General features: G+C 61.2%; 55 protein-coding genes, 3 pseudogenes and 1 riboswitch (2 of these 59 running past the window's edge). Of the genes and pseudogenes, 24 read left to right on the forward strand and 34 right to left on the reverse strand.

Annotation, left to right across the window (positions count from 1 at the left end; all coding sequences use genetic code 11):
* The 3 genes from N1937_RS11675 to ribB form a co-directional block, all read left to right on the forward strand.
* On the forward strand, positions 1 to 778 hold the 3' portion of the coding sequence (locus tag N1937_RS11675) for an SDR family oxidoreductase (RefSeq protein ID WP_162117737.1). The gene continues 11 nt to the left of window position 1, outside the view; only the last 778 of its 789 coding nucleotides appear in the window; the start codon falls outside the window, past its left edge; it ends in the stop codon at positions 776 to 778.
* Positions 779 to 1032: 254 nt separating this feature from the next.
* Positions 1033 to 1815: a glucose 1-dehydrogenase gene (locus N1937_RS11680; RefSeq protein WP_017964585.1), complete on the forward strand. Its 783-nt coding sequence runs from the start codon at positions 1033 to 1035 to the stop codon at positions 1813 to 1815.
* A 192-nt stretch (positions 1816 to 2007) separates the two neighbouring features.
* A riboswitch (FMN riboswitch) is annotated at positions 2008 to 2158 on the forward strand.
* A 126-nt stretch (positions 2159 to 2284) separates the two neighbouring features.
* Positions 2285 to 2920 carry a 3,4-dihydroxy-2-butanone-4-phosphate synthase gene (gene ribB / locus N1937_RS11685; RefSeq protein ID WP_222279332.1) on the forward strand — a complete coding sequence of 212 codons (636 nt, stop codon included), beginning with the start codon at positions 2285 to 2287 and terminating at the stop codon, positions 2918 to 2920.
* Between the two features lie 323 nt (positions 2921 to 3243).
* Here ribB and N1937_RS11690 read toward each other — a convergent pair whose 3' ends face one another.
* Positions 3244 to 4230 carry an IS110 family transposase gene (locus N1937_RS11690; protein WP_222281449.1) on the reverse strand — a complete coding sequence of 329 codons (987 nt, stop codon included), beginning with the start codon at positions 4228 to 4230 and terminating at the stop codon, positions 3244 to 3246.
* Between the two features lie 240 nt (positions 4231 to 4470).
* Positions 4471 to 5238: an SDR family oxidoreductase gene (locus N1937_RS11695; protein WP_222279331.1), complete on the reverse strand. Its 768-nt coding sequence runs from the start codon at positions 5236 to 5238 to the stop codon at positions 4471 to 4473.
* Positions 5239 to 5576: 338 nt separating this feature from the next.
* On the opposite strand from N1937_RS11695, the gene N1937_RS11700 reads away from it, so the two are divergent.
* Genes N1937_RS11700 through mobB form a run of 3 tightly spaced genes read left to right on the forward strand, consistent with a single transcriptional unit; the run spans position 5577 to position 7658 of the window.
* Positions 5577 to 6485, forward strand: a complete 909-nt coding sequence (locus tag N1937_RS11700) for a DMT family transporter (RefSeq protein WP_222294610.1) — start codon at positions 5577 to 5579, stop codon at positions 6483 to 6485.
* Positions 6486 to 6510: 25 nt separating this feature from the next.
* Entirely contained in the window at positions 6511 to 7140 is a 630-nt protein-coding gene (gene mobA / locus N1937_RS11705; protein ID WP_260058872.1) for a molybdenum cofactor guanylyltransferase MobA, read from the forward strand.
* Positions 7137 to 7658 (forward strand): molybdopterin-guanine dinucleotide biosynthesis protein B, encoded by a 522-nt coding sequence (mobB, locus tag N1937_RS11710; RefSeq protein WP_017964590.1) that lies wholly within the window; start codon positions 7137 to 7139, stop codon positions 7656 to 7658. The genes mobA and mobB overlap by 4 nt, the downstream gene beginning before the upstream one ends.
* On the opposite strand, the gene N1937_RS11715 is transcribed toward mobB, so the two are convergent.
* The 3 genes from N1937_RS11715 to N1937_RS11725 all read right to left on the reverse strand — a co-directional run bounded on the left by N1937_RS11715 (position 7590) and on the right by N1937_RS11725 (position 12245).
* The gene (locus tag N1937_RS11715) at positions 7590 to 9758 is read right to left on the reverse strand and encodes a hybrid sensor histidine kinase/response regulator (protein WP_260058941.1); all 2169 of its coding nucleotides are present in this window, start codon (positions 9756 to 9758) and stop codon (positions 7590 to 7592) included. The genes mobB and N1937_RS11715 overlap by 69 nt on opposite strands.
* Complete coding sequence (locus N1937_RS11720; protein WP_017964592.1) at positions 9733 to 11244, reverse strand: ATPase domain-containing protein; 1512 nt, start codon at positions 11242 to 11244, stop codon at positions 9733 to 9735. Before N1937_RS11720 ends, N1937_RS11715 begins: the two co-directional genes overlap by 26 nt.
* 107 nt (positions 11245 to 11351) lie before the next feature.
* A complete protein-coding gene (locus tag N1937_RS11725; RefSeq protein ID WP_162117731.1) occupies positions 11352 to 12245 on the reverse strand; it encodes a LysR family transcriptional regulator in 894 nt (297 codons plus the stop codon).
* Between the two features lie 120 nt (positions 12246 to 12365).
* Here N1937_RS11725 and N1937_RS11730 point away from each other — a divergent pair, with 120 nt between their 5' ends.
* Positions 12366 to 12761, forward strand: coding sequence for a (R)-mandelonitrile lyase (locus N1937_RS11730; protein ID WP_162117730.1), 396 nt, complete (start codon positions 12366 to 12368; stop codon positions 12759 to 12761).
* Positions 12762 to 12775: 14 nt separating this feature from the next.
* Complete coding sequence (locus tag N1937_RS11735; protein ID WP_260058873.1) at positions 12776 to 13765, forward strand: aldo/keto reductase; 990 nt, start codon at positions 12776 to 12778, stop codon at positions 13763 to 13765.
* Positions 13766 to 13855: 90 nt separating this feature from the next.
* On the opposite strand, the gene maiA is transcribed toward N1937_RS11735, so the two are convergent.
* From maiA to N1937_RS11765, 6 genes are all read right to left on the reverse strand, one after another.
* Entirely contained in the window at positions 13856 to 14491 is a 636-nt protein-coding gene (gene maiA, locus N1937_RS11740; RefSeq protein ID WP_260058874.1) for a maleylacetoacetate isomerase, read from the reverse strand.
* A 19-nt stretch (positions 14492 to 14510) separates the two neighbouring features.
* A complete protein-coding gene (locus tag N1937_RS11745) occupies positions 14511 to 14672 on the reverse strand; it encodes a hypothetical protein (protein ID WP_260058875.1) in 162 nt (53 codons plus the stop codon).
* Between the two features lie 66 nt (positions 14673 to 14738).
* Positions 14739 to 15155 (reverse strand): organic hydroperoxide resistance protein, encoded by a 417-nt coding sequence (locus tag N1937_RS11750; RefSeq protein ID WP_260058876.1) that lies wholly within the window; start codon positions 15153 to 15155, stop codon positions 14739 to 14741.
* Positions 15156 to 15345: 190 nt separating this feature from the next.
* The gene (locus N1937_RS11755) at positions 15346 to 16668 is read right to left on the reverse strand and encodes a sensor histidine kinase (RefSeq protein ID WP_260058877.1); all 1323 of its coding nucleotides are present in this window, start codon (positions 16666 to 16668) and stop codon (positions 15346 to 15348) included.
* Positions 16665 to 17405, reverse strand: coding sequence for a response regulator (locus tag N1937_RS11760; RefSeq protein WP_260058878.1), 741 nt, complete (start codon positions 17403 to 17405; stop codon positions 16665 to 16667). The genes N1937_RS11755 and N1937_RS11760 overlap by 4 nt, the downstream gene beginning before the upstream one ends.
* Before the next feature lie 126 nt (positions 17406 to 17531).
* The gene (locus tag N1937_RS11765) at positions 17532 to 18578 is read right to left on the reverse strand and encodes an alpha/beta fold hydrolase (RefSeq protein WP_260058879.1); all 1047 of its coding nucleotides are present in this window, start codon (positions 18576 to 18578) and stop codon (positions 17532 to 17534) included.
* 360 nt (positions 18579 to 18938) lie between these two features.
* Here N1937_RS11765 and N1937_RS11770 point away from each other — a divergent pair, with 360 nt between their 5' ends.
* Together N1937_RS11770 and N1937_RS11775 are read left to right on the forward strand one after the other, a co-directional pair.
* Entirely contained in the window at positions 18939 to 20714 is a 1776-nt protein-coding gene (locus N1937_RS11770) for a cytochrome c biogenesis protein DipZ (protein ID WP_260058881.1), read from the forward strand.
* A 55-nt stretch (positions 20715 to 20769) separates the two neighbouring features.
* A complete protein-coding gene (locus tag N1937_RS11775; protein WP_260058884.1) occupies positions 20770 to 21528 on the forward strand; it encodes an alpha/beta fold hydrolase in 759 nt (252 codons plus the stop codon).
* A gap of 88 nt (positions 21529 to 21616) precedes the next feature.
* Here N1937_RS11775 and N1937_RS11780 read toward each other — a convergent pair whose 3' ends face one another.
* Positions 21617 to 23845, reverse strand: a complete 2229-nt coding sequence (locus tag N1937_RS11780) for an OmpA family protein (RefSeq protein ID WP_260058885.1) — start codon at positions 23843 to 23845, stop codon at positions 21617 to 21619.
* 331 nt (positions 23846 to 24176) lie between these two features.
* On the opposite strand from N1937_RS11780, the gene N1937_RS11785 reads away from it, so the two are divergent.
* The 4 genes from N1937_RS11785 (at position 24177) to N1937_RS11800 (ending at position 27184) form a co-directional block, all read left to right on the forward strand.
* On the forward strand, positions 24177 to 24950 hold the full coding sequence (locus tag N1937_RS11785) for a transporter substrate-binding domain-containing protein (protein ID WP_162117720.1): 774 nt from the start codon (positions 24177 to 24179) through the stop codon (positions 24948 to 24950).
* A gap of 113 nt (positions 24951 to 25063) precedes the next feature.
* Complete coding sequence (locus N1937_RS11790; protein ID WP_162117719.1) at positions 25064 to 25870, forward strand: ABC transporter permease; 807 nt, start codon at positions 25064 to 25066, stop codon at positions 25868 to 25870.
* Positions 25867 to 26697 carry an ABC transporter permease gene (locus N1937_RS11795; protein WP_260058886.1) on the forward strand — a complete coding sequence of 277 codons (831 nt, stop codon included), beginning with the start codon at positions 25867 to 25869 and terminating at the stop codon, positions 26695 to 26697. Before N1937_RS11790 ends, N1937_RS11795 begins: the two co-directional genes overlap by 4 nt.
* A gap of 220 nt (positions 26698 to 26917) precedes the next feature.
* Positions 26918 to 27184, forward strand: a complete 267-nt coding sequence (locus tag N1937_RS11800) for an usg protein (RefSeq protein WP_017964607.1) — start codon at positions 26918 to 26920, stop codon at positions 27182 to 27184.
* A gap of 59 nt (positions 27185 to 27243) precedes the next feature.
* Here N1937_RS11800 and N1937_RS11805 read toward each other — a convergent pair whose 3' ends face one another.
* Complete coding sequence (locus N1937_RS11805; protein WP_162117717.1) at positions 27244 to 27969, reverse strand: DUF2270 domain-containing protein; 726 nt, start codon at positions 27967 to 27969, stop codon at positions 27244 to 27246.
* 132 nt (positions 27970 to 28101) lie between these two features.
* On the opposite strand from N1937_RS11805, the gene N1937_RS11810 reads away from it, so the two are divergent.
* From N1937_RS11810 to N1937_RS11825, 4 genes are all read left to right on the forward strand, one after another.
* Positions 28102 to 28920 (forward strand): class I SAM-dependent DNA methyltransferase, encoded by an 819-nt coding sequence (locus N1937_RS11810; RefSeq protein ID WP_260058887.1) that lies wholly within the window; start codon positions 28102 to 28104, stop codon positions 28918 to 28920.
* Positions 28921 to 29023: 103 nt separating this feature from the next.
* Entirely contained in the window at positions 29024 to 29710 is a 687-nt protein-coding gene (locus N1937_RS11815; protein ID WP_260058888.1) for a glutathione S-transferase family protein, read from the forward strand.
* A complete protein-coding gene (locus N1937_RS11820; protein ID WP_162117714.1) occupies positions 29707 to 30048 on the forward strand; it encodes an ArsR/SmtB family transcription factor in 342 nt (113 codons plus the stop codon). Before N1937_RS11815 ends, N1937_RS11820 begins: the two co-directional genes overlap by 4 nt.
* Positions 30045 to 30521, forward strand: coding sequence for an SRPBCC family protein (locus tag N1937_RS11825; protein ID WP_260058889.1), 477 nt, complete (start codon positions 30045 to 30047; stop codon positions 30519 to 30521). The genes N1937_RS11820 and N1937_RS11825 overlap by 4 nt, the downstream gene beginning before the upstream one ends.
* Positions 30522 to 30575: 54 nt before the next feature.
* On the opposite strand, the gene N1937_RS11830 is transcribed toward N1937_RS11825, so the two are convergent.
* The 9 genes and pseudogenes from N1937_RS11830 to N1937_RS11870 form a co-directional block, all read right to left on the reverse strand.
* Positions 30576 to 31043, reverse strand: coding sequence for a DUF1801 domain-containing protein (locus tag N1937_RS11830; RefSeq protein WP_260058890.1), 468 nt, complete (start codon positions 31041 to 31043; stop codon positions 30576 to 30578).
* 101 nt (positions 31044 to 31144) lie between these two features.
* Entirely contained in the window at positions 31145 to 31615 is a 471-nt protein-coding gene (locus N1937_RS11835) for a DUF1801 domain-containing protein (RefSeq protein WP_222294644.1), read from the reverse strand.
* Positions 31616 to 31626: 11 nt separating this feature from the next.
* On the reverse strand, positions 31627 to 31848 hold the full coding sequence (locus tag N1937_RS11840; RefSeq protein ID WP_162117710.1) for a hypothetical protein: 222 nt from the start codon (positions 31846 to 31848) through the stop codon (positions 31627 to 31629).
* A gap of 57 nt (positions 31849 to 31905) precedes the next feature.
* A complete protein-coding gene (locus N1937_RS11845) occupies positions 31906 to 32316 on the reverse strand; it encodes an SRPBCC family protein (protein WP_170261094.1) in 411 nt (136 codons plus the stop codon).
* The gene (locus N1937_RS11850) at positions 32313 to 32636 is read right to left on the reverse strand and encodes an ArsR/SmtB family transcription factor (RefSeq protein ID WP_017964617.1); all 324 of its coding nucleotides are present in this window, start codon (positions 32634 to 32636) and stop codon (positions 32313 to 32315) included. Before N1937_RS11850 ends, N1937_RS11845 begins: the two co-directional genes overlap by 4 nt.
* A 234-nt stretch (positions 32637 to 32870) precedes the next feature.
* Positions 32871 to 33697: pseudogene (locus N1937_RS11855) on the reverse strand (ABC transporter ATP-binding protein).
* A 10-nt stretch (positions 33698 to 33707) separates the two neighbouring features.
* Positions 33708 to 34544, reverse strand: coding sequence for an ABC transporter permease subunit (locus tag N1937_RS11860; protein WP_222294646.1), 837 nt, complete (start codon positions 34542 to 34544; stop codon positions 33708 to 33710).
* Positions 34545 to 34630: 86 nt separating this feature from the next.
* A complete protein-coding gene (gene ssuD, locus N1937_RS11865) occupies positions 34631 to 35821 on the reverse strand; it encodes an FMNH2-dependent alkanesulfonate monooxygenase (RefSeq protein ID WP_222294648.1) in 1191 nt (396 codons plus the stop codon).
* Between the two features lie 370 nt (positions 35822 to 36191).
* Positions 36192 to 36883 (reverse strand): annotated as a pseudogene (locus tag N1937_RS11870) (aliphatic sulfonate ABC transporter substrate-binding protein); the annotation flags it as partial.
* 250 nt (positions 36884 to 37133) lie between these two features.
* On the opposite strand from N1937_RS11870, the gene N1937_RS11875 reads away from it, so the two are divergent.
* Positions 37134 to 38003: an NAD(P)-dependent oxidoreductase gene (locus N1937_RS11875; protein ID WP_017964622.1), complete on the forward strand. Its 870-nt coding sequence runs from the start codon at positions 37134 to 37136 to the stop codon at positions 38001 to 38003.
* Positions 38000 to 38682 (forward strand): annotated as a pseudogene (locus N1937_RS11880) (DNA alkylation repair protein). Before N1937_RS11875 ends, N1937_RS11880 begins: the two are co-directional and overlap by 4 nt.
* 144 nt (positions 38683 to 38826) lie before the next feature.
* On the opposite strand, the gene N1937_RS11885 reads toward N1937_RS11880, so the two are convergent.
* The 5 genes from N1937_RS11885 to N1937_RS11905 all read right to left on the reverse strand — a co-directional run bounded on the left by N1937_RS11885 (position 38827) and on the right by N1937_RS11905 (position 43642).
* Positions 38827 to 39723: a LysR substrate-binding domain-containing protein gene (locus tag N1937_RS11885; RefSeq protein WP_018067940.1), complete on the reverse strand. Its 897-nt coding sequence runs from the start codon at positions 39721 to 39723 to the stop codon at positions 38827 to 38829.
* A 426-nt stretch (positions 39724 to 40149) separates the two neighbouring features.
* Complete coding sequence (locus N1937_RS11890) at positions 40150 to 41172, reverse strand: porin (RefSeq protein ID WP_017964625.1); 1023 nt, start codon at positions 41170 to 41172, stop codon at positions 40150 to 40152.
* A 717-nt stretch (positions 41173 to 41889) separates the two neighbouring features.
* Positions 41890 to 42378, reverse strand: coding sequence for an Lrp/AsnC family transcriptional regulator (locus N1937_RS11895; RefSeq protein ID WP_003540387.1), 489 nt, complete (start codon positions 42376 to 42378; stop codon positions 41890 to 41892).
* Positions 42379 to 42447: 69 nt separating this feature from the next.
* Positions 42448 to 43080: a uracil-DNA glycosylase family protein gene (locus N1937_RS11900; RefSeq protein ID WP_017964626.1), complete on the reverse strand. Its 633-nt coding sequence runs from the start codon at positions 43078 to 43080 to the stop codon at positions 42448 to 42450.
* Positions 43081 to 43084: 4 nt separating this feature from the next.
* Positions 43085 to 43642, reverse strand: a complete 558-nt coding sequence (locus N1937_RS11905; RefSeq protein WP_170261101.1) for a thermonuclease family protein — start codon at positions 43640 to 43642, stop codon at positions 43085 to 43087.
* A gap of 106 nt (positions 43643 to 43748) precedes the next feature.
* On the opposite strand from N1937_RS11905, the gene N1937_RS11910 reads away from it, so the two are divergent.
* Positions 43749 to 45284 (forward strand): sensor histidine kinase, encoded by a 1536-nt coding sequence (locus tag N1937_RS11910; RefSeq protein WP_162117700.1) that lies wholly within the window; start codon positions 43749 to 43751, stop codon positions 45282 to 45284.
* Positions 45285 to 45392: 108 nt separating this feature from the next.
* On the opposite strand, the gene N1937_RS11915 is transcribed toward N1937_RS11910, so the two are convergent.
* Both N1937_RS11915 and cobT read right to left on the reverse strand, forming a co-directional pair.
* Complete coding sequence (locus N1937_RS11915) at positions 45393 to 45779, reverse strand: diacylglycerol kinase (RefSeq protein ID WP_026154182.1); 387 nt, start codon at positions 45777 to 45779, stop codon at positions 45393 to 45395.
* 136 nt (positions 45780 to 45915) lie between these two features.
* The gene (gene cobT / locus N1937_RS11920) at positions 45916 to 46932 is read right to left on the reverse strand and encodes a nicotinate-nucleotide--dimethylbenzimidazole phosphoribosyltransferase (protein WP_017964630.1); all 1017 of its coding nucleotides are present in this window, start codon (positions 46930 to 46932) and stop codon (positions 45916 to 45918) included.
* A gap of 157 nt (positions 46933 to 47089) precedes the next feature.
* Between cobT and N1937_RS11925 the strand changes: the two genes are divergently transcribed.
* The 3 genes from N1937_RS11925 to N1937_RS11935 are packed head-to-tail and all read left to right on the forward strand — an operon-like array spanning position 47090 to position 48807.
* Positions 47090 to 47872 carry an adenosylcobinamide-GDP ribazoletransferase gene (locus N1937_RS11925; protein WP_162117699.1) on the forward strand — a complete coding sequence of 261 codons (783 nt, stop codon included), beginning with the start codon at positions 47090 to 47092 and terminating at the stop codon, positions 47870 to 47872.
* 18 nt (positions 47873 to 47890) lie between these two features.
* On the forward strand, positions 47891 to 48109 hold the full coding sequence (locus N1937_RS11930) for a DUF1289 domain-containing protein (protein WP_170255707.1): 219 nt from the start codon (positions 47891 to 47893) through the stop codon (positions 48107 to 48109).
* Positions 48106 to 48807, forward strand: coding sequence for a TIGR02281 family clan AA aspartic protease (locus tag N1937_RS11935; RefSeq protein ID WP_162117697.1), 702 nt, complete (start codon positions 48106 to 48108; stop codon positions 48805 to 48807). The genes N1937_RS11930 and N1937_RS11935 overlap by 4 nt, the downstream gene beginning before the upstream one ends.
* A 455-nt stretch (positions 48808 to 49262) precedes the next feature.
* On the opposite strand, the gene N1937_RS11940 is transcribed toward N1937_RS11935, so the two are convergent.
* The 5 genes from N1937_RS11940 to N1937_RS11960 all read right to left on the reverse strand — a co-directional run.
* Positions 49263 to 50024, reverse strand: coding sequence for an ABC transporter permease (locus N1937_RS11940; RefSeq protein ID WP_017964635.1), 762 nt, complete (start codon positions 50022 to 50024; stop codon positions 49263 to 49265).
* The gene (locus N1937_RS11945) at positions 50021 to 50947 is read right to left on the reverse strand and encodes an ABC transporter ATP-binding protein (RefSeq protein WP_162117695.1); all 927 of its coding nucleotides are present in this window, start codon (positions 50945 to 50947) and stop codon (positions 50021 to 50023) included. The genes N1937_RS11940 and N1937_RS11945 overlap by 4 nt, the downstream gene beginning before the upstream one ends.
* 455 nt (positions 50948 to 51402) lie before the next feature.
* A complete protein-coding gene (locus N1937_RS11950) occupies positions 51403 to 53016 on the reverse strand; it encodes a glycoside hydrolase family 43 protein (RefSeq protein ID WP_017964637.1) in 1614 nt (537 codons plus the stop codon).
* Positions 53017 to 53112: 96 nt separating this feature from the next.
* Positions 53113 to 54144 carry an L-glyceraldehyde 3-phosphate reductase gene (gene mgrA / locus N1937_RS11955; protein WP_170279286.1) on the reverse strand — a complete coding sequence of 344 codons (1032 nt, stop codon included), beginning with the start codon at positions 54142 to 54144 and terminating at the stop codon, positions 53113 to 53115.
* A gap of 343 nt (positions 54145 to 54487) precedes the next feature.
* On the reverse strand, positions 54488 to 55141 hold the 3' portion of the coding sequence (locus N1937_RS11960) for a Gfo/Idh/MocA family protein (protein ID WP_260058897.1). Its footprint extends 480 nt past the window's final position; the window shows 654 of its 1134 coding nt (coding positions 481-1134); the start codon falls outside the window, past its right edge; it ends in the stop codon at positions 54488 to 54490.

The following is a 55141-nucleotide window of genomic DNA, read 5'->3' on the forward strand; positions in this document are numbered from 1 at the left end:
CACTCTGAACGCCCCGAAGCTTTTCGATCTCAGCGGCCAGGTTGCCATCGTTACCGGAGCCGGCAGCGGCATTGGTCAGCGTATTGCCATCGGCCTTGCGCAATGCGGCGCCGACGTGGCGCTGCTCGACCGCAGAACCGACGACGGACTGGTCAAGACGGCTGAACATATTCGCGCCGCCGGCCGCCGCTCGATCCAGATCGCGGCGGATGTCACGAGCAAGTCTTCCCTTGGAGAGGCCGTGGCACGGACCGAAGCGGATCTCGGCGCGCTGACGCTTGCAGTCAACGCTGCAGGCATCGCTAACGCGAACCCGGCGGAAGAGATGGAGGAGGACCAATATCAGACGTTGATGGATATCAACCTCAAAGGCATCTTTCTTTCCTGCCAGGCCGAGGCCCGCGCCATGCTGAAGAATGGACGCGGCTCCATCGTCAACATCGCCTCCATGTCGGGTGTGATCGTAAACCGGGGGCTGAACCAAGCGCACTACAACGCCTCCAAGGCGGGCGTGATCCATATGTCGAAGTCTATGGCGATGGAATGGGTCGACCGCGGCATTCGCGTCAACACCATCTCCCCCGGATACACGGCAACGCCCATGAACACCCGCCCGGAGATGGTCCACCAGACCAAGCTCTTCGAAGAGCAGACGCCGATGCAGCGCATGGCAACAGTCGACGAGATGGTCGGTCCGGCTGTGTTCCTGCTGTCGAATGCGGCAAGTTTCGTGACCGGCGTCGATCTTCTCGTCGACGGCGGTTTCTGCTGCTGGTGATGAGAAAGCTCATTACCGCCGCTGGAAAGTGACCGGTCTCGCTTCCTCCCTGGCTGAGATCGAGGCGCTGAAGGGACTAACGGGCACGACGGCGTGCGATATCGCGGTCTGCCCGCCCTTCGCGCTGATCGAACGGAAGGAGGGCTCGGGTCGTCATCGGCGGTCCGAATTCCCGAGGATCAGTTGAGCTCCAACAATGATCGCATGATAGATCGCACCCAGATTTTCTGTTTATCGATGGACAAGGAAAGAGCATGAAACGCTTTGAGCAGAAGACCGTCGTCATTACCGGGGGTAGCCGCGGCATCGGCGCCGCCATCGCTAGACGATTTGCACGCGAGGGCGCCAATCTCGTCGTCTCGGCCAACGAGGACCTGGTTCACGGCGTCGCCGAACAGATCCGGGCCGAAGGCGGCAAGGCGGTCTCCTTCATCGGCGACGTCACCGACAAGGCGAGCGTCACCGCCCTCTACGATACCGCCGAAAAGGAATTCGGCTCGGTCGACGTCTCGATCCAGAATGCCGGCGTCATCACTATTGCCCGCGTCGAGGACCTGACCGAAAACGAATGGGACAAGGTCATGGCCGTCAACACCAAGGGCGTCTTCCTCTGCGCCCAGGAGGCGATATCAAGGATGCGCAAGCACAAGCGCGGCGGCCGCATCATCAACACCGCTTCCGGCCAGGCCCGCGACGGCTTCATCTACACGCCGCATTATGCCGCCTCGAAAATGGGCGTCGTCGGCATTACCCAGAGCCTGGCCAAGGAAGTCGCGACCGAGAAGATCACCGTCAACGCCTTCTGCCCCGGGATCATCGAGACCGACATGTGGGCCTATAACGACCAGGCCTGGGGCAAGCTGCTCGGCAACTACGCCCCCGGCGAGCTGATGAAGGAATGGGTCGAAGGCATCCCGATGAAACGGGCCGGCTCTGGCGAAGACGTCGCCGGCCTGGTGACCTTCCTCGCCAGCGAGGACGCCGCCTATATCACCGGCCAGACGATCAATGTCGACGGCGGCCTGATCATGTCCTGACGCAGGTCGCCCAAAAGTGCGCAGCGGCTTTGAGACAACGACCTGAAACAAACATCAAACCACCAACGAAGCGCGGAAGGCGACCCGGTCGTCGCCTCCATGTGAACAGTGTGTCCATCGGCGTCATGGCAGCTTTGCATTTTTGCCCCGTCGAGTGACCTTGCCATCCGCCTGTTTTTGATTCTATCTTTGAAATGTTCTCAGGGCGGGGTGTAATTCCCCACCGGCGGTATCAGGAGCAATCCTGGAGCCCGCGAGCGCTTCCGGCACCTCCTGCCGGAAGGTCAGCAGATCCGGTGAGATGCCGGAGCCGACGGTATAGTCCGGATGGAAGAGGACAACACGGGCAGTCGCACTCCATCCCGGAGTCGGCTGACGTTTGTTCGCCCAAGGGCAGAAGGCTCGCTCACGGATTGAGCCGAGCAGATCATGTCAGCCCGCTGACATAACCCTTGAAAGGCCAGACAGCATGACTATCGCAAGAATTGAAGATGCCATATCAGCCATTGCCAGCGGCAAGATGGTCGTCGTCGTCGATGACCAGAACCGGGAAAACGAAGGCGATATCGTGGTCGCCGCCGATGCCGTCACCTCGGAAACAATCGCCTTCATGATGACCCACGCCCGCGGCCTCGTCTGCATCGCCATGGAAGGCGAGCGTCTCGATGCACTCGATATACCGCTGATGGTGCCCAACAACACGGAATCGCACAAAACCGCCTTCACGGTCTCGGTCGACTATCTCAAGGGCACAACGACCGGCATCTCGGCAGCCGACCGCGCCGCCACCGTCCGCGCCCTCGTCGACGATCGCACAAAGCCTGACGAATTCGCCCGCCCCGGCCATATCTTTCCGCTGCGCGCTAATCCCCGCGGCGTGCTCGGCCGCCCTGGCCACACCGAAGCTGCCGTCGATCTCGCCCGCCTCGCCGGAAAGACCCCGGCCGGCGTCATCTGCGAAGTCGCCAATGACGACGGAACCATGTCCCGCCTCCCCGAGCTCACCCTTTTCGCCAAACGCCATGACCTCCTGCTCGTCACCATCGAGGATCTGGTTGCCTATCTCGAACGCCAGGCGGCAAAAGACATACGCGAAGTCGCCTGATCGTAGCCTCAAGGCGGCACCAACAGCAGAGCGCCTCATTCGGAAGGGGCCTAATGGGCCTCGACGGATGGGACGCGTGCGCCGGGTTATTCTCCGCTGAGGCCATTGCCTTTCGCTTGTGCTCAAGGCGTTCGTCGCGACTGCTCCTCACCCCCCCTCATCTGCCCTACGGGCATCTTCTCCCCACCGGGGAGAAGCGGGAGCAAGCCGAACGGCTGTCATTTCCACAACTGGGCTCCCAAGAATGCAAGACGTTGCCACGACTCCCCTTCTCCCCAGCAGGGAGAAGATGCCGGCAGGCAGATGAGCATCTGTGTTTGGTGTCAAGGTGGATTTGGTGTCCAGATGCGGTTTTTGGTGATGAGGGTGTTTGCCAGGACGATGAGCTTTCTCATGACGGCGACGAGGACGACCTTATTGGGTTTTCCGACTTTCTTCAGCCTTGCGGCGAAGCGTGCGAGGTCCGGGTTGTGACGGGAGGCGGACAGGGCGGCCATGTAGATGGCGTTCCTGGGTGCTGGGCGTCCGCCCCTGATGGAGCGATGTCCGGCCCGCTCGCCACTTTCGCAGGCAATCGGCGCAAGGCCGGTCAGCATGGCGGCCTGCTTGCCGGAGCAGGCGCCAAGTTCGCAAAGGCCAGCGATCAGGCTTGCGGCGGTGACGGCTCCGATGCCGGGAATGGAGATGAGGATGTCGAGGCGGCGGCGCATCTCGGGATCGGCGCAGATGCTGCGCTCGATCTCGGCGTCCAGTCTTGCGATATGGGTGTCGAGCGCGGCAAGCCGGCGCGTCAGTTCCTTGCGCAGGAAGGCGGTCACGGCCGTCTTCATCCGGTTGGACAGGGCGGTGCGTTCGCCATTGGCGGCAGATCGGGCATTGACCAGTTCCTGCAGGGCTTCCAGCGCTTGGTCCGGCGGTGGGGTCTGTGCGGGCTTGAGGGCTTCTCCCATGATGGCCAGAAACCGCGCATCGAGCCGATCGGTCTTGGCGAGAAAGCCGCAGGCTTTGGCAAACAGCCGGGCGCGCAGCGGGTCGACGACCGACACGTAAAAGCCATCGGCATGCAGCGAGCGCTGGACGGCGCGATGCCACTTGCCGGTCGCTTCCATGACGATACGCAGCGCCGAGCGCGGCATCTGGTCAAGCGCATCGAGCTCCCGCTTGAGGCGGCGCAGGCCGGCCGTGTCGTTGGTCACCCGAAAACTGCGGCCGAGAGGATGCAGATGAATGTCCAGCCACTCTTTACAGACATCGATGCCGACATAAACTGTCGCCATCGCGGTGCGTTCGGACGATACCTTGCCTTGCATACGGGACCTGCTCCCCACTATCTGTTCAGGACAAACGCGAAGGACGGGCGGACCAGGCTCATCCCCGGTTCACGCCAAGGGGGTTACGGTCCCGCCCGTCCGACCCCTGGGGGATGGCCATCCCCCAGGGGTCGCACCCATCATCAACGGATGCAGTTTGAACATGCAAGGGGGTGAGCGGCAAAGCCGCGAATGCGTTGAGCGCAAGCGAATGCAAATGAACGGCCCCGATCGTCCGCCCTATGTCCGGCTGATCGAAACGCCGCCATCCGCCAGCATCGCCGTGCCGGTCACGAAGCTCGACATGTCGGAGGCGAGGAAAAGCGCCGCATTGGCGATCTCTTCGGGTTGGGCCATGCGTTTCAGCGCATGCAGCCCCTCGACGAAGGCGAGCAGTTCCGGCGTGGCGTCCGGCGCGTTGGTGATGCTGGCGGGTGTGTCGGTGCCGCCTGGCAGCAGTGCGTTGACGCGGATGTTCTGCCTCCCGAGTTCGGCGGCGAGCACCTGCACGAGGCCGATAAGCCCCGCCTTGCCGGCGGCATAAGCGGCCATGCCCGGCATGCCGGCGGTGTGGCCGACGAAAGTCGAGGTGAAGATCAGCGATCCCCCGCGCGCTCCCATTGCCGCCGCCTGGTGCTTGGCGCCGAGGAAGGCGGCGGTGAGGTTGGTCTCGATCGTCTCGCGCCATGCCTCCAGCGAAAGCCCTGTCACCGGCCCCATCTCGCCAATGACGCCGGCATTGTTGAAGGCGATATCGAGCCCGCCGAAGCGCGAGACCGCCGTCTCGACAAGCCTTGCCTGCAGCGCCTCGTCCCTGACATCGCCTGATATGGCGACGGCCTGCCCGCCTTCCGCCTCGATTTCGGCAATGACGGCATTAAGTGCTTCCTGCCGCCGGCCGTTGACCACGAGTTTCGCGCCTTCCCGGGCAAAGAGTTTCGCCGCCGCGCGGCCGATGCCGGAGCTTGCGCCGGTGATGATGGCGATCTTGCCGTTCAGAAGTGTCATGTCGGTTTCTCCTGGGTTGTTGCGGCACCAGAGATCTCAAACATCAGGCGATGCAGCCACCCGTTTCCCGCGCAGGAAAAGAAAAACCGCTTACGACCGACGATGTCGGTCTGAGCGACAGCCACCGCGGGTCAGGTTTGAACCTTGATCGCTGCGCTGGAAGTATCGGAATTCACCTTATCAAACGGTGATTTGCCGCGATCTCCACCGACGCGCCTGCGTCGACGTCAGTGCCATTGTGCGTCGCATCATCGATTTATGCTGTGTGTGACATTCATCCGATTCCCTCCATGCATCTTCGCGATTAAAAGGAGCGCACAGGTAACGGGAATCTCTTCATGCCGCGGTCACGCAATACTGAAGGCGCCATCTATATGAGCTTGGCGATGGCCGGCTTTTCCGCAAGCGACGCTTTATCCAAATCGGTGATCGCCTATATGAACGCCGGCGAGATCATGTTCCTGCGCGGCCTCTTCACCAGCCTGCTTGTCTATCTGATCGCCTGGAAAATGGGCGCGCTGCGTTCCTGGCGCATCATGCTGCAGCCGATGATAATCTTCAGGATCATCTGCGAGACGCTTTCCGCCGTCACCTATATCACCGCGCTCGGCATGATGCCGATCGCCAATGCCTCGGCGATCCTGCAATCGCTGCCGTTGGTCGTTACCTTCGGGGCGGCGCTCTTCTTCGGCGAGCCGGTCGGTTGGCGGCGCTGGTCGGCGATCCTCGTCGGCCTCGTCGGCGTGATGATCATCATCCGTCCCGGCCCTGATGGATTCACCCCCGCCGCCCTCCTCTGCGTCGCCGCGGTGCTGACGACGGCCGGCCGCGATCTCGCCACCCGGAGCATCAGTCCGGAGATTCCCTCGCTGATGATAACCGTCATCACCGCCATATCGGCCTCCTTTTTCGGTGCGCTACTCATTCCGGCGCTCGGCGGCTGGCAGCCGGTCAGCGCTAGCGCCCTTGGGCATCTCGTGCTCGCATCGGTGCTGGTGCTCGTCGGCTACCAGTCGGTCATACTCGCCATGCGCACCGGCGAAATCTCTTTCGTCGCGCCATTCCGCTATACCAGCCTAATCTTTTCCTCTCTGCTCGGCTTCCTCTTCTTCGCCGAAGTGCCTGATAGCTGGACGCTCGTGGGGGCTGCGATCGTCATCGCCTCCGGCCTCTATACGTTCTATCGTGAAGCTAAGCGCCGTGTGTCGCCGATCGCGCAGGAATCCGCGCCGCGCGCGCCCGTCTGAAGCAGATGATGGCTGAGGAAGGATGATGGCTGAATTCTCGTTGGATAAATCTCACATAGCAGGCGTCGTGCTGGCCGGCGGCCGCTCGCAGCGCATGGGCCGCGACAAGGCAGGCGTGATGCTTGGGACCGAGAGCCTGCTCCGCCATGTGTTGACCCGGCTCTCGCAGCAGGTCTTGCTCGTTACCGTCAATGCCGATGCCGCCGCCGGGGACGTGCCTGTCGTTCCCGACTATATTCGCGGCAAGGCCGGACCGATGGCCGGCATCCATGCGGCCATGGTCTATGCCGCCAGCCTGCCCTCGATCACCCATGTCGTCACCGTCTCGGTGGATTGCCCGTTCTTCCCGGCCGATCTCGTCGCCCGGCTGGCGGCAGCGGTCGAGCACTCGTCGCAGATCGCCATCGCCGCCTCCGAGGGCCGAAGCCATCCCGTCTTCGGGCTCTGGCCAGTGACGCTGGCCGCCGATCTCGAAGCCTGGATCGCCAGCGACGAGAAGCGGCGTGTGCGTGACTTCCTGTTACGGCATGACGTAACGGACGTGGCGTTCCCGCTGCATCCGACTCGTGCCAGCCTGCTCGATCCCTTCTTCAACATCAACACGCCTGACGATCTCGTCGAGGCGGAACGCTGGCTGGAGGCCCTTCGCGGATGACCGCACCGAAAATCTTCGGCATCGCCGGCTGGAAGAACTCGGGCAAGACGGGTCTCGCCGTCCGGCTGGTGACGGAGTTCACCCGCCGCGGCTACAGGATCTCGACGATCAAGCACGCCCATCATGATTTCGACATCGACAAGGTCGGGGCCGACAGCTACCGCCACCGCCAGGCCGGCGCCCACGAGGTCGCCATCGTCTCCGGCACCCGCTACGCCATCATGCACGAGCTGCGCGGCGCGCCTGAACCTCAGTTCGAGGAGATCCTTGCCCGCCTCGCCCCCTGCGACCTCGTGCTGATCGAAGGCTACAAGCGTGAGCCGATCCCGAAGATCGAGGCCCGCCGCCTGGAGGCCGCCAATCGCGAACCGCTGGCGCCGAGCGATCCCCATATCTGCGCCATCGCCGCCGATCATGCCGTAATCGATACGGCCCTGCCGGTCTTCGATCTAGACGACACAGGCGCCATCGCCGATTTCATCACTGACATCGTTGGCCTTGGACAGGCGAGGCTTTGAACCACCTGCGTCGCCGCCGCCGGATCTAGGAAGCGGAGCCGTTTCGCGTGCCATCGCCTTGGCGATTTCCTTGGCGAGCTGAGCCTGATTATAGGGCTTTGCCAATCTCGGTAGATCGATATCGGTGCCAGAGGGAAGATCGGCGTAACCTGTCGCCAGCACGATCGGCAACGCCGGATAAATGTCCCGCGCGGCCTGGGCAAGCTGCGCGCCGGTCATACCAGGCATCGAATAGTCAGAGATGACAAGGTCGAAATGCTGACCGCTGCTGATCAGGTCCAGTGCCTGCGAGCCGGAATTTGCTTCGACGACCTCGTGGCCGAGATCTTCAAGCATGTCGACCGAACTCATGGCGATCAAGGCGTCGTCATCGACCAAGAGGATCTTCAGTCTGGATGCGGCTTGCTCAACAGTCACCTCCGACTCGGCCAGCACCTCTGTTCGCCAGGCCGTCGCCGGAAGCCACAATTCCGCAGTCGTTCCCACCCCAAGCTCGCTTGTCAGACGAAGTGCGCCATTGAGCTGAACGGCAAGTCCATGGATCATCGATAAGCCCAGGCCCGTGCCCTTTCCGAGTTCCTTGGTCGAGAAGAACGGATCGACGGCCTTCTTCAGGGTCTCCGCGTCCATGCCGGTGCCGCAGTCGGCCACCGCCAAAACAAGATAGGGGCCCTCGCCGAGATCACCCTTATCGCCGGCAACATTTTCCTGGCGCAGCGAGATGGACAGCGTCCCTCCGTCCGGCATCGCATCGCGTGCATTGACCGCCAGGTTGAGCAGCGCCAATTCGAGCTGGTTCGCATCGACCAGTGCCGGCGGCAGGCTTGTCGGCACATTGATTTCGATGCTGATCGAGGATCCAACCGAGCGCCGCAGCAGGTCTTTCATGCCGGAGACCAGCTCGGTCAGATCGACGGGCTTGACCTGCAGATCCTGCTGTCTGGCAAAAGCCAGCAGCCGTTGCGTCAACGCCGCCCCGCGCCGCGCCCCCTGAAGCGCCCCATCGACCAGACGCGTCGCCTTGGCATCTCCGGCAACATGCTTGCCGAGCAGCTCCAGATTTCCAAGAACGACCATTAGCAGATTGTTGAAATCGTGGGCAACGCCGCCGGTCAACTGGCCGATCGCCTCCATCTTTTGCGATTGGCGAAGCTGCTCCTCGGCCCTTTCACGCTGGGCGACTTCCTCGAGCAGCGTTTGGTGAGCGGCGTTAACTTCTTTGGTCCGTTCCCGCACACGCTCTTCGAGGTTTTCATTGAGCCGTCTTAGATTTTCCTCGATGGTCTTACGGGCGGTAGTATCGGAGCAGACCCCGACGAGTTTCCTGGCGGAACCATATCTGTCGGAATAGAGCTGCGCATGGACCTCGGTCCAATGCAGCGATCCATCCGGCCAGATCGTCCTGTGCTCGATCGAATAGTCACGTCCAGTATCAATCGTCCGGCGCAGGCGTTCCAGCACAAGATCCCGGTCGTCGGGGTGGATGCTTGCGATGAGGTCGTCGCGTGTGACGTCCTCATCCGGACTGCGGCCGAAAACCGCTTTGCAGGTGGCCGAGGCTGATAAGGCCATCGAGGATAGCTCCAGCTCCCACGCCCCAAGACGACCGGCTGCAAGCGCCGTCTGCAGCCGTCGCTCGCCCTCGGCCAAAGCCTCGAGCTGAGCTCGAGCCTCATATTGGCGCAGGCGCCCTTTTAATGCGGTCCGCGCAATACTGATGAAGGAGGTCGCATGGAACGGCCTTTCCAGGAAGGTGACATTGCCGAGAACCTCGGAAAGCCTGGCAGCGGCCGGATTTCGTTCAGGCCCGCCGCCGCGCGTGGTAAGCACGATGAATGGCAGATCCGACCAGCTTGGCTGGGCGGAGACCCAGGCGGCAATCGGCTTCAAATCGCTCCAGCGAACGGCCTCTTCGGTCAGCACGCCAAGTGCGATGTCATCTTTCAGTGAAGAGGCAAAGACATTCAGGTCGGCAGCCGCAATCGATGATAGGCCGGCTTCTTCGATTAGCGATACCGCCACCTGGGCATCGCGTCCGGCGGGAGCATAGATCAATGCTTTCGGCTTTACGGAGTTAGGAATTGCCGCGACCCCCGCCATCAGTCGATAGGAGTGGCTCTGCGCCGGTAACAAATTCGGGAACGCCGCGAAGCACACCTTGGAACCCGACCAGAGGATCCCCGAACGTCAACCCGGAACTGTTGATACGATACTCTCGGATTGTATCCTCATGCAGCCCAGTTCTCTTCTTGATCACCGAGACCGCTCGCCGCACCTTCCCCGCAGCCTCGAAGTAGCGCAGCAGTATGACTGTGTCCGCAAGATAGGTCACGTCGACAGGCGCCTTCATGTCGCCGACAAGCCCATGCTGTGCAACGGTAAGGAAGGTATTGGCGCCTTGCCTGTTCAAATATTGAAGCAACTCATGCATGTGAAGGATCAGCGAATTTTCATCCGGCATGGATGCTTGATAGCCGTTGATGCTATCGATAATGACGGTCTTAGCATTCGACTCGTCCACGCACTCGCGCACGCGATGCGCGAATTCACCTGGTGACAGTTCAGCGGCGTCGAGCTGTTCAATGTGAATTAGACCGCTGCTCCTGAGCGTCTCGAGATCGATTCCGAGCGCCTTGAGCCGCGTAAAAAGCAGGCCAAGCTCTTCGTCGAAGATGAAGGCCGCCGCTCTCTCGCCACGCGCAACAGCCGCGACCAAGAATTGGAATGAGAAAGTACTCTTACCGGTACCGGATGGACCGAGGATAAGCGTACTGGAACCTCTCTCCAACCCACCGCCTAATAGGAGGTCCAGTTCCGGAATATTTGAGGATAACTCGTCGCGGACATAACTCGACCGATGTTCGGCGGCGACGAGACGTGGAAAGACAACGACGCCGCCAGTTTGAATGGTGAAATCGTGGAAACCGCCGCGGAAGGCTTGCCCACGGTATTTCGTGATCCTGAGGCGGCGGCGCTCAGCGCCATAGCTCGGCGCCATCTCCTCAAGATGGATGACTCCGTGAACGACGCTATGCACAGTTTTATCAAGCACGTCGGACGTCAGATCATCGAGCAAAAGGACTGTCGCCCCCTGCCGGGCAAAGTAGTGTTTGAGCGCAAGGATCTGGCGGCGGTAGCGCAGCGAGCTTTGAGCTAGAAGCCTTATCTCCGACAGGCTGTCGAGAACCACGCGACTTGGCTTAATCCGCTCGAAAGCGGCAAAGATCTCCTTTGTCGTCTCTCCGAGTTCTAGGTCTGATGAATAAAGCAGGCTCTGCTGCTGGTCGGCATCCAGCAGGCTTTCCGGAGGCACGACCTCGAAGACCTCGATATTGCCGTCGATCACCATGCCGTGCGATGCGGCACCGGCGCGGAGTTCACTCTCGGTTTCGGAAAGGGTGACGTAGAGCCCCTGCTCGCCAAGCCGCGCACCCTCGATCAGGAACTGCAGCGCAATCGTTGTCTTGCCCGCCCCCGGATTTCCCTCCAGGAGAAACACGTGCCCTGGCGAAAGGCCCCCTGCCAGAATTGTGTCCAAACCGGACACTCCAGTCCGGGCTTTCATGGCAGGTATCGCAGTATTCATTCATTGTTTCCTTCGGTTTATACCGGGAATTAGTGGCGACCGACGGAATGTCAAATAGTCAAGCGCGTATGATCCCGACGTGCTGATCCGGGGCTGGGATCGGCGATCTAACCCCGATATCGAAGCGCATCGACGACGAGGGCGAATGCCGGCGACGTATGTCTGCGGCTCGGATAGTAGAGATGATAGCCGGAAAACGGGGGGCACCAATCTTCGAGGACACGCACCAGCTGCCCGTCGGCAATATGTGCCGCAACCAAGTCCTCCGGCATGTAGGCGAGCCCGATGCCTGCCAGTACTGCATTCAGCCGCAGCGCTATATTGTTGAAAACCAATTGCCCTTCGACGCGAACCCTGAGTTCGCGCCCGTCCTTCTCGAACTCCCAGGCATAAACGCTGCCATAGGTCGGCAGACGCAGATTGATGCAATTGTGATCCGTGAGGTCCTGCGGCGTCATCGGCTTTGGCCTGGTGTCGAAATAGGCCGGAGCGCCGACCACGGCCATGCGCATGTCAGGGCCGATACGCACCGCAATCATGTCCTTCGCCACCTGTTCTCCAAGCCGCACCCCTGCATCGTAGCGCTCCGCGACGATGTCGGTCAGACCGTAGTCGACAATGATCTCGACATTGACATCAGGATAATCGGGCAACAGCTTTTCCAAGGCAGGCCAGAGGACGGCATCCGCCGCATGCTCTCCGGCATTGATGCGAATGGTGCCTGCCGGTTTCTCCCGCAACGCGCTCAAGGCAGCCAGCTCGCTCTCGATCTCGTCGAGCCGCGGACCGATGGAGAGGAGCAGGCGTTCGCCGGCCTCCGTCGGCGCGACGCTGCGCGTCGTGCGTGTCAGCAATCGCAATCCAAGCCGCTCCTCGAGCCCGCGGATGGTGTGGCTGAGTGCCGATTGCGACACACCGAGCTTGCCCGCCGCTTTGGTGAAGCTTTGAGCGCGCGCGATGGCGAGGAAGGCGATGAGGTCATTGACGACGGGGCGCGGCATTGATGAAACTTTCTCATGGGTTCTTGCCGTTTATACCATCTAATCGCGACCAGGCGCACGCGCTAGATACCTTGCTACTTGAGTGGACATGTCTGCCCCGACATTGAAAGGAAGACTAAGATGGATATCAAACGAAGCGGTTCGCAGCCTTCGGCCAAGGGGCCAGCGGAATGGTTTACTGGCAGTGTGCGTGTCGATCCGCTGTTTGCGGCTACCAGCCCGGCACGCGCGGCTGGCGCCAGCGTCACCTTCGAGCCCGGCGCCCGTACCGCCTGGCATACTCATCCGCTCGGCCAGACGCTGATCGTCACATCCGGCTGCGGCCGTGTTCAGCGCGAAGGCGGCCCCGTCGAGGAAATCCGCGCCGGCGACGTCGTCTCGTTCGCACCGGGTGAACGCCATTGGCACGGCGCATCGCCGACGACGGCAATGACCCATATCGCCATCCAGGAGCAGCTCGACGGCAAGGTTGTCGACTGGATGGAGCATGTCACCGACACGCAATACCAAGGTTAGCAAGGGAAACGTCTATGCAGAAGCGTGAACTTGGAAAGAGCGGACTGAAAGTCTCGGCCATCGGTCTCGGCTGCATGGGGCTGAGTTATGGTTATGGCCCGGCGACGGATATTCAGGAAGCGACAGCACTGATCCGGCGGGCGTTTGAACGCGGCGTGACCTTCTTCGACACGGCCGAGGCCTATGGCCCTTATAAGAACGAGGAGCTTCTGGGAGAAGCGCTCGCGCCCTTCCGCGAGGAGGTGGTGATCGCTACGAAATTCGGTTTCAACTTCGATGCCAATGGCGGCCAGAGCGGCATGAACAGCCGGCCGGAGCAGATCCGGACGGTGGCCGACCAGGCGTTGAAGCGTTTGAAGACCGATGTCATCGATCTCTTCTACCAGCATCGAGTCGACCCCGATGTTCCGATCGAGGATGTCGCCGGCACGGTCAAGGCACTGATCGCTGAAGGCAAGGTCAGGCATTTCGGCCTCTCGGAAGCAGGCGCCCGGACGATCCGCCGCGCCCATGCCGTCCAGCCGGTGGTGGCGTTGCAGAGCGAATATTCGCTGTGGTGGCGCGAGCCCGAGCAGGAGATCCTGCCGACGCTTGAAGAACTCGGCATCGGTTTCGTGCCCTTCAGCCCGCTTGGCAAGGGCTTCCTCACCGGCGCGATCAGCGAGACGACCACCTTCGACAGCAAGGATTTCCGCAACGTCGTGCCGCGCTTTTCTCAGGAGGCGCGAAAGGCCAACCAGGTGCTCGTCGATCTTCTCGCGGAGATTGCCGCGCGCAAGAAGGCCACCTCGGCCCAGGTGGCTCTGGCATGGCTGCTGGCGCAGAAGCCCTGGATCGTGCCGATCCCCGGCACCACCAAGCTGCATCGCCTCGAGGAGAACATCCAGGCCGCTGAGGTGGAACTGACGGCAGAGGATCTCGCCAGCATCGAAAGCGCGCTCGCCACGATCAAGGTGGAAGGCGATCGTTATCCCGCGCATCTGCAGGCAAGGGTCGACCGCTAAAAGCGGCCAACGGGCGTCAAGGCGACTTCTCATCCGAACAAGAGAAGCGAGCGGCCACAGTCACCTGCGGCCGCTTCTTCATCGATTGCATCATCGTCTCGGTGCCGGCGCATTATCCCGAAAAGCCGGTATCGCCTCCAGCTTGGTGACAATCTCGGCGATATTGGGCCATCGGGTGAGATCGAAGCCGAGGCGACGGGCGCCGATCGACTGCGGGAACAGAAAGATATCGGCAATGCTCGGGCGATCGCCGACGGCGAAGATCCCTTGCCTGCGGCCGGCGATCATCGTCTCGACAGCCGCCATTCCCTCGCCCACCCAATGACGATCCCAGGCGATGATGGCATCGGCATCAGCCTGGAACGTGGCGCGAAGATGCAGGCCGATGCGTGGCGGCAACAACGCATGGATTTCGGCTGTGATCGCAAGCGCGATCGACCGCGCCAGCGCCCTATCTTCCGCTGTATCAGGCAGCAATGGCGGTCTAGGCTGAAGCTCATCGAGATATTCGACGATCGCCAGTGACTGGGTGAGGAGAACGCCGCTATCCGTCAGCAAGGCTGGCACGAGTCCCTGCGGATTGACACTGCGATATCCGGCCTGCCGGCTCTCGGAATCTTCGCCGAGAATGGTGACCGGCAGCGCTTCGGCCGTCAGTCCTTTCAGGGCGAGCGCGACGCGGACTCGGGATGTCGCCGAGGAAATTTCGTTCTGATAGAGTTTCACTGTCTTTCTCCCGGGTGATCTAAAAGAGCAGCTGGAGCGGCGGCCGCTCTCCTGAGGATGAAGCTGCGGATGCCGCCGTCACGAGGCCGGCAAGCGGCGACGGCTCCTGTGAGCTTACATCGTAGATGCAGGGCGCTGCGAAAATCGTCGCCCCCAGAATGCAGATGTTCATCAGTCTCATTTAGTTCCTCCATCGACGAGGCCCGACCGGCCTCGTCATGTTTCCTTTGGCGATCGATCCCATCAGTCAGGCAATGCTCAATTCGACATTGATATTGCCGCGGGTTGCTTTCGAATAGGGGCAGGTGCGGTGCGCTTCATCCACAAGCGCCCTTGCCAGATCCGCTTCGATGCCCGGCAGGCTGACCTTGAGGCGAGCCTGCAGGAAATAGTCGCCGTCGGTCGCCCCGAGATCGACCTCGGTATCGACGCCAAGATCTGCGGGAAGCCTGATCTTCTGCTTAGCCGCAGCAATGCCGATCGCGCCGATGAAGCAGGCAGACCAGCCGGCGGCGAAAAGCTGTTCGGGATTGGTGCCGGCACGGTTGCTGCCCGGAGGCGAAAGCTTGATATCAAGCTGGCCGTCGTCGCTATGCGACGCGCCGTCGCGCCCGCCCGTCGTGTGGGTCTTGCCGGTATAGAGAACCTTGTCGATCTTCGTCATGGAACACTCCTCGTGTTGCGTCGCTGCACGCGACTGGCCGCGGTGCGCGGCCGGATTGACAGAGTGTGGTTTGACCGACGGATATATCCGCCATGTTTCCGAAATCGCCCGAAATGTCACAAAACGTAGCATCCGATATCGAAGACATCCTTGCATACAAACATCTCGATTTTTGCGGTGACCGCCGACGTCAACGAATGGTGACTTCCGCCGCCAGACCGCCGCCGGCACGATTATAGAGCCGGAGCGACCCACCGATCTTGGCCGTCAGCTGCTGGGCGATCGCAAGACCGAGACCGGTGCCACCGGTCTCCCGGTTGCGGGATTGCTCCAGCCGGAAGAATGGCTGCATGGCGGCCTCGAGCATGTCGTCGGGGATTCCGGGCCCACGGTCCATAATCGTGATGACGATATCGTTCTCGGCGCTGCGCTCGACGCTGATCTCGGCAGCACCGGCAAACTTCAGCGCATTGTCGATGAAGTTCGACAGGATCCGGCGAAGAGCATGCGGCTTGGTAATGGCGGCGCCCTGAACCAGGCCGACGACAGTGACGGCCTTTCCGGTATCCTGGTAGTCGTAGGCTATGCTGTCGATGAAGGAGGCGAGATCGATGCGGGCGCTCTTCTCGCCATTGCCGTGCGCGCTGCGCGCATAGGCAATGCCGTCCTGAACGAGGCGCTGGATCTCGCCGAGATCATGCACTAGCTTGTCTTTGTCAGGCGAATCCTCTGCCATGTCGGCGCGCAGCCGCATGCGGGTGATCGGCGTCTGGAGGTCATGCGAGATGGCCGCCAGGATCTGGACGCGCTCTTCGAGATAATGAGCGATCCTCTCACGCATCGCATTGAACGCCCTGGCCGCATGCGCGACCTCCCTCGGCCCCGCCTCGCTCAAAGCCGGACCGTCCTTGTTCGGGTCAAGCGCATCGGCGGCGGCGGCAAGTTCGCCAAGCGGCCGGATCGCCTGGCGAACCGCAAACCAGGTACAGAGGATGAGCAGCACCATCTGGACGACGAAGACATAAGGCAGCCACGCGGCGATCGGCATGACGCCCTGCGGTGTGACGTCGATTGTCAAAGGGCTTCCGTCGCTCAGCGTCAGATGCGCCTGCAATCGGTTCACATCGCCTGGAATCCGTTCGATACGGATCGGAAAGCGATGCCCGATAGCCTCCTCGATCTTTCCTGAGATCTCAGCCCCTTTGCTTGATGTGTCAGGCACGCCGGGAAGGCCGGGTCCGAGCACGAAACGATAATTGCCGCGGCTCAGCCGGTCGAGCAGGTCGCCGCGTTCCGCGGGAGGAAGCCGATCGAGAACGGCGATCGATGTTGCCACGTCGTTTTCCAGCGTGCCGAGCATCACCGCCTTGGCCGACATGTACCGCTCCATATAGAGCACACTGAAGGACAGACCGTAGGCCAAGGCAAGTCCGATCAGCAGGATCAGGAAGATCCGCGACCGCAGTGTGCTCGGCCACGTCAGGCCCGAACGCAATGGGATTGCCGCCTTCATCGGCGCGGCTCCGATATTTCGACCGGAATCGAAAACACATAACCTTCGCTGCGCACCGTCTTGATATAGGTCGGTTCACGCGCATCGTCGCCCAGCCGCTGACGAAGGCGGCTGACTAGGAGATCGATCGATCGATCGAAGAGATCGGCGTCACGGCCCTGCGTCAGGCTCAGAAGCTGGTCGCGATTGAGCACTCGCTGCGGATGATCGATGAAGACGCGAAGCAGACGGTATTCGGCGCCGCTGAGCGCAATCGCCGTCCCGTCCCTGTCGAGGAGATGCCGAGCGACCGTATCGAGCTGCCAGGCACCGAAAGTTAGCAACTGTCCGGCCTCGCTGATCTGCAGGTTGGGCGGCAGCATCCGCGTCCGCCGCAGCACCGCTTTGATGCGGGCAAGAAGCTCACGCGCAGCAAAGGGCTTGGGAAGATAGTCGTCGGCGCCCATTTCCAGCCCGAGGATCCTATCCATCTCATCGGTGCGAGCCGTTAGCATCAGGATCGGGATCGCCTTGTGCCGGCCGGCGCGCAGTTCACGGCAGAGCACCAGCCCGTCGTCACCGGGCATCATCACATCGAGCACGATCAGGTCAACGGCATTGGCTTCGAGAAAACTGCGCATCTGCCGCCCGTCCGCGGCAACGCTGGTGCGCAACCCGTTCTTCTCAAGATAGCCCGATACCAGCTCGCGGATTTCGCGATCGTCATCGACGATCAGGATATGATCGACATGATCCATATTTCCCTATTCCCCAATGATAGAAGCGGCCGCGCCGGTCGCTTCGTTCCCGGCCGAAGCGACAGACGCGAGCTACGCATATTCCGCCGGCCGGAGCAACGCGGCTCTGCAACCGGCATCGTCGACCTAGAAGCGATCGACGTCTATGACCGCCTGCGCAAAAGCCTGCGGCGCTTCCTGAGGCAGATTGTGGCCAATGCCGCCGCCGATCGTGCGATGCTCGTATTTTCCGGAGAATTTTCCGGCATAAGCGGAAGGCTCGGGATGCGGTGCGCCGTTTGCATCGCCCTCCATGGTGATGGTCGGCACCGAAATGACAGGCGTTGCGGCGAGCGTCGTCTCGTAGGCATCGTACTTGGCCTCACCTTCGACAAGCCCCAGGCGCCAGCGATAATTGTGAATGACGATGGCGACGTGGTCGGGATTGTCGAAGGCAGCGGCCGATCTGTCGAATGTCGCATCGTCGAAGTTCCACTTCGGCGATGCCGTTTGCCAGATGAGCTTTGCGAAATCATGGGTGTTGCTCTCGTATCCCTGACGACCGCGTTCGGTGGCAAAATAGAACTGATACCACCAGGCAAGTTCGGCCTTCGGCGGAAGCGGCTTCTTGTTGGCCTCCTGGCTGCCGATCAGGTAGCCGCTCACCGAAACCATCGCCTTGCAGCGCTCGGGCCAGAGCGCCGCCATGATATTGGCGGTCCGCCCGCCCCAGTCGTAACCGGCAATCACGGCCTTCTCGATATCGAGCGCATCGAGAAGCGCGATCATATCGGCGGCGAGCGCTGACGGCTGGCCGTTGCGAGGTGTGCCGTCGTCCAGGAAGCGCGTCGTCCCGTAACCGCGCAGATAAGGCACGATCACCCTGTAGCCTGCCGAGGCAAGCAACGGTGCGACATCGACGAAACTGTAGATGTCATAGGGCCAACCATGCAGCAGCAATACGACAGGGCCATCCGCCTTCCCCGCTTCGGCATAACCGATGTCGAGCACACCTGCCTTGACCTGCTTCAGCGCTTCGAAAGACGTGTTGGTTCCGGCCTTTACATCAGGCGGGGATGCGGCGGGCGCCGGCTGGGCGGCGGCCGTGCCGGCCACGCCGAACTCGACCGCCGCAAGGGCGACTGCCGTCATGCCGAAGAAACGGCGGCGGTGATGGTTGATTTGCTCTGACATCGGTCTCTCCTGTCGAATGGATCTCGGTCCCGAAAAGGCGCTTCGCATGTATCCCTGATATGTCGCGAGTCGTCGATTTTGAATATGCATGTAGCTTCCGGCCGTCAGGATACAGTTTGATACAATCGCGCCGCCGGAGCGACACATAGGTTCGCCCGCAGCCATTTTCACCGCTCTCCGCTGCCGCACCGGCACTTTGTGTCGCTGTGTATCGCCGCCGGTCGGCTGCAACACTTCGATACATTTTCCCGCAGAACCGGACACACCGGGGATACGTCGGCCCGGCCATATCCCCGCCGTTGCTGGTTCAGGCCCCATCGCCGTCCAGAGCCCGATCAATCGGTTTCAAAGGAAACGATGATGACACTTCTGATCATTGCCTATCTCGGAGGCGCCCTGACGATCCTCAGCCCGTGCATCCTCCCTATCCTCCCCTTCGTCTTCGCGCGTGCCGGACAGCCCTTCGTAAGGAGCACGCTGCCGATGCTGGCGGGCATGGCCGCCACCTTCGCGCTGGTCGCCACGCTGGCCGCAGTCGGCGGCAGCTGGGCCATTCGCGCCAACGAATATGGCCGCCTTGCCGCCATTGTCCTGCTTGCGCTCTTTGGCGCGAGCTTGCTTTCTCCGCGCATCGCAAGCACGCTTGCCCGGCCAGTCGTCGATCTTGGCAACAATCTTATGAACGCCGCCGGCGGCGGGCGCGGCACCCCAACAGTGAAGAGCGCGCTTCTTCTGGGCGTCGCCACCGGCCTCCTGTGGGCCCCCTGCGCCGGTCCGATCCTTGGCCTCGTGCTCACCGGAGCTGCATTGCAGGGCGCCAATCTGCAAACGACCTTCCTGCTGATCGCTTATGCCGCTGGTGCTGCGAGTTCGCTTGCGGTCGCCCTGGTTGTCGGCGGCAAGCTCTTTGCCGCGATGAAGCGCTCCCTCGGGTTTGGCGAGCGGATTCGCCAGGTGCTCGGCGCTGCCGTACTGGCAGGCGTCGCCGTCATCGCGGTCGGCCTCGACACCAGCCTGCTCACCCGGTTCTCCTACGCCAGGACTGCATCGCTGGAACAGGCCGTGCTCGACAGGCTGCATACAAAGCCGCTCAGTGGCCCATCTTCCGAGCTGGCGAGCAACGAGGTGATGATCGCCGCAGCTGACGCGAAGAAGCCCTTTCGTAGCGACTTGCCCGTCGAAGGCCCCGCCCCTTCGCTCGACGGCGCGGTCGAATGGCTGAACTCTGAGCCTCTCACCACGGAACAGCTGCGAGGCAAGGTCGTGCTTGTCGACTTCTGGACCTATTCCTGCATCAACTGCATTCGTACCATCCCCTATGTCAGGGCCTGGGCCGAAAAATATGCGGATCAGGGTCTCGTGGTGATCGGCGTCCACGCCCCGGAATTTGCCTTCGAGAAGAAGATCGACAACGTCAAGAAGGCGATCGGCGACTTCCAGATCGGCTATCCCGTGGCGATCGACAATGACTACAGCATCTGGCGCGCTTTCGAAAACAGCTACTGGCCTGCCGCCTATCTGATCGATGCCAAGGGCCAGATCCGCTACCACCATTTCGGCGAAGGCAATTACAACAGGACCGAAAAGGCCATTCAGGACCTGCTGCGCGAAGCCGGCAGCCAAACGACGGCGAGTGCGCCGGTCGTGCCGGATGCCAAGGGCGTGGAAGCAGGTCCTGATCTCGGCAATATCCGCTCCGGCGAAACCTATCTCGGCTACGAACAGACGGCGAACTTCACCTCTCCAGAAGGGCTGCAGGCAGACACGGCGAAAAACTATTCGATCGCCGAACCCGGCCTCAATGGATGGGGCCTGTCTGGAACCTGGATCGTCGGCCGGGATCAGGCGACGCTTGATCAGCCGGGCGGCGGCATCACCTATCGCTTCAGCGCCCGCGATCTGCATCTCGTTCTTGGGCCTGGCGCCGGCGACAAGCCGATCCGCTTCCAGGTGAAGATCGACGGCAAGGCGCCAGGGCTCGACCACGGGTCAGACGTCGATGCCGACGGCAACGGCACGGTGACCGCGACCAGGCTTTACCAGCTCGTCCGCCAGTCCGGCACGGTCGCCGCCCGAAACTTCGAGATCCGCTTCCTCGAACCCGGCGTGCAGGCCTATGCCTTCACATTCGGCTGAACCTGAAACGCACCACTATCCCAATCATCAACAACGACCCAAAGGAGTGATACCCATGAACAAACGTCTTATTTTCACCGCAGCCCTTGCGTTTGCCACGACCGCCATCGCATTCGCGGCGGAGGCTGCCGCGGTCAAGAACATCGTGATCGTCCACGGCGCGCTGGCCGACGGTTCGGGATGGCGCAAGGCGACTGACATTCTCGAGAAGCGCGGCTTCAACGTCACCATCGTCCAACAGCCCATCACCTCGCTCGACGACGATGTGGCGGCGACCAAGCGCGTTCTCGACCTTCAGGACGGACCGGTCCTGCTCGTCGGCCACAGCTACGGCGGCATGGTCATCACCGAAGCCGGCAACGATCCCGCGGTCGCGGGCCTGGTCTATGTCGCGGCATTCCAGCCCGACAAGGGCGAAAGCCTGCTCAGCCTCGCCAGTTCGAAGCCCGCCGGCAGCATGGATATAAAGGAAACGAAGGACGGCAAATATCTCTATCTCGATCCGGGTGCCTTCGCCGCGGATTTCGCAGCCGACCTTCCACGAGCCGAAGCCGACTTCATGGCAAAGTCACAGGTCTTCGCCGCAAAGCAGGCATTCTCCGCCAAGATCGCCCAGCCGGCATGGCGGACCAAGAAAAGCTGGTCGATCGTCGCCACCGAGGATCGCTCCATCAACCCCGAGCTGGAACGTGACATGGCAAAACGTGCCGGCAGCGGCGTGACTGAAATCAAGGCAAGCCACGCCGTCTTCGCATCCCAGCCGGAAAAGGTCGCCGACGCCATTGAAACGGCCGCCAAGCAAGCTGGCGAGTGACCATCCCATCTGACTTCCGATCACCGATCGGAAGAAGAGACGCAAGAACGGAATGCCCCTCCCCACGAATGGGGAGGGGCAACGATATTTACTGGTTGGCAGCCACCGGCCGAACCAGCGCCGTCACGCGGCGGATGGTGACGCGGCGATTTTCCTGTTCGGGGCCTGACGTGTTGACCTTCAGATACTGCTCGCCATAGCCCTGGGTCGCCAAGTTCTCCGGCGGGATGCCGTAGACGTCGGAGAGCACGTTCGCGACTGATTCCGCCCGCTGGTCGGAGAGGACCAGGTTGCTCTGATCGGTTCCGACGGCATCCGTATGACCCTCAATCAGGAAGGTTTCGCTCGGATCCTTTTTCAGCACCTGGCTGATCGCGTCGGCAACCTTGCGCAGGGTGCGCGCCTGCGTCATCGGGATATCGGCGCTGCCGGTCGCGAAGGTGATCGTGTCGAGGTCGATGCGGCGCACCTTGTCGCGGATACGGGCTGAATACTTCACCTCGTCAAGCGAGTAGACACGCTCCACCGGCTCGACGGGCGGCTCGCTCAGGAACTCGTAATAATCCCGGTCCGGGTCACTGCGAGTATCGATGATGTAATCGTTGAGCGGCACGCGCAGCCGCATCGGCGGGAGGTCGGCACCCGGATCTTCGAAATAGTCGCGGTCCGGATCGTCGTAGAGGTCCTGCGAATAATAGAGCACATCTTCGCGTCCACGGGCATCGACGCGCGACCGCTGGATGATATCACCGTAGCGGTTACGGATCGTCACGATGCGATAGCCTTCCGGCCGCACGATCGTCTCGCGGTAGCGATCGCCCGACAGCTCCTCGTAGCTCGGCCGTTCGCCGTCGCGCAGGAAGCGCCTGTCGTCGTCGCCGCGCACGATCGTCCTGTTGTCGTACTGGATGATGACGCGGTTGTCGTCATGGCTGTCGCTGACCTGCGCGCCGTCAGGACGGACGAATTGCGGTCGCTCGTCAAGCTTCCTGCCCTTCTCGCTGGTCACCGCTTCGAGCTTGACCGGCGCCGGCGCTTTGGCGCCGGTGGCGGCCTGCGCATCCGCATCCGAGGTCGGCATTTTCACCTCCTGGGTCTCGGCGCGCATCTTGTCGCGGTCGCGGCGGCCTTCCCGGCCCTTGCTGCGGTCGGCATCCTTGTCGCTGTCGAGCACGGCCGCACCGTTCTCGACCGGCAGCACGACGGTCTCGTTGCTCTTGGCCGGATCCGCAGCAATCTTCTTGCGGCGCTCCAGCTCTTCGGGTGAAACCTTTTCCGGCGCCGGAATGGCCTGCTCCACCTGCTGGCCGCCCTTGGCTTCCGGCAGTGGCTGCGCAGTGTCAGTCGCGGGCGCAGCCGGCTGTTCGCCGGCGGGCTGTTGACCGGCAGGCTTTGCCGCGGTGCCGTCCTTCGGCTTTTCGGCGGGTGCGGCCTCTGGTACCGCCGCCTTATCTTCGGTCGGCTTGCCTTCGGTCGCCTTGCCTTCGGTTGCCTTATCTTCAGTTGCCTTGCCTTCGGTCGGCTTAGCCGCGGGTACTGCCGTTTCGCCCTTTGCCGGCTTCTTCTCAGCCGGTGCTTCGGCGGCGGGTTTTGCCTCCGGCTTGACTTCGGGTTTGGCCTGCTCCTCGGCCGGCGTCACGGCTTCGGGAGCCGCAGTCTCCGCCTTGCCCTTGCCTTTATCCTTGCCTTGGGCCTTGTCCTGCCCTTTGGCCCGCTTGCCGCCTTCCGGCTTGGATTCCGGCTGCGCCTGCTCCGTCTCCGGCTGCGCTTCCTTTGCCGCCGGCTGCTGTTCGGGCTGCGGCTGAGCCTCCGGTTCGGCCTGCTTCTTCGGCTTCTTCGGCTTCTCCTGCGTTACCGGCTGCTCCTGCTGCGGCGCGGCCTCCGGCTTGGCCTCGGGCTGGGCTTCCTGCTTGGCCTTCCGCTCGGGTTTGCTTTCGGCCTGCGGGGCCGGTTTTTCCTTCGGCGCTTCGGCCTTCGGCGGTTCCGGCTCTGCCTTGGGTTCGGGCGCCGGCGCCTCCTTGCGCTCGGCCTTCGGCTTCTCGGCGGGCGCCTCCTTCGGCTGCTCGGCGGCCGGCGCCTTTTCGGCCGGAGCCTCTTCCTTCTGCTTGCGCTTCTTCTTCAGCAACTCCTCCTCGGAAGGCGCATCCTGAGGCGCATCCTGCGCCACCTCGAAACTGCCTTGTTCGACTTGCCGCACGGCCTGAGCCTGAGTCGCGACGTCGCGCGCGGCGGCCATTGCCGATGCCGGCTGCAGCGCCAGCGAGAGGGATAGCAGCGGGAAGGCTGCGCTCGCAAACAAACTTGATTTCTTGCCCATCGGGTTTCCTCGATCCTGTTTGAGCTTCCTGAAGGCCGACAGGCCCTGCTTCCGCCCCTAGCGTCGCAATGAGGCGGAACGGCGAAGTGGCAATCGCCGAGCCGCCGATTTGTTCCAGTTCTAGGAAGCCGCGGATTAACCTCGCGTGAATGTTGCAGTCTGCCGACGTTCATCTCGCCTGCTATTTGCACCGCCCAATTGCGATGGGATTTGTGTTGCAATTCCATGAAAAAAAGTCTGATTATCGCCGCAAGGCGGTCTCAGCACCGTTGAACTGCGGCCGTCAGCCCAAGAGAAAAAGGAGCGACGGCTACCAACAGAGAGGATCCTCATGCTTAACCCTACCCGTATCTTCGCGGCAGCCTCGATCGCGGCGATGTCCCTTTTTGCCGGATCGGCCATGGCCGATGGCGAGAAATATGTGATCGGCACCGATTCGACCTATCCGCCCTTCGAATTCGTAGACGCCAGCGGCACGATCCAAGGCTTCGACATCGACATCACCAAGGCGCTGTGCGCTGAGATGAAGGCCGAATGCACCTTCGTCAGCACCGACTGGGATGGCATCATCCCGGCGCTCAACGCCAAGAAGTTCGACATGATCGTCTCCTCCATGTCGATCACGCCGGAGCGTCTGAAGCTCGTCGACTTCTCAAACAAGTACTACAACACCCCGCCGGCCATTGCCGTGCCGAAGGATTCGACGATATCGGACGTCGCCGGCCTCAAGGGCAAGGTGATCGGCGCGCAGACCTCCACGACGCACGCCAACTACGCCGAGAAGCATCTCGCCGACACCGAGCTCAAGCTCTATCCGACTGCTGACGAATACAAGCTCGACGTTGCCAGCGGCCGTGTCGACGCCGTCATCGACGACGTCGTCGTTCTTTCCGAATGGGTCAAGTCCGACGCCGGCGCCTGCTGCAAGATCCTGACGACCCTGCCGGTCGACAAGGAAATCAACGGCAACGGCGCAGGTATTGCCATCCGCAAGGGCGACCCGTTGAAGGAAAAGCTGAACACGGCGATCGCTGCGATCCGCGCCAGCGGTGAATACAAGAAGATCCAGGACAAGTACTTCGACTTCGACGTTTACGGCGAATAAGAAAATCGTTATCTGGCGGGTGAAGGTAATGGCGGAAGGCTTGCTCTTCCGCCATTTTTGTTTGACAAAGATGGCAAGATCAAAACGGCAAAAGCCGTGAGGGGAATTCTCGCATGGGCGGATTATTTTCCGCGCTGGGCTCCTTCTGGAGCTGGATTGTGCACATTTTCGATCCGCTGTGCGGACCCGTTGGCATCTTCACTTGGATGGGTAGGTCGACGATCCTTGCCTGTGGCGATACCGGCTGGGGCGACGAGATCGCGCTTGGCCTGCAAGTCACCGTTTCGGTGGCGATCGTCACCCTGCCGATCGGCCTCGCCATCGGCTTCCTGGTAGCGCTCGGCCAGCAGTCGGAGGAAAAGCCGCTGCGGCTGGCGGCCGGCATCTACACGACGATCTTCCGCGGCCTGCCGGAGCTTTTGACGCTCTTCATCATTTACTATGGCATGCAGATGCTGATCCAGTCTCTGCTGAGCTTCGTCGGTTATTATGGGCCGCCGATCGAGATCAACGCCTTCCTCGCCGGCGTCATCGCCCTTTCGGTCGTCTTCTCCGCCTACTGTTCGGAAGTACTGCTATCGGCCTTCCGCGCCATTCCCAAGGGTCAATATGAGGCAGGCGACGCGCTTGGGCTGCATCGCGGCCGTACGCTACGCCTCATCGTCCTGCCGCAACTCGTGCGCATCGCGCTGCCGGGCCTGACGAACCTCTGGATGGTGCTGCTGAAGGACACCTCCTACGTCTCGATCATCAGCCTTGCCGATATCCTGCGCCAGACGAGCGTCGCGGTGCGGGTGACCAAAGAACCCTTCTTTTTCTATGGTCTGGCCTGTTGCCTCTATCTGGTGCTCGCCATCCTCTCCTCCTTTCTGCTCGTCTATGTCGAGCGTTGGGCCAAGCGTTCGGAGATCCGTCGATGAGCTACGCCGAAACGCTGATCCAACCGCAGCCCGCGCCCCGTGCGGTGATGAAGCCGATGACGCCGGCCCGCATGGCCGGCTATATTCTCGTGGCCATCTGGGCTGCGCTGGCAGCACTTCTCGTCATTTCCGTCATCAATGGCTGGGATCCGGAAAAATTCATCCGCTACGGGCCGCGTTACCTCCACGGCCTCGGGGTCACGCTGAGTCTCGTTTTCATTTCCGTCATCTGCGGCGCCATCCTATCGCTGCCGCTTGCCGTGGCGCGCATGTCAAAGAACCGTCTGCTGAATGCGCTGGCCTACGGCTACATCTATTTCTTCCGCGGCACGCCGCTGCTTGCCCAGCTGTTCCTGGTCTATTACGGCCTCGGCGTATTCCGGCCGCAGCTTGAGTCCGTCGGCATCTGGTGGTTCTTCCGCGATGCCTGGTATTGTGGCATCTTTGCCATGACCATCAATACCGCGGCCTACCAGGCGGAAATCCTGCGCGGCGCCATCGAAAGCGTGTCGCATGGCCAGCACGAGGCGGCCGCCGCTCTCGGCATCCACAAGTTCATCGCCTTCCGCAAGATCATTTTGCCGCAGGCTCTCATCGTCGCACTTCGCCCTTACGGCAACGAGATCATCCTTTTGATCAAGGGCTCGGCGGTCGTCGCCATCATCACCGTGCTCGACTTGATGGGCGAAACCCGCTATGCCTTCTCCCGCACTTTCGACTACCAGACTTATCTCTGGGCGGCGATCTTCTACCTCACCATCGTCGAGGCCTTGCGTCATCTCTGGGCCTGGTTCGAGCGCCGCCTGACCCGGCATCTGAAGCGCTGATGCGTGACGCCAAAAACTGTGTCGCGGCTTTGGGACAACGGCATTCATCAAACAAGAGCCAATTGGCAGCACTCTCGGAGCGCTGCTGCCAAACCATTGATATTAAAAATAAATTGTCATTTTACGAAGTATCTGCAAAGCTTCCGTTAACCACTCGCATGTTTCCATATCATCTAGCGCTAATAAGCGCGCGAGTGGGAACAAGAAGAAGTGGAATACGATGCACAAGGACATGGAAAAACAACTGAAGGGCTATGGTCTGACGACCGCCCAGATCCTCTATCATCTGCCGGACCACCCAGTGATCCTGCAGACCTATGTCTGGCAGGATTACGACCTCGCCCCCGACTTTCCCGAAATGCGCGGCTTCCTGAAATTCTGGGAAGAGAAGCTGGACGGGCCACTGCATTCGGTGCGCTACATCCACCGCAAGCTGATCTCGCCAACCGAGTGGCGGGCACTGAAGGGCGAGTTCATCCTGCACTGATCGGCTCTGGAGCATAATGCCGAAAGTGTGAACGGTTCGGGCGATATGTTCTGACCGCGTCAGACATGCGCCTCGCCATGGCCGAATTCGCCTTCGTCGCGATCCCGGCGAAGCGCGAAACCGAGAATGCCGAGATAGAAGGCGACGACGATGGCAATGACCGCAAGGCCGGGAACCGGCCCGAGTGCGGCATTGTCGATGACGTAGCTCCATGACTGCGCCTGCAACGCCGGCATGCCTTCCGTCTGCAGTTTCGGCGTCGAGATCTTCAGGCACCAGGCGAGCAACAGGATGAAATACATCCAGCCGTAATTGCGTTTGAGCCGGCGGTGCATCGCCTCTTGATAGCTGAGCAGGAAGCGCGGCTTGCGCAGGCTGCTGGCGACCACCACCGCCCATTCGCTGCCGGCATTGGCGTCGGGCGCCAGGATTTGCGCGAAATAGCAGCGCTCGATCTGGCGAATGCGGGCGCGATAGATATCGAAGAAGCGGTAGCGCCGCGCCTCGATCATCAGAAGCAGGGTCACCAGCATCATCCCGAACAGCAGCACCCCGTGATGCGAGGTCGGTGTCGACAGCGACACCGAGAGGAGTGCGGCGACCACGGTGATCGCCCAGTTGGACGTCCGGTCGATGCGGTCGCGCCAGCTCGTCATCCGCCCGAGTTCACCGCGGTAATAATGGCTGAGCGTGTTGGTGATCTCGCCTGGTGTACTAGGCAGCAGGAATGCCCGGCCGGCCTCTCCTTCCCTTGCCGATGATGTCCTCTCTGGCTCCGTTTTCATGGCCTTTCCTTCCTTGGTCTTCTTTTCGGCCATTCTGCGCCCGCAATCGCGCCATTGCAAAACATCGAAAGCCGTCTTAGACGCATGCCTGAAACAAAAGGACGGCCTGAAACAAAAGGACGACGGACTGCGATGGCAAAGAAGATCGACGAAGAAGCTCTTGGCGAGGCCTATAACCGCGCGCTGGCGCTTGAAAAGGCCGGCGATGTCGATGCCGCCGTTGCAGCCTATCAGGAAGTCCTGGCAATCGATCCCGACGATCACGGCGGTGCGGCCGTGCGCATTGCCGCGATGGGCCGCGGCGAAACGCCGGTCAAAGCGCCCGACGCCTATGTCGAGACCTTGTTCGACCAGCATGCCGAGGTTTTCGAGGACGTGCTGGTCGAGCAGCTCGGCTATCACGTGCCGATGCTGGTGCGCCAGCGCCTGCAGGCGCTGAAGCTTGGACCGTTCAAGCGACTGCTCGATCTCGGCTGCGGCACGGGCCTCACCGGCGGCGCGCTGCGCGACCTCTGCGCCGATATGACCGGCATCGACATATCGGAGAAGATGGTCGAGATCGCCCATGAGAAGGATCTCTACGAGACGCTCTTCGTCGCCGAGGTCGAAGATTTCCTCGACGACAACGACGAGGAAGCCTTCGACATCATCGCCGCCACCGATGTGCTGCCCTATCTCGGCGCGCTCGAACCGCTGTTCTTCGGCGCGGCCGAGAACCTGACGCCGGGCGGATTGTTCATCTTCTCCTCGGAAACCTTGCCCGAGGAAATACTCGCCAGCCGCGCCTATATGGTCGGCCCGCACCAGCGCTTCGCCCATGCCGACGCCTATGTGACAGAACGCCTGACGGCCACGGGTTTCGAACTCGTCGAAATATCGGATATCAACGTGCGTATGGAAGACGGCCAGCCGACACCCGGCCATCTGGTGATCGCCCGGTATATTGGCTGACGGAATACTTTCGCGGTTGGCGAAGTATCTGTTGCGCGATGGTTCACAAGCTGATAGTTAGTCGATCGGTAAAGTTTTCCGCAATGATAGGAAAGGTCGCCGCATGTCGCTCGTGCTTTATGGGCATCCGCTCGCCTCCTTCTGCCACAAAGTGCTGATCGCGCTTTATGAAAACGGCACCCCCTTCGAAAATCGCATCGTCGATCTTTCCGACGAAGGCTCGCGCGCCGATCTCTTCCGCTTCTGGCCGATCGGCAAGATGCCGCTGCTGCGGGACGAGGCGCGCGACAGCACCATTCCCGAGACATCGATTATCATCGAATATCTCGAGCAATATTATCCCGGCCCCGTTCGCCTGCTGCCGCCGGAGATCGACCGGGCGCTGCAGGTCCGTCTCTGGGACCGCTTCTTCGATCTCTATGTCCAGACACCTATGCAGACGCTGGTCAGTAACCACATGCGCCCAGAGGGCACGGCCAACGAACGCGAGGTTGAGGCCGCCAAGGCAACGCTTGCCACCGCTTACTCAATGATCGAAAAGCAACTCGCCGATAAGCCGTGGATATCGGGCGACGGCTTCACCATGGCCGATTGCGCTGCAGCCCCAGCGCTCTTCTATGCCGAGACGCTGATGCCCTTCACTTCGGAGCAGCCGAACCTTCATGCTTATTACGATCGGCTGCTCGCCCGGCCATCCTTTCGACGGGTGCTGGAAGAGGCACGCCCCTACTTCAAATTCTATCCCTATAAGGAAAGGCTTCCGGCGCGCTTTCGGGATGCAGCGGGATGATCGAGAGCCAGACTAATCTCGACCGCATGTTCCACGCGCTCTCCGACCGCAGCCGCCGCGGTATGATCGACCGGCTCGGTCGCGGCCCCGCCTCCGTCACCGAACTGGCGGCGCCGCTTGCCGTTGCCCTGCCGACGGTGCTGAAACATCTGCAGGTGTTGGAGGAAAGCGGTCTTGTCCTTTCCGAAAAGGCCGGTCGCGTGCGCACCTACCGCCTGCAGCAGGACGCGCTTGCCGCCGTGGAGCGCTGGGTGGAGCAGCGGAAGATCCAATGGACGACCACCTTCGACAGGCTGGACCACTTTCTCGCCAATGAAACGGAGAGCCTTCCCGAATGACGACACGATCCGCCGAACACGCAACTCTGGTCATCGAACGTCTCCTCAAGGCGCCGATTTCCCGCGCTTTCCGCGCCTGGTCAACACCGGAATCCAAACGGCAATGGTTCGCCTGCCATGGCGAATGGGTGCCGCTGGACTACGAGCTCGATTTCCGCCCCGGTGGCACGGAACGGAACTACGTCGCCGATACTGACGGCCTTCTTCACGCCTATGATGCCCATTACATCGATATCGTGCCTGATGCCCGCATCATCTATGCCTATGAGATGAAGCTTGGGGAAAGCCGCATCTCCGCATCGCTCACAACCGTCGCCTTTGAAGCCGAACCCGGCGGCACGAAAATGGTCTTCACCGAACAGGTGGTCTTCCTCGACGGCTACGCTGACAACGGCGCTCGCCTCCAGGGCACCGAAATCGGCCTCGACAATCTGCAACTCTTCCTCGAGCGCGAGGAAAGCCCGATCCACTGACACATGTCGCCAAATCAAGTTCGGTGCGACGCGTTTCAGGCGATATTGCCAAACTCAAGCGCTGCTAGGTTTTTTTCGGGCGCCGGCGCGGCCAGCGGCAGCCCGCGTTGATGTGTTGAGTGCGGCGGCGGCGCGAACGAGCGCCTTCAATGCCTGCTCGTTGATCTCATCGCCCTCATGGAAATCGATGGCGCGCCTGGTATTGCCGTCAAGGCTGGAGTTGAAGAGGCCTGAAGGGTCCTCCAGCGATGCACCCTTGGCGAAGGTCAGCTTCACCACGCTTTTGTAGGTCTCGCCGGTGCAGATGATGCCGGCATGCTCCCACACCGGAACGCCTCTCCACTTCCATTCCTCGATCACATCGGGCTCGGCCTGCCGGATCAGAGTTCGGACCCGGGCGAGCGTCTCGCCTCGCCAATCACTCAACTCCTCGATTCTCGCGTCGATCAAACGAGAAGGAGAGTCTCCGTCTTTCTCTTCGCTGGTGCCGCTCTTCTTCATGGTTGCCATGGCTTTCTTCATCAATATCGCTCCTCCATCCCTTAAGTGCTGATGACCTATAGCGCCGTGCGTCATTTTGGACGCACAAAGGACGCTCTAACGCTTTAAATCGACGCATCCGCTTACATTCGTTCACCGGGCAATTGGCTGGCTTGCTCCACCCAGGCGGCGAGCTGAGCCTCGTCGAGTTGGTCTTCCTCATGGATGTGGAAGTAACGCACTTCCTTTTGCTTCGACTCGCCGGGCGGGATGGGACTGAGCGACGTGCCACGAAAGAAAGCGAGTTTGATGTATTTCGCGAAGCAATGGACACCGAGGAACCAGCCCTGCCCTTCCATGCCATAGAGCGGCGAGTTCCATTTCACGGCCTTATACACCCCCGGCACCGTGCGCGTGATGAGCGCATCGAGGCGATGCCCGATGTCGCTTTTCCAGCCCGGCATGGCGGCGATGTAGGCTTGCACGGGAGCGTCGCCGTAGCCCTTGGCGATCTGAGGGTTGCCGCCCGAGAGAAGGGTCGGCCCAGCGGTATCCGGCGTGGCAGCTGTCTTCTTCGTAACCTTCGCTGCGGTCTTGGATGTCTTCCCGGACATTGCCTTCACCCTTACCCTCCGCTGCGTCCCGCGCTGCGCCACTTGGTGGCATATGGCAGCGCGAACAAGTAGAGACCAGTGAGCAGGAGCAAGGTCAGCGGCAGCAGCGCCATGATCCCCACCCAGACGGATGATTTCTCCTGCACCATCGCGATGATATTAATTATGACGGCTAGCGTAAAGGCAATGGACAGCCAACGGTGGATCTGCCGAAGCCGGTTATTCCAATTCAACGGAGCCTCCTGCGAAAACGAGACGAAGCGGATGGCGTGATCCGTTTGGGCGCGGCCTCACTCTATCCGCGCCAGGACCTGCTCGAGATTTGCAAAGAACCGCTCCCACCCGCTCCTGGCACCCCCGTAGGCCTGCCGCTGATCCGGTCGGAAGCCCGACTGCTCCATACGCAGCTGCGTGCCCGCGCTTGTGGGCGTGAGAGTCCAGGTGACGACGCTCGCGAGATCATAGGCAGCCCAGGTGTAAGACAGGGTTTTGTTCGGCTCGACTTCCAGGACCTGGCAATCGACGGAGCCCCAATCCGCGCTCAGCTTGAAACGGTGTTCCACGACCGGCACGAAGTCGTTCTTCATCAGCCAGTCCGCGATCAGATGTGGCTGGGTGAGCGCGCGCCAGATCTTTTCCGGCGGAAAGGGGATTTCTCGTTCGACGACGACGGAACGAGTCTCGGTGGATATTTCGGTCATTGGTCCATCCTTTTCAGTAGATCTTCCAGCTGGTCAAATCGATTTTGCCAAAAGCCGGCCATCTCACTTGTCCAGTCGACCAGCGGCGCCAGCGCACCGAGCTGCGCGCTGTAATGCGTCTGGCGACCTTCGTGACGATCACGCACCAATCCGGCCTGTTTCAGGATTCCGAGATGTTTTGAGACGACCGGTTGCGAGACCCCGGCCCGAGCCGTCAGAGCCCCGACCGTCTTTTCTCCTTCGCGGCACAGCCGTTCGAAAAGACCCCTCCGGGTCGGATCGGCGAGCGTTCTGAACAGCACGTCTTGGGTGTCCGACATCTACGATCAATACCCCGTTGGCTATGGATTGACGTATAGCCATGGAGGTATGAGTGTGTCAAGCCGGACGCAAAACAACTTGAGCAAAATAGTATTGTTGAATCTGGTGCGCGTAGCAGAGGTGGTGAATTTCACATACCCAAGCGGCTATACATTTTCGCCATTGGGCATGCATGCTCGTACCGACACGCCTCGCCTATGCCGAGGCATGTAGCGTCGCCAATAGCCTTGGGATCAACCGCCGCTGTCGGTGCCGAGGATCGCGGCAAGCAGTCGGCCCTCCAGCTCGGCAAGGCCAGGATGGCCGTGCCGGCGCGGATGCGGATGGGGAATGGGAAGATCGAGTGCGATCCGCCCGTCGTCGAGCACGATCACCCGGTCGGCCAGATGCACCGCCTCGCTGACGTCATGGGTGACGAGCACGGCGGTGAAGCCGAGTTCGCGCCAGACACGGTTGATGAGTTCCTGCATGCTGATCCGCGTCAGCGCATCGAGCGCGCCGAGCGGTTCGTCGAGCGCCAGCACGCTCGGTCGGCTCACCAGCGCCCGCGCCAGTGCCACGCGCTGCCGCTGCCCGCCGGAAAGCCGCGCCGGCCACTCCCCGGTCTTTTCGCCGAGCTGGACTTCGGCAAGCACGGTCTCCGCCGCCTTCGCCGCAGCCCGGTTGTCGATGCCGTCTCCGAGCCCGACAACGACATTGTCAGCGACGCTGAGCCAAGGCAGCAGCCGCGGCTCCTGGAAGACGATGCGCGCGTTCGGTCTCGCCTGCGCGCCATCGGCATCCTCGAAATGCAACGCACCGGCACTCGGCTCGTCGAGGCCCATCAGGATGCGCAGCAGCGTGCTCTTGCCGCAGCCACTCTTGCCGATCACGGCGACGAACTGGCCGGCCGGAATATGCAGATTGACGCCGCGCAGCGGCGGTTGGCCCCAAAACTCTTTTCAAGCCCCGTCAGGCTAATCGCCGCGGGCGCACTACGACCGGCCGCGGGCGCGCTTTCGCGCGCATAAGCTGGCTCTTCGGCGACGGCGTGAAAACGCTCATGCGCGATCGATGTCATGGCGTCTCTCCTATTTCTGATAGACCGGGTTCCAGGCGAGCAGCCGCCTCTCCAGAACCCGGGCGATGACATCGGCAAGCTTGCCGAGCACGGCATAGATGACGAGGGCGAGCACGACGACGTCAGTCATCATGAATTCGCGGGCATTGTTGGCCATGTGGCCGATGCCTGAGGATGCTGCGATCGATTCCGATACGATCAGCGTCAGCCACATAATGCCGAGCGCATATCTCAGGCCGACGAAGATCGACGGCAGCGCGCCTGGAAAGATCACCTTGCGGAAGAGCGTCCAGTTGCCCATGCCATAGACCTTGCCCATCTCGATCAGATCGCGACCGACATTGCGCACGCCGTGATAGGTGTTGAGGTAAACGGGGAAGAGCACGCCGAGCGAGGTGAGAAACAGCTTCGATTCCTCGCCGATCCCGAACCACAGGATGACGAGCGGGATCATTGCCAGGTGCGGAATGGTGCGCAGCATCTGCAGCGTCGTATCGGTCAGTTGCTCGGAAATGCGCGACACGCCATTGGCGATACCGAGCAGGAAGCCGATCGAACCGCCGACGAGAAGGCCGGCAAAGGCGCGGCCGGCGCTCACCAGCACGTCATTCGGCAACTGGCCGGAAACCGTCGTCGACCAGAAGGCGAGGCCGACATCCGCCGGAGACGGCATGATGCGCGACGAGATCCAGCCGGCCGAGGAGGCAAGCTGCCAGAACGCCACGATCGCCACCGGCACCACATAGGGCGTCAACTTCTCCAGGCCGGGCAGTGGCAGGCGGAACCCCGCCTTCCCGGCCTTTTCGGAGGTGACCGACCGTACGAACGGAGTATCGAAAGTCGACATGCATTGTCCTCGCGCTTATCGGGACAAGGATGCCGCAAGCCCTAAGCGGCTTGCGACGGCGTCACGCTCTGCGTCTTCGTTCGAGATCAGGAGCCGGAGACGACTTTCAGATTGCCGCCATGGCTTCCGCCTGCGAAGACTTGCTTGCGGCCGAACTCGTTGTTGAAACCCAGACGCTGCTGGTTGCGGGTAATGCCGAGCTCGGGGAAAAGCAGCTCGGCGACGCGATAGGCCTCTTCGAGATGCGGATAGCCGGAGCCGATCACCGTATCGATGCCGATCTCCTGATACTCGCGAAGGCGCGCAGCCACCGTCTTCGGCGATCCCACAAGCGCCGTGCCCGCACCGGCACGCACCAGGCCGACACCGGCCCAGAGGTTCGGCGAGACTTCGAGCTTGTCGCGGCGCCCGCCATGAAGGGCGGCCATGCGCTTCTGGCCGACCGAGTCGGACTCCTGGACGAAGCGCTCCTGCGCCTCGCGGATCGTATCGTCGTCGAGACGGCGGATCAGCCGCTCGGCCGCCTCCCATGCCTCATCATCGGTTTCGCGCACGATGAAGTGCAGACGAATACCGAAGCTCACCTCGCGGCCGCGTTCGCCGGCGGCTTTGCGCACCTTGGCGATCTTCTCGGCAACCTGTGCCGGCGGCTCGCCCCAGGTCAGGTACTTGTCGACACGGCCGACGGAGAAATCGATGCCGGCATCCGACGAACCGCCGAAATAGAGCGGCGGGCGCGGGTTCTGCACCGAGGGAAAGCCGAGGCGCGCATTGGTCGCCTTGATGTATTTGCCGTCGAAGCTTGCCGTTCCCTTTTCCAGCAGTTCCTCAAAGACGGTGAAGAACTCTTCGGCATGGGCGTAGCGCTCGTCATGCTCGAGATGGATGCCATCGCCGGCAAGCTCCGCCGGACTGCCGCCGACGACGATGTTGAGCAGCAGCCGGCCATTGGAGATGCGATCGAGCGTCGTCGCAAGACGCGCGTAATAAGCAGGCGACGCCGTGCCGGGGCGGATTGCCACCAGGAACTGCAGCTTCTCGGTCTTGGCGGCAAGGGCTGCCGCCGTCACGAAGGACTCCTCGCAGGCAACCCCGGTCGGCAGCAGCACGCCGGAATAGCCGAGTCGGTCGACGGCCTGGGCGATCTGCGTGAGGTAACCGATCTCCGGCGCGCGGTTGAGCTCGGAGGAGCCGAGATAGGTGCCGTCGCCCGATGTCGGGATGAACCAGAGGAAATTGATGGGCTCAGATGTGCCTGTTTGGGAGGTGGTGGTCATGGAAGACGGTCCTTTAGCTACGGAATTCGCGGTCGAGATGGCTCTCTGCACGTGACGACGCACAGACCGTCTGCCCGCATAACGCCGCCGCACGGATGCTTGGGAGGATCATGGTGGTGGTAGCGGAGGCTGTAGTAAGGCCGGCTGTCTGTCTGTGCGCGAGCATCTGAAATGTCCCTGTCGATCGGATGGCGGCTGGCCGATACTTTTCGGTGTCCGCTCCGATCGAGAGGATACTGACATAGACCAGTAATTAGATCGACAATATCAATTTGCTATTGTAATCCGTTTTGGAGAATATTTTTCCGGTTCAACGGCATGGAGGCCCTCTCCATGCCGCCTCGCGGAAATCTTGGCACCGGGCGGAAAATCAGTTCGCCTTGGGACGCCAGACAATATCGCCGGTTGCGAGCTTCTTCGGCAGGATGCCGAGCCCATGGAATTCGTCTGCGAATGCCTGCTGATGGGCGGCGGCGGCATCGGTGATGGTCGAGACGCTGCCGAGATCGGCGCCCTTACGCGTCAATGTCACGCGCGTCACGTCGGCCGGCACGCCGGTAATTTCGGAAAGCTCCTCGACCGTTTCGTCGGGATTGCTCTGTGCCGACTTCCCGACCTTGGCAAGCTCATCGATCACGTCGACGACCACTTGCCCGTTGGCATCGGTGAAATCGCGATTGGCAAGGAAGAAGCTATAGGAATCGACAATTCCTTCAGCGGTCGTCAGGATACGTGTCTCCGGATCAGCTTCGGCAATCGCCAGATAAGGATCCCAGATCGACCAGGCGTCGATGCTGCCATTCTTGAACGCAGCGGCGACATCCGGCGGCGAAAGATCGAGCTGCTCGACATCTTGGGCTTCAGGCCTGCCTTGCGCAAAACCTTCACGGTTACATTATGCGCGCTGGAGCCGCGCTTGAAAGCGACCTTTTTACCCTTGAGGTCTTCAAGCGTCTTGATGGACGAATCCTTGGGCACGAGCATAGCCGAGGCTGCCGGGCTGCCCTTGTAGAGACCGACATAATGGAACTGCCCGCCCGCCGCTTGCGCAAAGAGCGGCGGCTGCGACCATCTGCTGCAATGGAATAAGCATCGCCTGCATTCCGTTGCGGCCTTTGCGCCGCGGCTTGATCGTCGGAATTTCGCTCATGTCACCCCGGAACATAATGCCTTCCCTCCAATCTAGGGCTCGGGCCGAACGGTAGCCAGCCTCATATGCGTCAATCGCAAGGAAGTCCGTCTTCACGGGCTTTTCTGCTCCCGCCGTTTCGGTTAATCCTCGGGCCTGCAGTTGAGGAAAAGGATAGGACATATGGCAAAAGTCGCGTTCATCGGTCTCGGCGTCATGGGTTTCCCCATGGCGGGGCATTTGAAGACGAAAGGCGGCCACGATGTCACCGTCTATAACCGCACGCCGGCAAAAGCCGCCGCCTGGGCCGAGAAATTCTCCGGCAAATCGGCCCCTACTCCGGCCGAGGCCGCCGCTGGCGCCGATTTCGTCTTCGTCTGCGTCGGCAACGATGAAGATCTCCGATCGGTGACATTGGGCGAGAACGGCGCGTTACACGGCATGAAGCCCGGTTCGGTGCTGGTCGACAACACCACCGCCAGCGCTGAAGTCGCCCGCGAACTTTATGCCGCGGCAAAGGAAAAAGGTGTCGATTTCATCGACGCACCCGTCTCCGGCGGCCAGGCCGGCGCTGAAAACGGCGTCCTGACCGTCATGTGCGGCGGCGACGAGGCCGTCTTCGAACGCGCCAGGCCTGTCATCGAAGCCTATGCCCGCATGGTCGGTCTGATGGGGCCGGCAGGCTCGGGCCAGTTGACCAAGATGGTCAACCAGATCTGCATCGCCGGCCTCGTCCAGGGACTTGCCGAAGCGCTGCATTTCGGCAAGCGCGCCGGCCTCGATATAGAAAAGGTGGTCGAGGTGATCTCCAAGGGTGCAGCCGGCTCCTGGCAGATGGAAAACCGCCACAAGACCATGAACGCAGGCAAATACGACTTCGGCTTCGCGGTCGACTGGATGCGCAAGGATCTCGGCATCGTGCTCACCGAAGCCCGCCGCAACGGCGCCAAACTGCCGGTCACCGCCGTCGTCGACCAGTTCTATGGCGACGTGCAGGCAATGGGCGGCAATCGCTGGGATACATCCTCGCTGCTTGCCCGCCTGGAGAAATGATCGGCCCCTCCTCCGATGCGGCCGAATTGATCGCGCATCTCGAAACGCTGCGCTCGGAGGAGAATGTTGCCGGCATGGCGCGCTTCGGCATCGTCACCGATCGCGCCCTCGGTATCTCCAATCCCGATATCAGGGCGGTCGCCAGTCAGGCGAGGAAGGATCACGTCAGGGCAATGCAGCTCTGGAGAAGCGATATTCGCGAAGCCCGCCTGCTCGCCCTCTACACAGCCGAGCCGAAGCGGTTGACGACGGAAGAAGCCCAAAATTGGGCCGATGATTTCAACTCTGGGAGATCGTCGATTGCGCCGCCGATCTCTTCGTCGAGGCCCGGTTGGACGAACTCATCTGGGAATTCGCTGCCGACGAGCGCGAATTCGTCCGACGCGCAGCCTTCGCCATGATTGCCGGCGGTGCCGTCCACCGGAAAAAGGACCCCGACGCCACCATTCTTGCCTGGCTGCCGCTGATCAAGGCTCATTCCGGCGACCCCCGAAACTTCGTGCGCAAAGCGGTGAATTGGGCGCTACGCAATGTCGGCAAGCGCAATCTGGCCTGCCATGCGCCGGCGCTGGCACTCGCAAGGGCCCTGACGGAAAGCCCCGATAGAACCGCCCGCTGGATCGGCAAGGATGCCGTCAGGGAGCTGTCTGGCGAAAAGCTGCTGGCGCGCTTGAGATAAGGCGGATGTCGGCGCCCAAAGCATGTCGCGCAAAACTTTGCAGCCGTTGCGACAACAAAATGCGGAAAATAAAGCCCCAAAGCGCGCAAGGAGCGACTCTGAAAGATTGCGACGCGCTTCAGGCTGAAGCCGCTCGCCTCTTCGTCAATGCTGTCTGGATTTTTCGACCAGGAAATCGATCAGCACCCGCACCGCCGGCGGCATGCCCTTGGCAGTCGTAAAAACGATGTAGAACTGGCTCTCCTCCGACTGCCATTCCGGCAGCACCCGCACCAGCTTGCCAGCCTGGAGATCGGCCTCGCAGGCGCTTTCGAGCAGAAGCCCGAAGCCGAGACCGGCCCGGGCCGCGTCGAGGATGGCGGTCATGCTGCGGCAGGTGAGCCGCGGCTGATGACGAATTACCTGTTTGGCGTCATTCGGACCGACCAGTTCCCAGGTGTGGAACGACACCCATGACGTCATTGCCAGCGTCGGAAGGTCGGCGAGCTCGTCAACGCAATTCAAACTGCCGGTACGCTCGACGAGCGAGGGACTTGCGACCAGGATACGTCGCGCCCGGTCGAGCTTGCGCATCGTCAGGCTCGTCTGCGTCTCCGGCTCGTTGGTCGCCCTCACCTCGAGATCGATCCGCTCGTTGATGAGGTCGGCGCGCCGGTCGGAGCCGATGATCTGCAGCTTGATCTTCGGGTAACGTTCCAGGAATTCAGGCAGGATGCCCCCGACCGAGATGTCGACGAGAGCGAGCGGGCACCCCATCCGCACCACGCCTTGCGGATCGGATTGGGCCTCGGTGACGATCGACTTGGCGCGGTCGGCCTCCTGCAGGATGGTCTGGCATCTTTCGTAAAAAGCTTGGCCGATCTCTGTCACCCGGAAGTGACGCGTCGAGCGTTCTATAAGCCTTGCGCCAAGCCCATCCTCGAGACGGCTGACCCGCCTGCTGAGTTTCGAACGTGGTATTTTGAGATCGCGACTTGCAGAAGCGAAACCGCCGCTGGAGACGACAGCGGCGAAATAATAGTAATCGTTGAGATCGTCCATAAGAACAAGCTATCCGAGAGTAAGAATGAATGCCAGCCCCCAGCAAGGGTTGTATCCTCTCCGCCAAAAAGCTGTAATCACATTGTCGGCATTGGACTTTCTTGTCACGGCCCGTTGCCGCAAAGCCAGCCAACCCAGACGAAGACGGCCGTCCGCACGGCAATATCTCGGCCGATCCAGCTCGCTTGAAAAATCGAAAACGGGGATGCCTCAATAAACGAGGCTAACAAAATGCCGATGCGATAAGCAACGTAGCTTTCGGCTCACCTGAAAGACAATCCTGAAAGACTGGGCGTCAAAAACGCTGCAAGGACGGTCCGGCAGGGAAGACCGGACCCGTCCCCGTAGCTGATCGGAGGTCACTCGGATCAGAAACTGATTTAACTGCTCCCGGTCCGAGGACCGGGAGCATATCCACCAAGTGGATTAGAACGAACGCTGCAGACGGAAGTAGCCCGTCGTGGAGTCGTCACCATCATCCGGATCGAGGTACTGAACCGAAGCCTTGGCGTAGAAGTTGTCGACGATCTGGTAATCAACCGTCAGACCGACCTTCCAGGCATCGCCGAGACCGTCGAAGTCATCCGGAACGACCTTGGAGCCGCCGAAGTAGTTGCCGTAGTACTGAACGGCCGGCGTGATCTTCAGCTTGTCGGTTGCCTTGATTGCGTATTCGGCAGCAACAGCCCATTCAGCCGAGGAGTAGTAGGAGTTCGGGCCGGAAGAGTATACGCCGGCGAGGCCGAGCGTGCCGGGGCCGATGTCAACCGTACCCATTGCGCGGATTGCGCCATCTTCGTTGTCGAAGTCCCAGCCGCCAGTGACCTGGTAGCTGAATGCGCCGGCAGTGCCGCCAACGCCGAAGGCAACGCCAACGTTGTTAGCTTCTTCGCCGGCTTTGTAAACGCCGTCTTCCAGTTCGTCGACGCTGAGGCCGGCGTAGAAGGTGCCGCTTTCGTACTGGTAACGCATCGAGTTGTGCAGCGTTACGACCGAGCCGATGTCGTCGGTTTCGCCAGAGAGACCATCGTCCCACCAGCTGTAGAACAGACCGGCGCGGAAGCCCGCGACGTCGAGGTAAGCGGAGTCGAGGATGGCGTCCTGATCGGTGGCATTGTCAGCATTGAACTGCATGACGATGACGCCGGTCAGCGGACCATACTCGGTGTCGCTCTTGGCCGTGAACTGAACCTGACCGCGGGTGACGGCATCCCAGTCCGAATCGCCGCCGACATCTTCGCCGACGTTAACCTGGAAACGGATGTAGCCTTCGATCTTGAGGCAGGTTTCGGTGCCCGGGATGTAGAAGTAGCCGGTACCGTAAGCGTCGCAGACGCGAACATATTCAACCGGTTCCGGCTCAGCAGCAACGATAGCGTCAGCTGCAAGAACCGGCGTCGATGCAGCAAATGCTGCTGCTGATGCAAGCAAAACCATTCTGATGTTCATTTACCAATCCATTCCTTTGTCGATCGGGGCTGGCTTCAGATCGGGTAGTCGATTTGAAGCCGGCCCAGTTTGAACAGCCATCTCGGCGTGCGGATCGATCGAACCGCCAAACCGTCATCACATACAAGGCTCTATCAAGCAATTCTCGATGTACGCCAGATGGGTTCTCACGGGCTACTTTCCCCGGCAACGTGATTTTTATACAACAATTTCAAGTATTTAGACGAAAAACACGCCAAACGGCTCCGCGACGGAAATCTTCCATCGCAAGCCGCACACGCTATACCCCATTGTCAAATTCTCCACCGTCCGACCCCGTCGAACATACTGGTGAAGCGCATAAACTCTACCGCCGGCTAACAAGCACAAACAAGGTGGCGGTTTAGAACATGGTGTTCTGAATTCGATACCAATGAGACAAAATTATGACATATCGCCCACTGGTTTCATCGACCATAACCCCAGAATCCTTACCAGGCTATTCATTTTTCCAGGAATTTGGTTCGATTTGAGCGTTTTTTCGCTATTTTTGAGGCTTTTTTTCAGTCGAGGGACCGCACATGCCTAAGCTCGGCCATGCCAACTGGCATTCCCACGTGCGGCTTGGATGTCACAAGTCGCCTCTAACGGGCATATCCGAGGTCGCAGACTCACGCCTGGCATGAGGCCGCGCTGGACTTTGCAGTGTCGCGTGCGGTCACGGCCGCACGCTTGGCCTCAATCCTCGTTGGATTTGGCATTATCGAGAATCATGTAGTCGAGCGGCAACTGCGTCGAATACTTGATCTGCTCCATCGCAAAGGCGGAGGAAACGTCGCGAATCTCGATCTTGGCGATCATCCGCTTATAAAAGGCGTCATAGGCGGCAATATCGGGCACGACGACTCGCAAGAGATAATCGACATCGCCACTCATCCGGTAGAATTCGACCACTTCGGGGAATTCGGCGACCACCTCGGAAAAGCGGCGCAGCCATTCGATCGAATGGGTGGCAGTGCGAATCGACACGAAGACGGTGACCTTGGTATTGACCTTTTCCGGATCGAGGATGGCGACTCGGCGCTTGATGACGCCGTCTTCTTCCATCTTCTGGATGCGCCGCCAGCATGGCGTCGTCGAGAGACCCACTTTCTTGGCAAGATCGGCAACGGCAAGCGTCGAATCTTCTTGCAGAAGACGCAGTATTTTTCGGTCGAGGCGGTCCATGCGCACAACAGTCCTTTCGAATTATTTTCTTTGTATAACTCGATTCCGCGCAACTAAAAGAATTTTGTTTCAGGAAAGCAGCGTTTTCGCCCGTTCCTGCAAGACCGGGAGCAATTCTTTCTCGAACCAGGGATTGCGCTTCAGCCAGCCGCTGTTGCGCCAGCTCGGATGCGGCAGCGGCAGCACGGCCGGCGATCGGTCGGACAGAAGACAGTCACGCCATGCTCGCACCGTCTCGGTCATATTGTCCCGCCTTTCACCGGCCATATGCCAGGCCTGCGCATATTGGCCGATGACCAGCACCAGTTCGATTTGCGGCATGGCTGAGATCACTCTTTGCCGCCAGAACGGCGCGCATTCGCGCCGCGGCGGCAGATCGGCGCCCTTGTCGTCATAGCCAGGAAAGCAGAAGCCCATGGGCACGATGGCGAATCGCCCGCGGTCGTAGAAGCTTGCCCTGTCAACACCAAGCCATGACCGCAACCGGTCGCCCGAGGCATCGTCGAATGGCAGGCCGCTCTCATGCACCCGAAGCCCCGGCGCCTGCCCGGCGATCAGGATGCGCGCGCTCGACGAGATCACCGCCACCGGCCGCGGCTCGTGCGGCAGCCGGTGTTCGGGGCCTTTCGCCGGTGCGTCACGACAGATCCGGCAGGAGGCGATCTCCCGCCGGAGCGTCTCCAGCATGGCTTCGTCGGTCATGACTTTACTCCCATCCGACGATCCGCGCGATGAAGCGCAAGGCGCCGTCGAAACCAGACCTCTGGCGCGCATGATCGCGCACGTCGCGCGGCCGCTCGAAAGTTCCGGCCCAGAGGCCAGCCTTCCGAGCTCTCGCCTCGGCCTCCTCTTTGCCATAATCGCCATAGGAAATGGCCATGCCCTCGCGCACCATGGCGGCATTGATGTCGCCGCCTGCCCCGCTCCGGCAGATGACGAGCAGCCTGTCGTAGCGGTCACGCCGGCTGCCCTGACAGAGTGTTCCCGATGCCAGCACCATCTCCTGCAGCGCCGCGCGCGCCGCGCGCCCGCAGGCCCAGGCTTTCCCCGCCCGCTCGCAGCTTTGGTTGAGCTCCGGCGCATCGACGCCTTCGAGGCGCAGACGTTCGTCTCCCAATGTCAGACTGTCGCCGTCGGCAGCATGAAAGGCGCCGGTATGCTCGATTTTTGCTGCATCGTTGAGCTTGGCGGCAATCAGCGCCACGAGCGCCAGCAGAGCAAAAGCGGTCACGCCGTCGCGAATCAGGCGCAGGCCCCTTGTCACGCTTTCGCCTCCTTAAAAAACAAATCCTTGGCAAAGATGGCAAACATCTTCTTAAGAATTGTCGGTTAAGCTCTTATCCACCCTGGGATGAAGTTTCAACGTGCACATGAGTACCGGCGTAAGCACATCGACCGACAAGATCATCGTCGACAGGTCGCGCAGCCACCGCAACAAGGCCGTTTCCAAGGCCGTGCGGCAGACGCGCGAACGTCTTCAGTCCGGCCACGCGTCCAATTCCTCCTTCGATCTTGACGTGCTCAAGATGTATGTGGCGTCGGTGCTGCAGAGCGCGACGATCATGCCGCTCTTCGTCGTCATCATCACCGCGCTTGGCGTCTATTTCACCCAGAACACGCAATTGCTCTTCTGGGCGCTGCTGACGCTCACCTGTCACGCTGGCAATATCCTGCTCGCAAGGCGCGCGCGCCGGCAGGAGATTACCTCCGACAGCGCCCGCAAATGGCGCCGGCTGCTGCTCTCCGGCCAGTTCCTCCTCGGCTGCTGCTGGGCCGTCTTTGCGCTGCAGGGCTGCGACACCTGCGAGCCGTCGAGCTTCATTCTTTATAAGGGCGCGACGTTGCTGATTGCGCTCTCCGTCACGGCGATGTCGAACTTCATGCTGACGCCGGCCGTGCTCGCTGCCTTTTCACCTGCGGTCCTGGCACTCGCCGCCAAGAGCGGCCTGTCACGCGACCTCCTCGAGATCAGCCTGACCGGGGCCTTCACCACCACCCTTGTCTTCTTCAATTATATCAGCGATCGGCTCTTCAAGTCGAACCTCAGGATTCTCTCCTATCAGTCGGAGAAGGACGACCTGATCGCCGAGCTGGAAGTGGCGAAATCGATGTCGGACGAGGCTCGCCGCCGCGCCGAGGAGGCAAACCTCGCCAAGTCGCGCTTCCTTGCCTCCATGTCGCACGAGCTCAGGACCCCACTCAACGCCATCCTCGGCTTTTCCGAGGTGATGTCGGCCGAAGTCATGGGACCGCTCGCCAATCCGACCTACAAGGAATATGCCGGCGATATCCACCGTTCCGGCCAGCACTTGCTCGATCTCATCAACGAGATCCTCGACCTGTCGCGCATCGAGGCTGGCAAATACGAACTGAGCGAGGAGGCGATTTCGCTGCTCGATATCACCGAAGATTGCATCGGCATGGTCCAGCTGCGCGCCCGCGCCAAGAACATTGCCATTTCGGACCAGTTCGAGCGGCAGCTGCCGGCCATCTGGGCGGATGAGAAGTCGATGCGCCAGGTGGTTCTCAACCTACTCTCCAATGCCGTCAAGTTCACGCCGCAGGGCGGCGAGATCCACGTCAAGGTCGGCTGGACAGCTGGCGGCGGACAGTACATCTCGATCAAGGACAACGGCCCCGGTATTCCGGAAGAAGAGATTCCCGTCGTCCTGTCGGCCTTTGGCCAGGGCTCGATCGCCATCAAGAGCGCCGAACAGGGTACAGGCCTCGGCCTGCCGATCGTCCAGGCGATCCTTGCCAAACATGACGGACAGTTCCTGCTGAAATCGAAGCTGCGCGAGGGCACCGAAGTCATCGCCATCCTGCCCGCCAAGCGCGTGCTCCAGAGCCTGCCCGCCGTCGAGGAGGCTCAGGCCATCGCGCGCAAACGCAAAAGTTTTGCCTGATTCAGCTAAAGCATGATGCCGAAAAGCGTGAGCGGTTTTCGGGCAACGTCATGATCCAATTTTTAGACCTGGATCCGGATGACTTCAGGCCGATCCAGTGTGAAATCATCAGGATCCGAAGAACAGGTGCTTGCCGAGGACGAAGCCGAGATAGAGGCTGCAGGCGGCGATCATGCAGGTCACCGCGAAGGAGCCGAGATCCTTGGCATGTTTGCCGACGATTGAAATCTCCGGCGAAATCCGGTCGATCACCTCTTCAACGGCGGTATTCATCGCCTCCATCGAAAAGAGCCCGAGAAACAGAAGCACCGCGACGACGATCTCGCCCGCAGTCGCTCCCACCAGCGCCAGCGCCGCGATCGAAACGACGAAGAAACCGAGTTCCTGGCGGAAGGCCGCCTCTTTCAGCACCCGCAAGAAGCCCGCCCAAGAGTAGCTGGCGGCGGCGATGAAATGCCGAAGTCCGCTCTCTTTCGTCACCGCAGGCTTCGTCAAGATGCCCTCTCCTCTTCCCGTTGCATCGCCGACCGGGAGAGGCTTTGCCGTCTCCTCTTTGATGAGCGAATACGCAAATACCGAATCCACTTGAGACGCGCAAGCGAACGCGTGCGGACCGGCGCCCACCGCGGCCTTAATGCTTATTCGACACACCGGCCTGGGCGAAGGTCGCCATGCCGGAATGACAGGCCGCAGCCGCCTTGACGATACCGGCGGCAAGCGCCGCACCGGTGCCTTCGCCGAGCCGCATGCCGAGCGCTAGAAGCGGCGTCTTGCCGAGCATCTCGATCGAGCGCAAATGTCCGGGCTCGCTGGAGACATGGCCGATCAGGCAGTGATCGAGCGCGGATGGATTGGCGGCTTTCAGGATCGCCGCCGCTGCGGTCGCGACATAACCGTCGATCAGCACCGGGATGCGCTCCATGCGGGCGGCAAGAATGGCGCCGGCCATCGCCGCGATCTCGCGGCCGCCGAGCCGGCGCATGATCTCGAGCGGATCGTCGAGATGGTCACCATGCAGTGCAACTGCCTTTTCCACCGCCGCGATCTTGCGCTCCAGCATCTCGCCTTCCGAACCGGTGCCGGGTCCCACCCAGTCGCGCGCCGAACCGCCGTAGAGCGCATAGTTGATCGCCGCCGCAATCGTCGTATTGCCGATGCCCATCTCGCCGATGCAAAGCAGGTCGGTGCCGCCGGCGATCGCCTCCATGCCGAAGGCCATGGTCGCGGCGCAATCGCGCTCGGAAAGCGCTGCCTCTTCGGTAATGTCGCCGGTGGGATAATCGAGCGCCAGGTCGAAGACTTTCAGCCCGAGATCATAGGCAACACAGATCTGGTTGATCGCAGCACCGCCGGCCGCGAAGTTCTCGACCATCTGTTGCGTCACCGTCGGCGGAAAGGGCGTGATGCCCTGTTTGGTGACACCGTGATTGCCGGCAAAGATCGCCACCAGCGGCCGATTGACGGCGGGTGTGCGGCCCGTCCAGGCTGCAAGCCAGAAGGCGATCTCCTCGAGCCGTCCGAGCGCGCCCGGCGGCTTGGTCAGTTGCGCGTCGCGTTCGCGGGCAGCCACCAGCGCGCGGGCATCCGGCCCCGGCAGGTCGCGGAGCAAGGTACGGAAATCGTCGAACGGCAGGCCTGAAACGCTCATTTGTGCGGTTTTCCTATGAATCCGGGTATTCTTGTTTTTTCCACGCAAATCAGCTTCCTTGCGGGTGGCAACTCTCTTAAAGCGGGCGGACGAGGCGAACAACTCCAAAAGCGCCGCCGCGACCATAAGCCGAGGCCTCCGGCCGGAACGAAGTAGAATGAAGATCAAGGATCATGCGGTCGATACCGCCCGCGCCGTCGCCTTCCTCAGCCGCATTCCCCTGCCGCAATCGCTGTTCAAAAGCTATGACGGCAGACTTGGCCGGCTGGTGCGCGCCTTTCCCCTCGCAGGCATCGTCATCGGCTTCGTCCCCGCACTCGCCCTCCTCCTGCTTTTGGGGCTGCGCGCCGATCCGCTGATGGCGGCCCTGATCGCGCTTTCCGTTCAGGTCATCGTGACCGGGGCGCTGCACGAGGACGGCCTGGCCGATGCGGCCGATGGCATTGGCGGCGGCAAGAGCCGCGAGCAGAGCCTCCTCATCATGAAGGACAGCCGGATCGGCACCTATGGCGCGATAGCGCTGATCCTCTCCTTCGCGATCCGCGCAGCCGCGCTTGCCGCTATCGCCGGCCATTCCTCGCCGCTCGCTGCCGCCCTTGCCATTCCCGCCGTTGCGGCACTCAGTCGCGGCGCCATCGCCTGGCACTGGCAACGGCTGCCGCCGGCAAAGGCCGATGGCGTAGCCGCTTCGACCGGCCAGCCGGACGAGGCGGCGATGCAGTTTGCGCTCGCCTCGGCCGGCCTCGTCGCAACGCTTCTGATCTGGCCGGCTTTCGGCCTGCGGCCGCTCATCGCAAGCCTGCTCGCCACCGGCATCGCAGGTCTTGCCTTCACCGCTTTCATCCGCCGCAAGCTTGCCGGCCACACCGGCGATACGCTGGGCGCGACGCAGCAGATTTGCGAGATCGCCACTCTTTGCGCCCTTGCCACGGCTCTTTGAAACTCCGATATATCCTTCATGCAAACACCCTGCATTCACCTCTGCTCTCTCGTTTCAGCCACCGGATTTTGCGCCGGATGCGGCCGGACTCTTGAGGAAATCGGCAGCTGGACGAGCTACTCCGACACCGAGCGAAGACGGATCATGGCACTGCTGCCGCCAAGGCTCGCAAGCGCCGCCACGGTGTCGAACCATATGAAATCAAGCCTCGTCGCCGGGCCGGAGCGGCCTTTATGATTCGTTTGACCGTCTTCCTCGTCGTAATCGGCATCGGCCTTGCCGTGCTGATCGTCAACAATGACAACAGCCGCATCCTCGGCCTGCAGAGTGATGACTTCGGCCGTGTCGTCTACCTGCTGCCGATCGCGCTGATGCTATCGGCCGGCATCTGGGCGAGCCGGCGCAGCGTCGGCGAAACGATGCGCCAGATGATGATCTGGCTGGTCATCATCCTGGCGCTCGTGACCGTCTATCTCTATCGCCAGGAAGCACTGGGCGTCGGCAACAGGCTGCTCGCCGGCCTCGTTCCCGGCCGTGCCGTTGTCGTCACGACAAGCGAGGGCGGCCAGGAAATCATTCTGCACAAGCTGCTGAACGGCCATTTCGAAGCCGATGTCGTGGTCAATGGCCAGACGATCGAGATGCTCGTCGATACCGGCGCCAGCATGGTGGCGCTGTCGCGCGAAGATGCCGAAAGGATCGGCATCGACCTCTCCCGCCTCACCTATTCCATGACTGTCATGACCGCCAACGGCCGCGGCCGCGCAGCACCCGTCACCCTCGACCAGGTGGCGATCGGCCCGATCATCCGCAACAATGTCGCAGCCAGCGTCTCCGAGGATGGCCGGCTCGACCAGAGCCTGCTCGGCATGAGCTTCCTGGAAACGCTGGGCTCGCTGCAGATGCGGACCGACGAACTCCGCATGCGCGATTAATTCGGCTCCGCCGCTTTACGGCGACGACCGGGATCTGGCAGCTTGAGCCCAAGAACAACAGACCACAAAGAGCAAAAAGAAACTCCTGCCGCATAATTCCTTAAATCGGAATCGATTTACGGAATTATGCAACAATTCAAAGTGCTACAGCGTCCTTTGCGCGTCTGAAAAGACGCGCGGCGCTGTAGTCTGGTGGCACCGCATGTTCGACCGGCCTTCGCGCGAGGCGAGGCCTTCGACCCATGGGTGCGACAGGAGTTTCGCAATGAATTCACTCTGGCCGATCATCATCGGCGGCTTCTGCGAGAGACTTTGCTGCGGGGCTAGGCAAATAGATGGATGCGATTGCGAGGCATCCAAGCACACTGCTGCCGACCATCAGATTGCCCCATGACCGATAACGTCTTGCTGAGCAATCTTTCATATTGAAATTGCCGCACTTCCTGAGGGCCGGATCAGTTCCGCAGCCGGTAACCTGTCTTGAAGATCCAGGCGAGTGTTCCCAGGCAAATCACCAGAAACATCGTGATCATCGCCAGGCTGATCGCCGGATTGACATCGGCGATCCCGTAAAAACTCCAGCGGAAGCCGCTGACGAGATAGAGCACCGGGTTGAGGTGGCTGACCGCCTGCCAGAACGGCGGCAGCATGCTGACGGAATAGAAGCTGCCGCCGAGGAAGGTCAGCGGCGGCACGACCAGCATGGGAATGAGGTTCAGCTGTTCGAAATTACCGGCCCAGATGCCGATCATGAAGCCGAACAGGCTGAAGGTGATCGCCGTTAACAGGAAAAATAGGATCATCATGAAGGGATGCTCGATCCTGACATCAACGAAGAGATTGGCAGTCAGGAGGATGATGAAGCCGATGATCATGCCCTTGGTCGCCGCCGCCCCGACATAACCGAGCAGGATCTCAGTCATCGCCACCGGGGCCGAAAGCACCTCGTAGATCGTGCCGGTGAATTTCGGGAAATAGATGCCGAAGGAGCCGTTGCTGATGCACTGGCCGAGCAGCGTCAGCATGATCAAGCCGGGCGTGATAAAGGCGCCGTAGGACACGCCCTCCACCTCCTGAATACGTGATCCCACAGCGGCACCGAAGACGATGAAATAGAGCGAAGTTGAGATCACGGGCGAGATGACGCTCTGCAGAAGCGTGCGGCGCGTGCGCGCCATCTCGAAGAAATAGATGGATTTGACGGCCTCAACGTTCATTTGCTCGCTCCCACCAGCGCCACGAAGATGTCCTCAAGCGAGCTTTGCCGCGTCGAGAGATCCTTGAAATGGATATTGTTCTCGCCGAGCCGGGTCAGCAGAGCCGCAATGCTTTCCTGCTCGTCGTCAGTGTCGAAATCATAGGTCAGGCGGTTGCCGTCTGCCTCCAGCGTCAGTCCATTGCCGGCAAAACAATCCGGCAGTCGGTCGAGCGGTTCTGTGAGATCGAGGATGAGCTGCTTGCGGCCGAGCTTGGCCATCAACGCCGCCTTCTCTTCCACGAGCAGCAATTCGCCGCCATTGATGACGCCGACGCGGTCAGCGATTTCCTCGGCCTCTTCGATATAATGGGTGGTCAGGATGATGGTGACGCCGGAGGCCCGAAGCTCTTCGACGACATGCCACATGTCCTTGCGCAGCGTCACGTCGACGCCGGCGGTCGGCTCGTCGAGGAAAAGAATATCCGGCTCATGGGATAGCGCCTTGGCGATCAGCACCCGCCGCTTCATGCCGCCTGAGAGCTGGCGCAGCATATTGTCCTTCTTGTCCCAGAGCGAGAGCGCGCGCAGCACCTTCTCGATATGGGCAGGATTGGCTTTCTTGCCGTGCAGACCGCGCGAAAAGCTCACCGTATTGAACACCGTTTCGAACTGATCGGTCGTCAGCTCCTGCGGCACCAGCCCGATCATCCCGCGGGTGGTGCGGAAATCCTTCACGACGTCGGAGCCGGCGACCAGTACCCGGCCGCCGCTCGGATTGGCGATGCCGCAAATGATCGAGATCAGCGTCGTCTTGCCGGCACCGTTCGGCCCGAGCAGCGCCAGAATCTCACCCTTTTCGACGTCGAGGTTGATGCCCTTCAGGGCCTCGAACCCATTGGCATAGGTCTTGGTGAGGTTCTGAACGGAAATGATGGGGGTCATACAGGACTCTTGTGGATTCTCGGAGGTTACTTCGGCCCGCTATATAGTCCCTTTGTAACGCTTTAACATCCTTAAGCCTATGAACACTGCATTCGCGCGCTGCCAACACAGTTGGCCCGCCGAAGCGGTTGGCCGGCGAAAGAAAGGCAGCGACCGGCTTCAGATGTCATCATCCGGTGATCTTCGTGCCCGATAAGAGAGCCGAGGTCAGCACCGGCATCCGCCCCGCCGCCCACCCCTTTGCGGAGCCGTCTCCGGGTGTTCTCGTTGCGCCCCATTTTTGCTGCCTCGGCATGTAGTGAGAGTTATTGTTCAGTCACGAAGTGCTTGGAACCGGCCAGTATCCCCTGTTCAGCCGCGTTCGTCTTAGCCGGCCTTGCGCCGGCTTTCTTTTTTTGTTCAGCACCTCGTTCTTTCCGTGGTCCACCGCGGGTGAATGCAACAGGGGGCGCGCCTCACAGCTCGTCGTAATTGAACCAGTCAAAATCCGCGATCTTCGCCCGGCCTGACGTATCGAAGGCAAACACGCCGGCGAAAGCGCCGGTGAAGGAGCCATGTTCGCCGCGTCCGCCCTCGTCTGAGATCACACCGGCGTCGAGGACCGGACCGATCGGCTGCCAAGCGCCCTTGCCTTCGGTCTGCCAGAAGAATTGCAGGTCGTTCTCGCGGATTTCCATGGCGAGCTGGACACGGCCCTCGGCGGCAATCGCCACGCCGCTTTCGGCGGGAAAGCTCAGGCGTCCGTTCGGGTAGTCGCCGTTGCAGGAGAGGATCGTCACACAGCGACCGAGTGTTTCGTGCAGCGTCACGGCGACGGCGTGGAATTTGTGACGGTTGTAGTAATGCGTCAGCCCCGCCACCTGCTGGTAGGTGTCGGGCGAGAATTCGATCACGGTCTCGGCACGGAAACTGTGATGCTCTTGGCGGCGGGCAACCAGCGACTGTTCGAACCAGGAGCCGATGCTTTCGCGCGCAATCAGGCGCAGATGGCCGGGACGATCCGTCAGGTTGAAGATGCGCGCGGGCTCTGGCGTCCGCAGCCATTGGAAATCGGCGGGCAGCGTGCCGCCATCGAAGCTGTATTCGCTGCGCATCGGCTTTTCCACCGGCACCGCGCCAAAGAGGCCCGGCACATCGACATCGGGCACTGAGGTGCCGTTTTCAAGATAGAGCCAGTCATCGTCGCGCCAGACGCATTTCTGTAAGGACGTCTCGCGCCCCAGCGTACAGCGCCGTTTCGGTGGCAACGGCCGGCCGCAAAGATGGGTGTGATAGGCCTCCCCCTCCGGCGTCTCGACATATTGGCCATGCCCTGCTCGCTGCAGCACTGCGCCCGGATGATCCTTGGAGGTGATGAGATGCATGTTCGGATGCATCTCATAGGGCCCGTCGATATCACGCGACCGCGCCATGGTGACGGCGTGGTCGTAGCCGGTGCCGCCCTCGGCGGTGGTCAGGTAATACCAACCGTTGCGCTTGAAGAGATGCGGTCCTTCGACGAGGCCGAGCGGGCTGCCGGCGAAGATGTTCTTGATCGGACCCTTCAGCGCCTTTGTCGCCGGATCCCATTCCTGCAGCAGGATGCCGTCAAAGGCCGGCGATTTCGGCGAGCCGCCATAGCTTTCGGTGCGGTGGTTCCACTGCATGTTGACGAACCATTTCCGGCCGTCATCGTCGTGGAAGAGCGAGGGATCGAAGCCGGAGGAATTGACATAGACCGGCTCGGACCAATCGGCCTCGATCGTAGGTGCCGTGACGATATAGTTCGGCGCATCCTTGAAGTTGCCGTCGTAGCGTTTGACGTCGGTATAGACCAGCCAGAACTGCCCGTCGGCATAGGACAGGCACGGCGCCCAGATGCCGCAGCTATCCGGATTGCCGCGCATGTCGAGCTGCGATCGCCGCTCCAGCGGCCGGCGCACCAGCGTCCAGTTCACCAGGTCGCGCGAATGGTGGATCTGCACGCCGGGATACCATTCGAAGGTCGAGGTGGCGATGTAATAATCCGCACCGACGCGGCAGATCGACGGATCGGGGTTGAACCCGGGCAGGATGGGGTTGCGGATCATGACAGGGTCTCCTCCGACCAGCGGTTCTTTTTGCTGTACGTACGTCAGATTATAGCAGAAAAAGGCCTGGAAGACTTGCCTCCGGGCCTGAGATGACTATTCGCGTTCGGCCGACTTGGCCCAGAGGTTAATGTCGGCCTCGCGGGCATAGACGTCGATCTCGGCAAGTTCCTCGACGCTGAAATCGAGGTTGTCGAGCGCCTTGACGCAATCGACGATCTGCGACGAGCGGCTGGCGCCGATCAGCGCCGAGGTCACGCGGCCGCCGCGCAGTACCCAGGCGATCGCCATCTGCGCCAGCGTCTGGCCGCGCCTTTCGGCGATCTCGTTGAGCTTGCGGATATTGTCGATGATCGAGGGGCGGATGTAGTCGCGCTTGAGAAAGTGGTTCTGCGCCGCGCGGCTGTCTTCGGGAATGCCGCCGAGATATTTCGTTGTCAGCATGCCCTGGGCAAGCGGCGAGAAGACGATCGAGCCCATACCGATCTCATCCAGCGTATCGAGCAGCCTGTCGTCCTCGACCCAGCGGTTGAGCATCGAATAGCTCGGCTGGTGGATCAGGCACGGCGTACCAAGCTCCTTGAGGATTGCGGCGGCTTCTCGCGAGCGCTGCGAATTGTAGGAGGAAATGCCGACATAGAGCGCTCGGCCGGAACGGACGATATGATCGAGCGCGCCGCAGGTTTCTTCCAGCGGCGTTTCCGGGTCGAAGCGGTGCGAATAGAAGATGTCGACATAATCGAGGCCCATCCGCTTCAGGCTCTGGTCGCAGGAGGCGATCAGATACTTACGGCTGCCCCATTCGCCGTAAGGGCCAGGCCACATGTCGTAGCCGGCCTTGGATGATATGATCAACTCGTCGCGAAGCCCGACGAATTCGGTGCGCAGGATTTCGCCGAAGGCAGTTTCGGCACTGCCGGGCGGCGGGCCGTAATTGTTGGCGAGGTCGAAATGGGTGATGCCGAGGTCGAAGGCCGTGCGGCACATGTCGATCTTGCGGTCATGCGGCGTGTCGCCGCCGAAATTGTGCCAGAGGCCGAGCGAGACGGCCGGCAGCTTCAGGCCGGAACGGCCCGTGCGGTTATATTTCATTTTCGAATAGCGGTCTGCGGCCGGTTGCCAGCTCATCTGAATGTCTCCTCAACTTATAAAAATTGCTTCTCTTTCGTATCCGCCTAGAGCGGCGGTCGAAAGCTAAAAACGTCGCCGCCCTCATGTCAGGCCAAGCGCGCCGGCACTATTGGATCAAGCGCATCCGTACGGCAAGCATATGGCGCGTGTTCTCGACGACTTCGCATACTGACATTGCCTGATGGCAGGCCCTGCCCTCAAACACCGTCATCCTCGGGCTTGTCCCGAGGATCTGCCGCGCCATCAGTAGATCCTCGGGACAAGCCCGAGGATGACGACACTAGCGTGGTGCCATGATGATCCGGGACCGGCTTTAGCCAAGCCCAAATCAAGCCTCACCTTACTTCAAGAGCGCTTGCGCCTCTTCGATACCAAGCGCGGCCGGCTGCGTGCAGGTCGTGGTCAGGTCGATGAAACGGCCCTCTTCGCCCGATTTCAGGATCGATGTCATGACGTCGACGCCGTGCAGCGTGCGGTCGAGCGAGCAGCGCGCATCGCGGCCCTCGATCAACGACATCGCCATGTCGGCCAAGCCGGCGGTGCGGTAGTTGGCCCGCGATCCGCTCGGGTTTTCCTGGTTGATCTTGCCGAATGGATGCTCCCAGGCATCGAGCGGCTTGATGTCCTTGTCACGGCCGCTTGCCTCGACCACGCCGCCGAAGAAGTTCGGATCCGGAACGTAGAGCGAACCGTCGGTGCCGTAGAGTTCCATATTGGCATGGCGGTGCGACCACACATCCCAGCTTGCCGTCAGCGTCACCGTGGCGCCGTTGACGAATTCGAGCAGCGCCTGGATCGTCGTCGGCGTCTTGACTGGGATGATCTCGCCATTGCGCGGCGCGCTGGTGATCGTGCGGGTGGGCGACGCCATCGAGGTCATGCCGCCGACCCGCTTCACCGGTCCGATCAGGTTGATCAGATTGGCGATGTAATAAGGGCCGAGATCGAGGATCGGGCCGCCGCCCGCCAGGAAGAAGAAATCCGGGTTCGGATG

This window comes from Rhizobium sp. WSM4643, from assembly GCF_025152745.1.
Taxonomy (GTDB): Bacteria; Pseudomonadota; Alphaproteobacteria; order Rhizobiales; family Rhizobiaceae; genus Rhizobium; species Rhizobium leguminosarum_I.

What these genes read in the sequence shown, in the direction of transcription:
- N1937_RS11715 (WP_260058941.1), bottom strand. Translation starts at nt 9,758, where the DNA reads ATGGCGGGGGTCGCGGCAATTCCTAACTCCGTAAAGCCGAAAGCATTG.
- N1937_RS11725 (WP_162117731.1), bottom strand. Translation starts at nt 12,245, where the DNA reads ATGCCGCGCCCCGTCGTCAATGACCTCATCGCCTTCCTCGCCATCGCG.
- mgrA (WP_170279286.1), bottom strand. Translation starts at nt 54,144, where the DNA reads ATGAGCTGGCAACCGGCCGCAGACCGCTATTCGAAAATGAAATATAAC.
- N1937_RS11720 (WP_017964592.1), bottom strand. Translation starts at nt 11,244, where the DNA reads ATGAATACTGCGATACCTGCCATGAAAGCCCGGACTGGAGTGTCCGGT.
- N1937_RS11890 (WP_017964625.1), bottom strand. Translation starts at nt 41,172, where the DNA reads ATGAACATCAGAATGGTTTTGCTTGCATCAGCAGCAGCATTTGCTGCA.
- N1937_RS11785 (WP_162117720.1), top strand. Translation starts at nt 24,177, where the DNA reads ATGCTTAACCCTACCCGTATCTTCGCGGCAGCCTCGATCGCGGCGATG.
- N1937_RS11850 (WP_017964617.1), bottom strand. Translation starts at nt 32,636, where the DNA reads ATGTCGGACACCCAAGACGTGCTGTTCAGAACGCTCGCCGATCCGACC.
- N1937_RS11790 (WP_162117719.1), top strand. Translation starts at nt 25,064, where the DNA reads ATGGGCGGATTATTTTCCGCGCTGGGCTCCTTCTGGAGCTGGATTGTG.
- N1937_RS11835 (WP_222294644.1), bottom strand. Translation starts at nt 31,615, where the DNA reads ATGTCCGGGAAGACATCCAAGACCGCAGCGAAGGTTACGAAGAAGACA.
- N1937_RS11910 (WP_162117700.1), top strand. Translation starts at nt 43,749, where the DNA reads ATGAGTACCGGCGTAAGCACATCGACCGACAAGATCATCGTCGACAGG.
- N1937_RS11885 (WP_018067940.1), bottom strand. Translation starts at nt 39,723, where the DNA reads ATGGACGATCTCAACGATTACTATTATTTCGCCGCTGTCGTCTCCAGC.
- N1937_RS11730 (WP_162117730.1), top strand. Translation starts at nt 12,366, where the DNA reads ATGGATATCAAACGAAGCGGTTCGCAGCCTTCGGCCAAGGGGCCAGCG.
- N1937_RS11830 (WP_260058890.1), bottom strand. Translation starts at nt 31,043, where the DNA reads ATGAAGAAAGCCATGGCAACCATGAAGAAGAGCGGCACCAGCGAAGAG.
- N1937_RS11800 (WP_017964607.1), top strand. Translation starts at nt 26,918, where the DNA reads ATGCACAAGGACATGGAAAAACAACTGAAGGGCTATGGTCTGACGACC.
- N1937_RS11750 (WP_260058876.1), bottom strand. Translation starts at nt 15,155, where the DNA reads ATGACGAAGATCGACAAGGTTCTCTATACCGGCAAGACCCACACGACG.
- ribB (WP_222279332.1), top strand. Translation starts at nt 2,285, where the DNA reads ATGACTATCGCAAGAATTGAAGATGCCATATCAGCCATTGCCAGCGGC.
- N1937_RS11700 (WP_222294610.1), top strand. Translation starts at nt 5,577, where the DNA reads ATGCCGCGGTCACGCAATACTGAAGGCGCCATCTATATGAGCTTGGCG.
- N1937_RS11820 (WP_162117714.1), top strand. Translation starts at nt 29,707, where the DNA reads ATGATCGAGAGCCAGACTAATCTCGACCGCATGTTCCACGCGCTCTCC.
- N1937_RS11755 (WP_260058877.1), bottom strand. Translation starts at nt 16,668, where the DNA reads ATGAAGGCGGCAATCCCATTGCGTTCGGGCCTGACGTGGCCGAGCACA.
- mobA (WP_260058872.1), top strand. Translation starts at nt 6,511, where the DNA reads ATGGCTGAATTCTCGTTGGATAAATCTCACATAGCAGGCGTCGTGCTG.
- N1937_RS11945 (WP_162117695.1), bottom strand. Translation starts at nt 50,947, where the DNA reads ATGACCCCCATCATTTCCGTTCAGAACCTCACCAAGACCTATGCCAAT.
- N1937_RS11860 (WP_222294646.1), bottom strand. Translation starts at nt 34,544, where the DNA reads ATGTCGACTTTCGATACTCCGTTCGTACGGTCGGTCACCTCCGAAAAG.
- N1937_RS11935 (WP_162117697.1), top strand. Translation starts at nt 48,106, where the DNA reads ATGATTCGTTTGACCGTCTTCCTCGTCGTAATCGGCATCGGCCTTGCC.
- N1937_RS11900 (WP_017964626.1), bottom strand. Translation starts at nt 43,080, where the DNA reads ATGACCGACGAAGCCATGCTGGAGACGCTCCGGCGGGAGATCGCCTCC.
- N1937_RS11770 (WP_260058881.1), top strand. Translation starts at nt 18,939, where the DNA reads ATGACACTTCTGATCATTGCCTATCTCGGAGGCGCCCTGACGATCCTC.
- N1937_RS11930 (WP_170255707.1), top strand. Translation starts at nt 47,891, where the DNA reads ATGCAAACACCCTGCATTCACCTCTGCTCTCTCGTTTCAGCCACCGGA.
- N1937_RS11795 (WP_260058886.1), top strand. Translation starts at nt 25,867, where the DNA reads ATGAGCTACGCCGAAACGCTGATCCAACCGCAGCCCGCGCCCCGTGCG.
- N1937_RS11695 (WP_222279331.1), bottom strand. Translation starts at nt 5,238, where the DNA reads ATGACACTTCTGAACGGCAAGATCGCCATCATCACCGGCGCAAGCTCC.
- N1937_RS11925 (WP_162117699.1), top strand. Translation starts at nt 47,090, where the DNA reads ATGAAGATCAAGGATCATGCGGTCGATACCGCCCGCGCCGTCGCCTTC.
- N1937_RS11805 (WP_162117717.1), bottom strand. Translation starts at nt 27,969, where the DNA reads ATGAAAACGGAGCCAGAGAGGACATCATCGGCAAGGGAAGGAGAGGCC.
- mobB (WP_017964590.1), top strand. Translation starts at nt 7,137, where the DNA reads ATGACCGCACCGAAAATCTTCGGCATCGCCGGCTGGAAGAACTCGGGC.
- N1937_RS11815 (WP_260058888.1), top strand. Translation starts at nt 29,024, where the DNA reads ATGTCGCTCGTGCTTTATGGGCATCCGCTCGCCTCCTTCTGCCACAAA.
- ssuD (WP_222294648.1), bottom strand. Translation starts at nt 35,821, where the DNA reads ATGACCACCACCTCCCAAACAGGCACATCTGAGCCCATCAATTTCCTC.
- cobT (WP_017964630.1), bottom strand. Translation starts at nt 46,932, where the DNA reads ATGAGCGTTTCAGGCCTGCCGTTCGACGATTTCCGTACCTTGCTCCGC.
- N1937_RS11775 (WP_260058884.1), top strand. Translation starts at nt 20,770, where the DNA reads ATGAACAAACGTCTTATTTTCACCGCAGCCCTTGCGTTTGCCACGACC.
- N1937_RS11745 (WP_260058875.1), bottom strand. Translation starts at nt 14,672, where the DNA reads ATGAGACTGATGAACATCTGCATTCTGGGGGCGACGATTTTCGCAGCG.
- N1937_RS11760 (WP_260058878.1), bottom strand. Translation starts at nt 17,405, where the DNA reads ATGGATCATGTCGATCATATCCTGATCGTCGATGACGATCGCGAAATC.
- N1937_RS11950 (WP_017964637.1), bottom strand. Translation starts at nt 53,016, where the DNA reads ATGATCCGCAACCCCATCCTGCCCGGGTTCAACCCCGATCCGTCGATC.
- N1937_RS11875 (WP_017964622.1), top strand. Translation starts at nt 37,134, where the DNA reads ATGGCAAAAGTCGCGTTCATCGGTCTCGGCGTCATGGGTTTCCCCATG.
- N1937_RS11940 (WP_017964635.1), bottom strand. Translation starts at nt 50,024, where the DNA reads ATGAACGTTGAGGCCGTCAAATCCATCTATTTCTTCGAGATGGCGCGC.
- N1937_RS11845 (WP_170261094.1), bottom strand. Translation starts at nt 32,316, where the DNA reads ATGACCGAAATATCCACCGAGACTCGTTCCGTCGTCGTCGAACGAGAA.
- N1937_RS11680 (WP_017964585.1), top strand. Translation starts at nt 1,033, where the DNA reads ATGAAACGCTTTGAGCAGAAGACCGTCGTCATTACCGGGGGTAGCCGC.
- N1937_RS11825 (WP_260058889.1), top strand. Translation starts at nt 30,045, where the DNA reads ATGACGACACGATCCGCCGAACACGCAACTCTGGTCATCGAACGTCTC.
- N1937_RS11765 (WP_260058879.1), bottom strand. Translation starts at nt 18,578, where the DNA reads ATGTCAGAGCAAATCAACCATCACCGCCGCCGTTTCTTCGGCATGACG.
- N1937_RS11690 (WP_222281449.1), bottom strand. Translation starts at nt 4,230, where the DNA reads ATGCAAGGCAAGGTATCGTCCGAACGCACCGCGATGGCGACAGTTTAT.
- N1937_RS11780 (WP_260058885.1), bottom strand. Translation starts at nt 23,845, where the DNA reads ATGGGCAAGAAATCAAGTTTGTTTGCGAGCGCAGCCTTCCCGCTGCTA.
- N1937_RS11895 (WP_003540387.1), bottom strand. Translation starts at nt 42,378, where the DNA reads ATGGACCGCCTCGACCGAAAAATACTGCGTCTTCTGCAAGAAGATTCG.
- N1937_RS11810 (WP_260058887.1), top strand. Translation starts at nt 28,102, where the DNA reads ATGGCAAAGAAGATCGACGAAGAAGCTCTTGGCGAGGCCTATAACCGC.
- N1937_RS11735 (WP_260058873.1), top strand. Translation starts at nt 12,776, where the DNA reads ATGCAGAAGCGTGAACTTGGAAAGAGCGGACTGAAAGTCTCGGCCATC.